The sequence below is a fragment of the Pseudomonas sp. G2-4 genome (genome assembly GCF_030064125.1).
GTDB lineage: Bacteria > Pseudomonadota > Gammaproteobacteria > Pseudomonadales > Pseudomonadaceae > Aquipseudomonas.
Window position 1 is genome coordinate 341,279 of the sequence record NZ_CP125957.1, and the last position, 57,671, is coordinate 398,949.

General features: G+C 61.6%; 49 protein-coding genes and 1 pseudogene (1 of these 50 cut by a window edge). 27 read left to right on the forward strand and 23 right to left on the reverse strand.

Annotated features, from left to right (window positions below):
- The first annotated feature begins 92 nt into the window (after positions 1 to 92).
- The 13 genes from QNH97_RS01555 (at position 93) to mdoH (ending at position 16,766) form a co-directional block, all read left to right on the forward strand.
- Positions 93 to 1,061: an ABC transporter substrate-binding protein gene (locus tag QNH97_RS01555; protein ID WP_283555289.1), complete on the forward strand. Its 969-nt coding sequence runs from the start codon at positions 93 to 95 to the stop codon at positions 1,059 to 1,061.
- Between the two features lie 69 nt (positions 1,062 to 1,130).
- The gene (locus QNH97_RS01560; protein ID WP_283555290.1) at positions 1,131 to 1,982 is read left to right on the forward strand and encodes an ABC transporter permease; all 852 of its coding nucleotides are present in this window, start codon (positions 1,131 to 1,133) and stop codon (positions 1,980 to 1,982) included.
- On the forward strand, positions 1,979 to 2,809 hold the full coding sequence (locus tag QNH97_RS01565; protein ID WP_283555291.1) for a quaternary amine ABC transporter ATP-binding protein: 831 nt from the start codon (positions 1,979 to 1,981) through the stop codon (positions 2,807 to 2,809). The genes QNH97_RS01560 and QNH97_RS01565 overlap by 4 nt, the downstream gene beginning before the upstream one ends.
- 171 nt (positions 2,810 to 2,980) lie before the next feature.
- A complete protein-coding gene (hutH, locus tag QNH97_RS01570; protein ID WP_283555292.1) occupies positions 2,981 to 4,504 on the forward strand; it encodes a histidine ammonia-lyase in 1,524 nt (507 codons plus the stop codon).
- 129 nt (positions 4,505 to 4,633) lie between these two features.
- Entirely contained in the window at positions 4,634 to 6,166 is a 1,533-nt protein-coding gene (gene hutH, locus QNH97_RS01575) for a histidine ammonia-lyase (protein WP_283555293.1), read from the forward strand.
- A 129-nt stretch (positions 6,167 to 6,295) separates the two neighbouring features.
- Positions 6,296 to 7,498, forward strand: a complete 1,203-nt coding sequence (gene hutI, locus QNH97_RS01580) for an imidazolonepropionase (RefSeq protein ID WP_283555294.1) — start codon at positions 6,296 to 6,298, stop codon at positions 7,496 to 7,498.
- An 11-nt stretch (positions 7,499 to 7,509) separates the two neighbouring features.
- Positions 7,510 to 8,313, forward strand: a complete 804-nt coding sequence (gene hutG, locus QNH97_RS01585; protein ID WP_283555295.1) for an N-formylglutamate deformylase — start codon at positions 7,510 to 7,512, stop codon at positions 8,311 to 8,313.
- A 259-nt stretch (positions 8,314 to 8,572) separates the two neighbouring features.
- A complete protein-coding gene (locus QNH97_RS01590; RefSeq protein ID WP_283555296.1) occupies positions 8,573 to 9,520 on the forward strand; it encodes a choline ABC transporter substrate-binding protein in 948 nt (315 codons plus the stop codon).
- A gap of 164 nt (positions 9,521 to 9,684) precedes the next feature.
- Positions 9,685 to 10,596, forward strand: a complete 912-nt coding sequence (locus QNH97_RS01595) for an alpha/beta hydrolase (RefSeq protein ID WP_283555297.1) — start codon at positions 9,685 to 9,687, stop codon at positions 10,594 to 10,596.
- Between the two features lie 105 nt (positions 10,597 to 10,701).
- Positions 10,702 to 11,673 (forward strand): prolyl aminopeptidase, encoded by a 972-nt coding sequence (pip, locus tag QNH97_RS01600; protein WP_003196909.1) that lies wholly within the window; start codon positions 10,702 to 10,704, stop codon positions 11,671 to 11,673.
- Positions 11,670 to 12,107, forward strand: a complete 438-nt coding sequence (gene dtd, locus QNH97_RS01605; protein ID WP_283555298.1) for a D-aminoacyl-tRNA deacylase — start codon at positions 11,670 to 11,672, stop codon at positions 12,105 to 12,107. The genes pip and dtd overlap by 4 nt, the downstream gene beginning before the upstream one ends.
- A 350-nt stretch (positions 12,108 to 12,457) precedes the next feature.
- Positions 12,458 to 14,203: a glucan biosynthesis protein G gene (locus tag QNH97_RS01610; protein WP_283555299.1), complete on the forward strand. Its 1,746-nt coding sequence runs from the start codon at positions 12,458 to 12,460 to the stop codon at positions 14,201 to 14,203.
- On the forward strand, positions 14,196 to 16,766 hold the full coding sequence (mdoH, locus tag QNH97_RS01615) for a glucans biosynthesis glucosyltransferase MdoH (RefSeq protein ID WP_283555300.1): 2,571 nt from the start codon (positions 14,196 to 14,198) through the stop codon (positions 16,764 to 16,766). The genes QNH97_RS01610 and mdoH overlap by 8 nt, the downstream gene beginning before the upstream one ends.
- A gap of 180 nt (positions 16,767 to 16,946) precedes the next feature.
- Here mdoH and QNH97_RS01620 read toward each other — a convergent pair whose 3' ends face one another.
- From QNH97_RS01620 to ubiE, 12 genes and pseudogenes are all read right to left on the reverse strand, one after another.
- Positions 16,947 to 17,285 carry a DUF6124 family protein gene (locus QNH97_RS01620; RefSeq protein WP_283555301.1) on the reverse strand — a complete coding sequence of 113 codons (339 nt, stop codon included), beginning with the start codon at positions 17,283 to 17,285 and terminating at the stop codon, positions 16,947 to 16,949.
- Positions 17,286 to 18,571: 1,286 nt separating this feature from the next.
- Complete coding sequence (locus QNH97_RS01625) at positions 18,572 to 20,476, reverse strand: methyl-accepting chemotaxis protein (RefSeq protein ID WP_283555302.1); 1,905 nt, start codon at positions 20,474 to 20,476, stop codon at positions 18,572 to 18,574.
- A 206-nt stretch (positions 20,477 to 20,682) separates the two neighbouring features.
- A complete protein-coding gene (locus tag QNH97_RS01630) occupies positions 20,683 to 22,587 on the reverse strand; it encodes a methyl-accepting chemotaxis protein (protein ID WP_283555303.1) in 1,905 nt (634 codons plus the stop codon).
- 114 nt (positions 22,588 to 22,701) lie between these two features.
- Positions 22,702 to 23,409 (reverse strand): 16S rRNA (uracil(1498)-N(3))-methyltransferase, encoded by a 708-nt coding sequence (locus tag QNH97_RS01635; RefSeq protein ID WP_283555304.1) that lies wholly within the window; start codon positions 23,407 to 23,409, stop codon positions 22,702 to 22,704.
- Positions 23,406 to 24,203: a twin-arginine translocase subunit TatC gene (tatC, locus tag QNH97_RS01640; protein ID WP_502944476.1), complete on the reverse strand. Its 798-nt coding sequence runs from the start codon at positions 24,201 to 24,203 to the stop codon at positions 23,406 to 23,408. The genes QNH97_RS01635 and tatC overlap by 4 nt, the downstream gene beginning before the upstream one ends.
- On the reverse strand, positions 24,200 to 24,622 hold the full coding sequence (gene tatB / locus QNH97_RS01645) for a Sec-independent protein translocase protein TatB (protein ID WP_283555305.1): 423 nt from the start codon (positions 24,620 to 24,622) through the stop codon (positions 24,200 to 24,202). Before tatB ends, tatC begins: the two co-directional genes overlap by 4 nt.
- A 10-nt stretch (positions 24,623 to 24,632) precedes the next feature.
- Positions 24,633 to 24,920 (reverse strand): twin-arginine translocase TatA/TatE family subunit, encoded by a 288-nt coding sequence (locus QNH97_RS01650; RefSeq protein ID WP_283555306.1) that lies wholly within the window; start codon positions 24,918 to 24,920, stop codon positions 24,633 to 24,635.
- Between the two features lie 24 nt (positions 24,921 to 24,944).
- Positions 24,945 to 25,277 carry a phosphoribosyl-ATP diphosphatase gene (locus QNH97_RS01655; RefSeq protein ID WP_283555307.1) on the reverse strand — a complete coding sequence of 111 codons (333 nt, stop codon included), beginning with the start codon at positions 25,275 to 25,277 and terminating at the stop codon, positions 24,945 to 24,947.
- Complete coding sequence (gene hisI, locus QNH97_RS01660) at positions 25,270 to 25,668, reverse strand: phosphoribosyl-AMP cyclohydrolase (protein WP_003196931.1); 399 nt, start codon at positions 25,666 to 25,668, stop codon at positions 25,270 to 25,272. Before hisI ends, QNH97_RS01655 begins: the two co-directional genes overlap by 8 nt.
- Before the next feature lie 81 nt (positions 25,669 to 25,749).
- The gene (ubiB, locus tag QNH97_RS01665) at positions 25,750 to 27,354 is read right to left on the reverse strand and encodes a ubiquinone biosynthesis regulatory protein kinase UbiB (RefSeq protein WP_283555308.1); all 1,605 of its coding nucleotides are present in this window, start codon (positions 27,352 to 27,354) and stop codon (positions 25,750 to 25,752) included.
- Positions 27,351 to 27,975: pseudogene (locus QNH97_RS01670) on the reverse strand (ubiquinone biosynthesis accessory factor UbiJ). The gene ubiB and the pseudogene QNH97_RS01670 overlap by 4 nt, the downstream one beginning before the upstream one ends.
- Positions 27,975 to 28,745, reverse strand: coding sequence for a bifunctional demethylmenaquinone methyltransferase/2-methoxy-6-polyprenyl-1,4-benzoquinol methylase UbiE (gene ubiE, locus QNH97_RS01675; RefSeq protein ID WP_003186661.1), 771 nt, complete (start codon positions 28,743 to 28,745; stop codon positions 27,975 to 27,977). The pseudogene QNH97_RS01670 and the gene ubiE overlap by 1 nt, the downstream one beginning before the upstream one ends.
- A gap of 155 nt (positions 28,746 to 28,900) precedes the next feature.
- Between ubiE and QNH97_RS01680 the strand changes: the two genes are divergently transcribed.
- From QNH97_RS01680 to QNH97_RS01690, 3 genes are all read left to right on the forward strand, one after another.
- Positions 28,901 to 29,176 (forward strand): polyhydroxyalkanoic acid system family protein, encoded by a 276-nt coding sequence (locus tag QNH97_RS01680; RefSeq protein WP_283555309.1) that lies wholly within the window; start codon positions 28,901 to 28,903, stop codon positions 29,174 to 29,176.
- 264 nt (positions 29,177 to 29,440) lie between these two features.
- The gene (locus QNH97_RS01685; RefSeq protein ID WP_283555310.1) at positions 29,441 to 29,863 is read left to right on the forward strand and encodes a phasin family protein; all 423 of its coding nucleotides are present in this window, start codon (positions 29,441 to 29,443) and stop codon (positions 29,861 to 29,863) included.
- 10 nt (positions 29,864 to 29,873) lie between these two features.
- Positions 29,874 to 30,797 carry a phasin family protein gene (locus QNH97_RS01690; protein ID WP_283557586.1) on the forward strand — a complete coding sequence of 308 codons (924 nt, stop codon included), beginning with the start codon at positions 29,874 to 29,876 and terminating at the stop codon, positions 30,795 to 30,797.
- Positions 30,798 to 30,978: 181 nt separating this feature from the next.
- On the opposite strand, the gene QNH97_RS01695 is transcribed toward QNH97_RS01690, so the two are convergent.
- From QNH97_RS01695 to QNH97_RS01740, 10 genes are all read right to left on the reverse strand, one after another.
- Positions 30,979 to 31,599, reverse strand: coding sequence for a TetR/AcrR family transcriptional regulator (locus tag QNH97_RS01695; protein WP_283555311.1), 621 nt, complete (start codon positions 31,597 to 31,599; stop codon positions 30,979 to 30,981).
- Between the two features lie 60 nt (positions 31,600 to 31,659).
- Positions 31,660 to 33,339 carry a class II poly(R)-hydroxyalkanoic acid synthase gene (gene phaC, locus QNH97_RS01700; protein WP_283555312.1) on the reverse strand — a complete coding sequence of 560 codons (1,680 nt, stop codon included), beginning with the start codon at positions 33,337 to 33,339 and terminating at the stop codon, positions 31,660 to 31,662.
- Positions 33,340 to 33,451: 112 nt separating this feature from the next.
- A complete protein-coding gene (gene phaZ / locus QNH97_RS01705) occupies positions 33,452 to 34,309 on the reverse strand; it encodes a poly(3-hydroxyalkanoate) depolymerase (RefSeq protein ID WP_025211401.1) in 858 nt (285 codons plus the stop codon).
- A 261-nt stretch (positions 34,310 to 34,570) separates the two neighbouring features.
- Positions 34,571 to 36,250, reverse strand: a complete 1,680-nt coding sequence (phaC, locus tag QNH97_RS01710) for a class II poly(R)-hydroxyalkanoic acid synthase (protein WP_283555313.1) — start codon at positions 36,248 to 36,250, stop codon at positions 34,571 to 34,573.
- 278 nt (positions 36,251 to 36,528) lie between these two features.
- Positions 36,529 to 36,906: a gamma-butyrobetaine hydroxylase family protein gene (locus QNH97_RS01715; RefSeq protein ID WP_283555314.1), complete on the reverse strand. Its 378-nt coding sequence runs from the start codon at positions 36,904 to 36,906 to the stop codon at positions 36,529 to 36,531.
- 198 nt (positions 36,907 to 37,104) lie between these two features.
- Positions 37,105 to 38,442, reverse strand: a complete 1,338-nt coding sequence (gene hslU, locus QNH97_RS01720; protein ID WP_283555315.1) for an ATP-dependent protease ATPase subunit HslU — start codon at positions 38,440 to 38,442, stop codon at positions 37,105 to 37,107.
- Positions 38,443 to 38,498: 56 nt separating this feature from the next.
- Entirely contained in the window at positions 38,499 to 39,029 is a 531-nt protein-coding gene (gene hslV, locus QNH97_RS01725; RefSeq protein WP_283555316.1) for an ATP-dependent protease subunit HslV, read from the reverse strand.
- A 268-nt stretch (positions 39,030 to 39,297) separates the two neighbouring features.
- The gene (locus tag QNH97_RS01730; protein WP_025211406.1) at positions 39,298 to 39,993 is read right to left on the reverse strand and encodes an SPOR domain-containing protein; all 696 of its coding nucleotides are present in this window, start codon (positions 39,991 to 39,993) and stop codon (positions 39,298 to 39,300) included.
- A gap of 1 nt (position 39,994) precedes the next feature.
- Positions 39,995 to 41,731: an arginine--tRNA ligase gene (argS, locus tag QNH97_RS01735; RefSeq protein WP_283555317.1), complete on the reverse strand. Its 1,737-nt coding sequence runs from the start codon at positions 41,729 to 41,731 to the stop codon at positions 39,995 to 39,997.
- A 263-nt stretch (positions 41,732 to 41,994) separates the two neighbouring features.
- Positions 41,995 to 44,214, reverse strand: a complete 2,220-nt coding sequence (locus QNH97_RS01740; protein WP_283555318.1) for a primosomal protein N' — start codon at positions 44,212 to 44,214, stop codon at positions 41,995 to 41,997.
- 291 nt (positions 44,215 to 44,505) lie between these two features.
- Between QNH97_RS01740 and rpmE the strand changes: the two genes are divergently transcribed.
- The 3 genes from rpmE to QNH97_RS01755 all read left to right on the forward strand — a co-directional run bounded on the left by rpmE (position 44,506) and on the right by QNH97_RS01755 (position 47,007).
- Positions 44,506 to 44,730: a 50S ribosomal protein L31 gene (rpmE, locus tag QNH97_RS01745; RefSeq protein WP_256229404.1), complete on the forward strand. Its 225-nt coding sequence runs from the start codon at positions 44,506 to 44,508 to the stop codon at positions 44,728 to 44,730.
- Positions 44,731 to 44,741: 11 nt separating this feature from the next.
- A complete protein-coding gene (locus tag QNH97_RS01750) occupies positions 44,742 to 45,557 on the forward strand; it encodes a thermonuclease family protein (protein WP_283555319.1) in 816 nt (271 codons plus the stop codon).
- 181 nt (positions 45,558 to 45,738) lie between these two features.
- Positions 45,739 to 47,007, forward strand: coding sequence for a malic enzyme-like NAD(P)-binding protein (locus QNH97_RS01755; protein WP_053117649.1), 1,269 nt, complete (start codon positions 45,739 to 45,741; stop codon positions 47,005 to 47,007).
- Positions 47,008 to 47,255: 248 nt separating this feature from the next.
- Here QNH97_RS01755 and QNH97_RS01760 read toward each other — a convergent pair whose 3' ends face one another.
- On the reverse strand, positions 47,256 to 49,700 hold the full coding sequence (locus QNH97_RS01760; protein ID WP_283557587.1) for a penicillin-binding protein 1A: 2,445 nt from the start codon (positions 49,698 to 49,700) through the stop codon (positions 47,256 to 47,258).
- A gap of 208 nt (positions 49,701 to 49,908) precedes the next feature.
- Here QNH97_RS01760 and QNH97_RS01765 point away from each other — a divergent pair, with 208 nt between their 5' ends.
- From QNH97_RS01765 to QNH97_RS01800, 8 genes are all read left to right on the forward strand, one after another.
- Positions 49,909 to 50,973, forward strand: a complete 1,065-nt coding sequence (locus QNH97_RS01765; protein ID WP_283555320.1) for a pilus assembly protein PilM — start codon at positions 49,909 to 49,911, stop codon at positions 50,971 to 50,973.
- Complete coding sequence (locus QNH97_RS01770; protein ID WP_283555321.1) at positions 50,973 to 51,539, forward strand: PilN domain-containing protein; 567 nt, start codon at positions 50,973 to 50,975, stop codon at positions 51,537 to 51,539. Before QNH97_RS01765 ends, QNH97_RS01770 begins: the two co-directional genes overlap by 1 nt.
- Entirely contained in the window at positions 51,536 to 52,159 is a 624-nt protein-coding gene (gene pilO / locus QNH97_RS01775; RefSeq protein WP_283555322.1) for a type 4a pilus biogenesis protein PilO, read from the forward strand. The genes QNH97_RS01770 and pilO overlap by 4 nt, the downstream gene beginning before the upstream one ends.
- Entirely contained in the window at positions 52,156 to 52,701 is a 546-nt protein-coding gene (locus QNH97_RS01780; protein WP_283555323.1) for a pilus assembly protein PilP, read from the forward strand. The genes pilO and QNH97_RS01780 overlap by 4 nt, the downstream gene beginning before the upstream one ends.
- Positions 52,698 to 54,779, forward strand: coding sequence for a type IV pilus secretin PilQ (locus QNH97_RS01785; RefSeq protein ID WP_283555324.1), 2,082 nt, complete (start codon positions 52,698 to 52,700; stop codon positions 54,777 to 54,779). The genes QNH97_RS01780 and QNH97_RS01785 overlap by 4 nt, the downstream gene beginning before the upstream one ends.
- 4 nt (positions 54,780 to 54,783) lie before the next feature.
- Entirely contained in the window at positions 54,784 to 55,302 is a 519-nt protein-coding gene (aroK, locus tag QNH97_RS01790) for a shikimate kinase AroK (RefSeq protein ID WP_024779904.1), read from the forward strand.
- A gap of 180 nt (positions 55,303 to 55,482) precedes the next feature.
- Positions 55,483 to 56,583: a 3-dehydroquinate synthase gene (aroB, locus tag QNH97_RS01795; RefSeq protein WP_283555325.1), complete on the forward strand. Its 1,101-nt coding sequence runs from the start codon at positions 55,483 to 55,485 to the stop codon at positions 56,581 to 56,583.
- 10 nt (positions 56,584 to 56,593) lie between these two features.
- Positions 56,594 to 57,671 carry the 5' portion of an AAA family ATPase gene (locus tag QNH97_RS01800; RefSeq protein WP_283555326.1) on the forward strand. It continues 497 nt past the right edge of the window, so the window shows 1,078 of its 1,575 coding nt (coding positions 1-1,078); its start codon is at positions 56,594 to 56,596; its stop codon lies off the right edge, out of view.

Below are 57,671 nucleotides of genomic sequence, written 5' to 3' on the forward strand. Positions count from 1 at the left end.
GCAAAAAGAGCCGGGTTCAAGCAGGATGTGATTCGGGCTGGAGGCCCTCTTGACTGCCAATAAGCCAATTCAATGATTAGGAGCGTCACACCATGAAATCGAACAAGACCCTGCTGACCACGTTGTTTTCCATCGGCCTGCTGGCCAGCGCCGGCGCCACGCAAGCGGCGGGTTGGTGCGAGTCGGGCAAACCGGTGAAGTTCGCCGGCCTGAACTGGGAAAGCGGCATGCTGCTGACCGATGTCATGCAAGTGGTGCTGGAAAAAGGCTACGGCTGCAAGACCGACAGCCTGCCAGGCAACTCCATCACCATGGAGAACGCCCTGAGCAGCAACGACATCCAGGTGTTTGCCGAAGAGTGGGTCGGCCGCAGTGAAGTCTGGAACAAGGCCGAGAAGGCCGGCAAAGTGGTCGGCGTCGGCGCCCCGGTCGTGGGTGCCATCGAAGGCTGGTACGTGCCGCGCTACGTGATTGAAGGCGACGCCAAACGCAAGCTCGAAGCCAAGGCGCCGGGCCTGAAGAACATCGCCGACCTGGGCCAGTACGCCGCCGTGTTCAAGGATCAGGAAGAACCGTCCAAGGGCCGTTTCTACAACTGCCCGGCCGGCTGGACCTGCGAGCTGGACAACAGCGAAATGCTGAAAAGCTATGGCCTGGAAAAAACCTACACCAACTTCCGTCCAGGCACCGGCCCGGCACTGGATGCGGCGGTGCTGTCGAGCTACAAGCGTGGCGAGCCGATCCTGTTCTACTACTGGTCGCCTACGCCGCTGATGGGCCAAGTGGACCTGGTGAAACTGGAAGAAAAACCCGGCGTGGATAAAAGCGTGAGCATCAAGGTCGGCCTGTCCAAGACCTTCCACGACGAAGCCCCGGAACTGGTGGCAGTACTGGAAAAGGTCAACCTGCCCATCGATATCCTGAACCAGAACCTCGGGCGCATGGCCAAGGAGCGGATCGAGTCGCCGAAACTGGCGAAGATCTTCCTGAAGGAACATCCTGAAGTCTGGCACGCCTGGGTCAGTGAAGACGCAGCCAAGAAAATCGACGCGGCTCTGTAGGTCGAATCCCCCGGCCAACCCTAGGGCTGGCCGGGACGTTCACTGCATCCACCTGATCGAGAGTCTCTTATGTTTCCCGAAAGCTTTACCTTCTCCATCGCCGACTGGGTCAACAGTTGGGTCGACTCCCTGGTGACCAACTATGGCGATGTGTTCCGGCACATCTCCGACACCTTGCTGTGGGCCATCGTCAACCTCGAAGGCCTGCTGCGCATGGCGCCCTGGTGGCTGATGCTGGCCATCGTCGGCGGCATTGCCTGGCACGCCACCCGTAAGGTCGTGGCCACGGCAGTGATCGTCGGCCTGTTGTTTCTGGTGGGCGCGGTGGGCCTGTGGGACAAACTGATGCAGACCCTCGCCCTGATGCTGGTGGCGACGCTGATCTCGGTGTTGATCGGCATTCCCCTGGGCATTCTCTCGGCGCGCAGCAATCGCCTGCGGTCGGTGCTGATGCCGTTGTTGGACATCATGCAGACCATGCCGAGCTTCGTGTACCTGATTCCGGTGTTGATGCTGTTCGGCCTGGGCAAGGTCCCGGCGATTTTCGCCACGGTGATCTACGCCGCGCCACCGTTGATTCGCCTGACTGACCTGGGGATTCGCCAGGTGGACGGCGAAGTGATGGAAGCCATCAACGCCTTCGGCGCCAACCGCTGGCAACAGCTGTTCGGCGTGCAACTGCCCCTGGCCTTGCCGAGCATCATGGCCGGGATCAACCAGACCACCATGATGGCCCTGTCAATGGTGGTCATTGCTTCGATGATCGGCGCCCGTGGCTTGGGTGAAGACGTGCTGGTGGGCATCCAGACCCTCAACGTCGGGCGTGGCCTGGAGGCCGGACTGGCCATCGTGATTCTCGCCGTGGTCATCGACCGCATTACCCAGGCCTATGGTCGTCCTCGGCATGAGGTGAACAAATGAACAACGCAGCCATCAGCAAGATCGAAGTCAAAAACGTGTTCAAGATTTTCGGCAATCGCTCCAAGGAAGCCCTGGCGCTGATTCACCAGAACAAGACCAAGGACCAGGTGCTGGCCGAAACCGGTTGTGTGGTTGGTGTGAACGATCTGTCGTTGAGCATCGGCACTGGCGAGATCTTCGTGATCATGGGCCTGTCCGGTTCCGGCAAATCCACGCTGGTGCGGCACTTCAACCGGCTGATCGACCCTACCAGCGGCGCGATCCTGGTGGACGGCGAAGACATCCTGAAACTGGACATGGACGCCCTGCGCGAATTTCGCCGGCACAAGATCAGCATGGTGTTCCAGAGCTTCGGCCTGCTGCCCCACAAGAGCGTGCTGGACAACGTCGCCTACGGCTTGAAAGTGCGCGGCGAGAGCAAACAGGTCTGTGCCGAGCGGGCGTTACACTGGATCAACACCGTGGGCCTGAAGGGCTACGAGAACAAATACCCGCACCAGCTCTCCGGCGGCATGCGCCAGCGCGTGGGCCTGGCGCGGGCCTTGGCGGCGGACACCGATATCATCCTGATGGATGAAGCCTTCAGCGCCCTCGACCCGCTGATTCGCGCGGAAATGCAGGACCAGTTGCTGGAGCTGCAAAAGACCCTGCACAAGACCATCGTGTTCATCACCCACGACCTCGACGAGGCCGTGCGCATCGGCAACCGCATCGCGATTCTCAAGGATGGCAAGCTGATCCAGGTCGGCACGCCCCGGGAGATCCTGCACTCACCGGCGGATGAATATGTTGATCGGTTTGTGCAGCGCAGGGCAGCGGTGGTTTGAAGGGTTTGTGGTGGCAGGGCTGGCCCCATCGCGAGCAAGCTCGCTCCCACAAAGGGATCTCTTTTGCTCACACATTTTGTGTCCAAGGGAAAATCCCTGTGGGAGCGAGCTTGCTCGCGATAGGGCCGGCAAAGCTGCATCAATATTCAAGTTGTACAGACGAGGTTGAGGATGTCCCAGGCTGAAAAAATCGTAATCGCCGACACCCCGTTGCGTTGGCAGGATGTAGTCGCCGTCGCCCGCTTCGGTGCCGAGCTGGCGCTGTCGGCCCAGGCCTGGGCGCGAATCGACAATGCCCAGGCCATCGTCCAGCGCATCGTTGAAAGCGGCGAGCGCGCCTATGGCGTCAACACCGGCCTGGGGGCCTTGTGCAATGTCTCGCTCAAGGACGAACAACTCAGCCAACTGTCACGCAACACCTTGCTCAGCCATGCCTGTGGCGTCGGCGCGCCGCTGACTGATGAACAGACCCGGGCGATTCTCTGTGCCGCCATCCTCAACTACAGCCAGGGCAAATCCGGCATCCATCGTCGGGTGGTCGAGGCGTTGCTGGCGCTGCTCAACCGAGGCATCACACCGCAAGTGCCGTCCCAGGGCTCGGTGGGTTACCTGACCCACATGGCCCACATCAGCATCGCGCTGCTGGGCGTCGGGCAGGTCAGCTATCGCGGGCAAATCCTGTCGGCGCAACAGGCCTTGGCTGCCGAAGGCTTGCAACCGGTGCAGTTGGGCGCCAAGGACGGTTTGTGCCTGGTCAATGGCACCCCGTGCATGACCGGCCTCAGCTGCCTGGCCCTGGCCGATGCGACGCGCCTGGTGCAATGGGCTGACGTGATCGGTGCGATGACCTTCGAGGCCCAGCGTGGTCAGATCGCGGCGTTCGATGCCGAGATCATCGCCCTCAAGCCGCACCCGGGCATGCAACAGGTCGGGGTCAACTTGCGGACCTTGCTCGACGGCAGCGAGGTCATCGCCTCGAGCCTGGGCATTCGTACCCAGGACGCCTTGAGCATCCGCTCGATTCCCCAAGTGCACGGCGCCGCTCGCGACCAGTTGGCGCACGCACGGCAACAGATCGAAACCGAACTCAACGCCGCCACCGATAACCCGCTGTTGCTGGGCACGCCAGAAAATTTCCGAGTGGTGTCCCAAGCCAATCCCCACGGCCAGTCAGTGGCGCTGGCGGCGGATCTGCTGGCGATTGCCATGGCCGAGATCGGCTCCATTGCCGAGCGCCGCCTCGATCGCCTGATCAACCCTCACGTCAGCGGTCTGCCAGCGTTCCTGGTGGCCAATCCCGGCGTGAACTCGGGGATGATGATCGTGCAATACGTGGCGGCCTCGTTGTGTGCGGAAAATCGCCAATTGGCGCAACCGGCGGTGCTCGACAACTTCGTCACCTCAGGGCTGCAAGAAGATCATTTGAGCATGGGCACCAACGCGGCTCTGAAGCTGCACAGGGCGCTGGAAAACTGCACGCAGATCCTCGCCATCGAATACCTGCTGGCGGCCCAGGCTTTTGAATTTCTCAAGGCCCAAGGCTTCGGTGCCGGTACCGACGTCGCCTGGAAACTGCTGCGCGAGCGCGTTCCGGCCTACGACCAGGACCGCTGGCTGGCGCCGGACATCGCCAGCGCCGCGGCGCTGCTCAAAGACCCCTTTGTTCTGCAAAACGCTCTACCGAATTTGAATTGATCAAAAACCGCCAGCGTGCCAAGGCACCGACTGCCCATAAAGCATCGCCCAAAAAGCGACGGTGACGGATAACGGAACATTCCGGAGCGATTGGCGGGTGAATAAAAACACTCTCAAAAGGAGCATGAAATGACAGCTTTGAACTTGATCCCCGGCCAACTGAGCCTGGCTCAACTGCGTGAGATCTATCAGCAACCGGTGACCTTGAGTCTCGACGCCAGCGCCTCGGCGCAGATCGAAGCCAGCGTGGCCTGTGTGGAACAGATCCTCGCCGAGAACCGCACCGCCTACGGCATCAACACCGGTTTCGGTTTGCTGGCCTCGACCCGCATCGCCAGCGAAGACCTGGAAAACCTGCAGCGTTCCCTGGTGCTGTCCCATGCCGCCGGTGTGGGCGAGCCGATCAGCGATGCGCTGGTCCGGCTGGTCATGGTGCTCAAGGTCAACAGCCTGAGCCGGGGTTTTTCCGGCATCCGTCGGCAGGTGATCGATGCGCTGATTGCGCTGATCAATGCCGAGGTCTATCCGCATATTCCGCTTAAAGGTTCGGTCGGTGCTTCCGGCGATTTGGCCCCGCTGGCCCATATGTCCCTGGTGCTGCTGGGCGAAGGCAAGGCGCGCTACAAAGGCGAATGGCTGCCGGCTGTCGAGGCACTGAAAGTGGCCGGCCTGGCGCCGCTGACCCTGGCGGCGAAAGAAGGCCTGGCGCTGCTCAATGGCACCCAGGTGTCTACCGCGTTTGCCCTGCGTGGCCTGTTCGAAGGTGAGGATCTGTTCGCTGCGGCCCTGTCCCTGGGTAGCCTGACGGTGGAAGCGGTGCTCGGCTCGCGCTCGCCGTTCGACGCGCGCATCCATGCCGCTCGCGGCCAGAAAGGCCAGATCGATGCCGCCGCCGCTTACCGCGATTTGCTGGGTGAGCGCAGCGAAGTCTCTGATTCGCACCAGAACTGCGACAAGGTCCAGGACCCGTACTCCCTGCGCTGCCAACCGCAAGTGATGGGCGCCTGTCTGACCCAGTTCCGCCAGGCCGCCGAGGTGCTGGTGATCGAAGCCAACGCAGTGTCGGATAACCCACTGGTGTTCGCCGCCGAAGGTGACGTAATTTCCGGCGGCAACTTCCACGCCGAACCGGTGGCCATGGCGGCCGACAACATGGCCCTGGCGATTGCGGAAATCGGCTCCCTGAGCGAGCGTCGGATTTCGTTGATGATGGACAAGCACATGTCGCAACTGCCGCCGTTCCTGGTGGCCAATGGAGGAGTGAATTCCGGCTTCATGATCGCCCAGGTCACCGCTGCCGCCCTGGCCAGCGAAAACAAGGCGCTGTCCCATCCTCATTCGGTGGACAGCCTGCCGACCTCGGCCAACCAGGAAGACCACGTCTCCATGGCCCCGGCCGCCGGCAAGCGCCTGTGGGAAATGGCCGAGAACACCCGCGGGATCCTGGCGGTGGAATGGCTGGCGGCCTGCCAGGGGTTGGACCTGCGGGGCGGTTTGAAGACCTCCGCGAAACTGGAACAGGCCCGAGCCCTCTTGCGTGCAGACGTACCGTTCTATGAGAAGGACCGCTTCTTTGCGCCGGACATCAATGCAGCGAGCGAGTTGTTGGCGAGCCGTTGCCTGAATGAACTGGTGACGGCGAAGTTGCTGCCGAGCCTGTAAGGGCCTCATCGCGAGCAAGCTCGCTCCCACAAGGATTTCGGGTGTACCCAAGATGGGTGTTCAACACCAAACCCCTGTGGGAGCGAGCTTGCTCGCGAATCGATTTTGAATGAAACGAGGAGACTCGGGATGAAAACCCTCTGGCAAAACTGCCACGCCGCGACCATGGCCCAGGGCGTCTACTCGATCATCGAAGACGCCGCCATCGTCACCCAGGGCGAGCACATTCAATGGGTCGGCCCGCGTGCCGAACTGCCGACCGGTGACTACCCGGCGGTCAACGATCTCAAGGGCGCCTGGGTCACGCCGGGATTGATCGACTGCCACACCCACGCGGTGTTCGGTGGCAACCGCAGCGGTGAATTCGAACAGCGCCTGCAAGGCGTCAGCTACGCCGAAATCGCCGCCGCCGGGGGTGGCATCGCCAGCACCGTGCGCGCCACCCGGGCCGCCAGTGAAGACGAGTTGTTCGCCAGCGCCGCCAAACGCCTGAAAAGCCTGATGCGCGACGGCGTGACCACGGTGGAAATCAAGTCCGGCTACGGCCTCGACCTGGCGAGCGAGCGCAAGATCCTGCGGGTCATCCGCCGCCTCGGCGCCGAGTTACCCGTCAGCGTGCGCAGCACCTGCCTGGCGGCCCACGCCTTGCCGCCGGAATACGCTGACCGCGCCGATGACTACATCGAACACATCTGCAGCGAGATGCTCCCGGCCCTGGCGGCCGAAGGGCTGGTGGACGCGGTGGATGCCTTTTGCGAATACCTGGCGTTTTCCCCAGCGCAGGTCGAGCGGGTGTTTATCTGCGCACAACAACTGGGGCTGCCAGTGAAGCTGCATGCCGAACAGTTGTCGTCGCTGCACGGCTCAAGCCTGGCGGCGCGTTATCAGGCGTTGTCGGCCGATCACCTGGAATTCATGACCGAGGACGACGCCAAGGCCATGGCCGAATCCGGTACGGTCGCCGTGTTATTGCCGGGGGCATTTTATTTCCTGCGGGAAACCCAATTGCCGCCCATGGACGCCCTGCGCAAGCACGGCGTGAAGATTGCCGTGGCCAGCGACCTCAATCCCGGGACTTCGCCGGCACTTTCGCTGCGCTTGATGCTGAACATGGCTTGCACCTGTTTCCGAATGACCCCTGAAGAAGCCTTGGCCGGGGCGACGATTCATGCGGCCCAGGCCTTGGGCATGGCTCAAACCCACGGTTCGCTGGAGGTCGGCAAGGTGGCGGATTTTGTCGCCTGGCACATCGACCGACCGGCCGATCTGGCGTACTGGCTCGGTGGCGATCTGGAAAAACGCGTCGTGCGTCACGGCGTTGAAATCGATTGAGGAGAACGGTTGTGGAGAAGGTCCTGAATTTCAAGCAAGGGCGCGTGCCGCTGTTGATCAGCATGCCTCACGCGGGCTTGCGCCTTACCCCGGCGGTACAGGCCGGGCTGATCCCCGAGGCCCAAAGCCTGCCGGATACCGACTGGCACATTCCCCGGCTCTACGAGTTCGCCGCTGAGCTGGGGGCCAGCACCCTGGCCGCTGAATATTCACGGTTTGTCATCGACCTGAACCGCCCTTCCGACGACAAGCCGATGTACGTCGGCGCTACTACCGGTTTGTACCCGGCGACGCTGTTCGATGGCGTGCCGTTGTTTCGCCAAGGGCTGGAGCCGTCGGCTGAGGAGCGGGCGACTTATCTGCAGCAGGTCTGGATGCCGTATCACCAAGCGCTGCAACAGGAACTGGCGCGGCTCAAGGCCGAGTTCGGCTATGCCTTGCTGTTCGATGCCCACTCGATCCGTTCGGTAATCGCGCACCTGTTCGATGGCAAGCTGCCGGACTTCAACCTCGGCACCTTCAACGGCGCCAGTTGCGATTCAACGCTGGCCAGCCAGCTCGAAGCCATTTGCGCCCGTCATGGCGAGTACACCCATGTGCTCAACGGGCGCTTCAAGGGCGGACACATCACCCGGCACTACGGCAACCCGGCCGAAGACATCCACGCGGTGCAGCTGGAGCTGTGCCAGAGCACCTACATGGAAGAGTTCGAGCCGTTCAACTATCGCGCTGACCTGGCGGAGCCGACCCAGGTGGTGCTCAAGCAATTGCTGGAAGGCTTGTTGGCGTGGGGGCGGCAGGCCTACAAGAAATAAACACAGCACGGTACTTCTGTGGCGAGGGAGCTTGCTCCCGCTCGAGTGCGTAGCGCTCGCAAAATTTTGGGGCCGCTGCGCAGCCCTGCGGGAGCAAGCTCCCTCGCCACAAAAGCCATCATCGCACTCAACCTGTCGCCACCGTGCAAAACCGAGTCGCCACAGGTCACTTCTACCCCCTCGGCGCTGCGTAATGTCTCGGGCACGGTGCACAAAGATACCGGCCCACAATAATCCGCTGCCGCACGAGATCCTCCCGATGAAAAGACTGTTCAAACGCTGTCTGTCGATCCTCTGCGGTACCGTCATATTGAACAGCGGGGCGATGGCCGCTGAGCCGGCGTCCTGCCAGACCGTGCGCATGGGGGTGGTCAACTGGACCGACGTGGTCGCCACCAGCGGCATGGCCGATGTGCTGCTCACGGGCCTGGGCTACGACAGCAAGCAGACCAGCGCCGTGCAGCAGATCATCTTCGCCGGCATCCGCGACAAGCGCCTCGACATCTTCCTGGGCTACTGGAAACCGGCGATGGACAAGAACATCGCCCCGTTCCTGGCCGCCAACCAAGTGAAGGTGCTGGACAAACCGAGCCTGGCCGACGCCCAGGCCACCCTGGCAGTACCCGACTACGTGGCGGCGGCAGGGCTCAAGACCTTTGCCGACATCGCCCGGTTCAAGGATCAACTGGGCGGCAAGATCTACGGCATCGAACCGGGCAGTGGCGCCAACACCACCATCAAGACCATGATCGAAACCAATCACTTCGGCCTCAAGGATTTCAAACTGATCGAATCCGGTGAGGCGGGCATGCTGGCGGCGGTACAGCGAGCGGTCAATCGCAAAGAGTTCGTGGTGTTCGTCGGCTGGACGCCGCACCCGATGAACATCAACATGAACATCAGCTACCTGACTGGCAGCGAAGACGTCTACGGTCCGAACGAAGGGGCCGCGACCGTCTCCATCGTGACCGCGCCGGATTATGCCCAGCGTTGCCCGAACGTGAGCCGGTTGCTGGAGAACCTGACCTTCACCGCTGCCCAGGAAAGTCAGCTGATGGTGCCGATCATGGAGCGCAAGACGCCCCAGGACGTCGCCCGGCAATGGCTGCGTGATCACCCCGAGGATCTTCAGCGTTGGCTGGCCGGCGTGAGCAGTTTTGACGGCAAGGATGGCGTGGCGGCGGTGCAGGCCAGTCTCAAGAACTGAGGCAATTTTCTGGGCACTGATAACCCCTGTGGCGAGGGAGCTTGCTCCCGCTGGGTGGCGAAGCCGCCCCGAGAATCTTGTGAGCGCTGCGCACTCAAGCGGGAGCAAGCTCCCTCGCCACAAAAGCCTCCGAGCCACATCTTGGCGATATACGGCAAACCACGATGACCTACCCAATCTCCCAGGCAATGTCCGCCTTCATCGACAAAACCCTGAGCTTCAACAGCCCGGACAACAGCCTCGCCGGCTTACGCCAGGCCTACCGCCAAATGTGCCGGGCGTTCACCCCCCCGTGCCCCGAGGCGTTGGCTGTCGAGGATCTCGAGCTGGCTGGCGTGGCCGTGCGGGCTTATCACCCTCGGATTGAACCACCCAGCGAAGGCTGGCCGTGCATTCTTTACCTGCATGGAGGCGGCTGGGTGGTAGGAGACCTGGACTCCCATGACTTCATCTGCAGGGAACTGGCTGCCGCCCTCGGCGCGCTGGTAGTGGCGGTGGATTACCGGCTGGCCCCGGAGCATCCGTTTCCGGCGGGCTTCGACGATTGCTTGGCGGTGTGGCTTCATCTGGCGGCCGCGCCTTTTGTTATCGACCCTCACCGCCGGTTGGTGGTCGGCGACAGCGCGGGGGGCAACCTCGCCGCTGCGTTATGCCTGGCCTTGCGCGATGCCGGGCAATCGTTGCCCCGGGCCCAGGTGCTGATTTATCCCGCGCTCGGTGGACCGGCGGATCTGCCGTCGCGCCGCGAATGCGCCGACGCGCCGCTCCTGAGCAGCCATGACCTGGACGACTATCACAGGCTTTACCTGGGCGGCGCTCTTCCGTCGCCCTATGCCATGCCGCTGCTCGCCGGTGACCTGAGCGGCTTGCCCCCAGCGCTGATCATCGTGGCGCAATGGGACCCGCTACGTGACGACGGTGTCCTCTACAGCGCGCGGCTGAACGCCACCGGCGTGGACGCTGTGCTGTATATCGGGGGAGGGCTGGTTCACGGCTGTTTGCGTGGCCGGGGCCAGGTGCCAGAGGTCGATCAGATGTATCGCACACTGTTGGCGTACCTGGCTGACATGCTTTGAGTGCTCAGGGGGCATGCTCATTAAGGTAATTCGGGTTTATGATGCCGGACGGCAGACCAAATAGAAGTCCCTACAGGGATGACTCGACCCCTTACGGAGCGCTCAATGCAGACTTTGTACCCGCAGATCAAACCCCATGCCCGGCACGATCTGGCTGTCGATGACACCCACACGCTCTATGTCGATGAAAGTGGTTCCCCCGAAGGCCTGCCGGTGGTGTTCATTCACGGCGGCCCGGGAGCGGGTTGCGATGCGCAGAGCCGTCGCTACTTCGATCCGAACCTCTATCGCATCGTTACCTTCGATCAGCGCGGCTGCGGTCGTTCCACCCCCCATGCCAGCCTGGAAAACAACACCACCTGGGATCTGGTCGAAGACCTGGAGCGCATCCGTAAGCACCTGGGCATCGAAAAATGGGTGCTGTTTGGCGGTTCCTGGGGCTCGACCCTGGCCCTGGCCTACGCCCAGACCCATCCGGAGCGGGTACACGGCCTGATTCTGCGTGGGATCTTTCTCTGCCGTCCGCAGGAAATCGAGTGGTTCTATCAGGCTGGCGCCAGTCGCCTGTTCCCCGATTACTGGCAGGATTACATCGCCCCCATTCCCCTGGACGAACGCGACGACCTGCTGAGCGCCTTCCACAAGCGCTTGACCGGTAACGACCAGATCGCCCAGATGCACGCGGCCAAGGCCTGGTCCACCTGGGAGGGGCGCACTGCTACCCTGCGTCCGAACCCGTTGGTGGTCGATCGCTTCTCCGAGCCGCAGCGCGCGCTGTCGATTGCCCGGATCGAGTGCCACTACTTCACCAACAACGCCTTCCTCGAACCGAACCAGTTGATTCGCGACATGGGCAAGATCGCCCATTTGCCGGGTGTCATCGTGCACGGCCGCTACGACGTGATCTGCCCGCTGGACAACGCCTGGGAGCTGCATCAGAACTGGCCCAACAGCGAATTGCAGGTGATCCGCGACGCCGGTCACGCGGCTTCCGAGCCGGGTATCACCGATGCGCTGGTACGTGCCGCTGCGCAAATGGCCCGGCGCCTGCTCGATTTGCCACCCGAAGAAGCATGAAGGGTTTGTTGCAACGAGTTCGTGGCGCCCGGGTCGAAGTTGCAGGAGAGATCGTCGGTGCGGTGGACCAGGGCTTGCTGGTGCTGGTGGCTGTCGAGCCCGGGGATACCCGGGCCAGCGCTGACAAACTCCTGCATAAGCTGCTTAACTATCGGGTGTTCAGCGATGCCGATGGCAAGATGAACCTGTCCTTGGCGGACGTCGGTGGTGGGTTGCTGCTGGTTTCACAGTTCACCCTGGCGGCCGACACCAAAAGCGGTTTGCGCCCGAGCTTTTCGACGGCTGCGCCTCCGGTGTTGGGAGAAGAGTTGTTCGACTATATGGTTAGCCAAGCGAAACAGGTGCATGGCACTGTGGCATCAGGTAGATTCGGCGCCGACATGCAGGTGCACTTGGTCAACGACGGCCCGGTAACCTTCCTGTTACAGGTCTGAAAGTGTTTGAAACATCTTTTCGGCCCTGTTTCGAGGCTAAACGGGGGGTTTTCTCGATAAATACTTTGCTATCCCTGATGCGTTGTCACGCGGCCTACTAGATAATCGCGCGCTACGGGGGATCAGCGTTCGCTGGTCCATTTGACTTAGGTAGAGACTTGTCCTGGTCCGTTTGGGGAATCATTTTGTCCCCTCGGAGTCGGAACAATGCTCGCCAACTTGGCAAGGGTGGTCCGCAAGGTCGGTTTTTCAATGCCGATACCTTGCAGAAACTTTATCTGGCCGTTGGTTTTTTGATCTGTTTTCGGCGAGGGTTGCTCGTGATTGTTAGTCCCTGTAATGCGAAAAAAATGTCTGCCAAACGGTTTAGAAACGCTCTGGTAGCGGGCTCGGCCCTGTTGTGCCTGTTCGGCGCGGGCCAACTGTGGGCATTCAGCCTGGATGATGTATCGGCGAAGGCTCAAGAACTGGCCGGGCAAAAATTCGAAGCCCCGCGCAGCAATCTGCCGAACGAATTCCGCGAAATGAAATTCGCTGACTATCAAAAAATTCGTTTCCGTACCGAAAAAGCCGAATGGGCCGACCAGAAGACACCGTTCAGGCTGTCCTTCTATCACCAGGGCATGCATTTCGACACTCCGGTGAAAATCAACGAAATCACCGCGACCACCGTCGATGAGATCAAATACGACCCGTCGCGCTTCGATTTCGGTGACGTGAAGTTCGATCCCAAGGCCACTGAGCAGCTGGGCTATGCGGGCTTTCGTGTGTTGTACCCGATCAACAAGGCCGACAAGCAAGACGAAATCATGACCATGCTGGGCGCAAGCTACTTCCGCGTCATTGGCAAGGGTCAGACTTACGGCTTGTCCGCCCGTGGCATGGCCATCGACACCGCCTTGCCATCTGGTGAGGAATTCCCGCGTTTTCGCGAGTTCTGGATCCAACGCCCGAAACCGACCGACAAGCACCTGGTGATCTTCGCCCTGCTGGATTCGCCACGGGCTACCGGCGCCTATCGCTTCACCGTGCGCCCGGGCACCGACACCATCGTGGACGTGAAATCGCGCATGTTCCTGCGTGATCGAGTGACCAAGCTGGGCGTTGCCCCGCTGACCAGCATGTTCCTGTTCGGCGCCAACCAGCCGTCCAAAGTGCTGAACTACCGTCGCGAACTGCACGACTCCAGTGGCCTGTCGATCCATGCCGGCAACGGCGAGTGGATCTGGCGTCCCCTGAACAACCCAAAACACCTGGCCGTGAGCAACTTCTCGGTAGAAAACCCGCGTGGTTTCGGCCTGCTGCAACGTGGTCGTGACTTCAGTCACTACGAAGACCTGGACGACCGTTACGAAAAACGTCCAAGCGCCTGGATCGAACCGAAAGGCGATTGGGGCAAGGGCTCTGTCGATCTGGTGGAAATTCCGACCGCCGACGAAACCAACGACAACATCGTAGCGTTCTGGAGCCCGGAAAAACTGCCGGAGCCAGGCCAGCCGCTGGACTTCGCCTACCGCCTGCACTGGACCCTCGACGAAGCCAACCTGCATTCGCCGGACAGCGCCTGGGTCAAGCAGACCCTGCGTTCCACCGGTGACGTGAAGCAATCCAACCTGATCCGTCAACCGGACGGCAGCGTGGCTTATCTGGTGGATTTCGAAGGCCCTTCCCTGCAAGCCTTGCCGGAAAACGCTGATGTTCGCAGCCAGGTGAGCGTCGGCGATAACGCCGAGGTCGTCGAGAACAGTGTGCGCTACAACCCTGAAACCAAGGGCTGGCGCCTGACGTTGCGGATGAAGATCAAAGACCCGAGCAAGGCGACCGAAATGCGCGCCGCCCTGGTCCGGCCGCTTGTTCCGGTTGAAGAGCCTGGCGCGTCGCACTCGGTGACCACCCTGGCCAAGGCCGACAAGATCGCCAAGCAGCAGAACGAGAAAGAGAAAGCGAACGAGCCAGGAACCGAGAAGGAAAAAGAAGCCAAGGCCGTCAAGGCGGCGTCCGCCGCTGTTGAGGCGACCCCAACCCCGCAGGAACCGGAACAGACTGAACAAGTCTTGACCGAGACCTGGAGCTATCAGTTGCCTGCCGATGAGTAATACTCCCGTACAGCCAGAGTCTCTTCGCGAGTATCTGGCACATTTGCCAATGACCGACGAGCAGCGTGCCGAGTTGGCCGGCTGCACGTCTTTCAGCGACTTGCACCAACGCCTGTCGTCTTCGACCTTCGACGCACCCACCGAGGCGGCGCAAGCCTCGGTGGGCCGTCGCCTGACCCTGAACACCGCTGAGGAGCTTCAGGAAGCCGAGATGCTGGCGGTCGATGCCAGCGGTCGTGTGTGCCTGAAGGCGACACCGCCGATTCGTCGGACCAGGGTCGTGCCCGAGCCGTGGCGTACCAATATCCTGGTACGCGGCTGGCGGCGATTGACGGGACGCACCAACCCGCCGAAGCCTCCCAAGGATGAGCGTGTGCTGCCGCATGCGCGGTGGCGTACCGTGGGGTCGACCCGCCGCTACATCCTGCTGATATTGATGCTCGGCCAGACCATCGTCGCCGGTTGGTACATGAAAGGCATCATGCCGTACCAGGGCTGGTCGTTCGTGGACCTGGAAGAGGTCCTGCACCAACCGCTGCTGCAGACCGCTACGCAAGTGCTGCCGTATGCGCTGCAAACCAGCATCCTGATTCTGTTCGGGATCCTGTTCTGCTGGGTATCGGCGGGTTTCTGGACGGCGTTGATGGGCTTTCTTGAATTGCTCACCGGCCACGACAAATACCGGATCTCTGGTGCCAGTGCAGGCAACGAGCCGATCCCCAAGGACGCTCGTACCGCCCTGGTGATGCCGATTTGTAACGAAGACGTGCCGCGGGTGTTTGCCGGTTTGCGCGCGACTTTCGAGTCGGTGGCCGCCACCGGTGACCTGGATCGTTTCGACTTCTTCGTGCTCAGCGACAGTAACGAAACCGATATTTGCGTGGCCGAGCAGCAGGCCTGGCTGGATGTCTGCCGTGAAGCCGGGGGCTTCGGCAAGATCTTCTACCGCCGCCGGCGCCGTCGTGTGAAGCGCAAGAGCGGCAACCTCGACGACTTCTGCCGTCGTTGGGGCAGCGAATACAAGTACATGGTCGTGCTCGACGCCGACAGCGTGATGAGCGGTACGTGCCTGACCAGCCTGGTGCGCCTGATGGAGGCCACGCCGGACGCTGGCATCATCCAGACCGCACCGCGTGCTTCGGGCATGGACACGCTGTATGCACGCATGCAGCAGTTCGCCACCCGGGTGTACGGTCCGTTGTTCACCGCCGGCCTGCACTTCTGGCAGTTGGGGGAATCCCACTACTGGGGCCACAACGCGATCATCCGCATGAAGCCATTCATCGAGCACTGCGCCTTGGCGCCGTTGCCCGGTAAAGGCGCGTTCGCCGGGGCCATCCTGTCCCACGATTTCGTCGAAGCCGCGCTGATGCGTCGTGCCGGCTGGGGTGTGTGGATTGCCTATGACCTGCCGGGCAGCTATGAAGAACTGCCACCGAACCTGCTGGACGAACTCAAGCGTGACCGTCGCTGGTGCCACGGCAACCTGATGAACTTCCGGCTGTTCCTGGTCAAGGGCATGCACCCGGTGCACCGCGCGGTGTTCCTGACCGGCGTGATGTCCTACCTGTCGGCACCCCTGTGGTTCTTCTTCCTGGTGCTGTCCACTGCGCTGCTGGCGGTGAATACGCTGATGGAACCGCAGTACTTCCTCGAGCCGCGTCAGCTCTATCCGTTGTGGCCACAATGGCATCCGGAAAAAGCCATCGCCCTGTTCTCGACCACCATTGTGCTGCTGTTCCTGCCCAAGCTGTTGAGCATCGTGTTGATCTGGGCCAAGGGCGCGAAGGAGTTCGGCGGCAAGTTCAAGGTCACGCTGTCGATGCTGCTGGAGATGCTGTTCTCCATGCTGCTGGCGCCGGTGCGGATGATTTTCCACACCCGTTTCGTACTCGCCGCATTCCTGGGCTGGGCTGCGACCTGGAACTCCCCGAAGCGTGACGACGACTCCACACCTTGGAGCGAAGCGGTCAAGCGCCACGGACCGCAGACCTTGCTGGGCTTCTCCTGGGCCCTGCTGGTGATCTGGCTGAACCCAAGCTTCCTGTGGTGGCTGGTGCCGATCGTCGGCTCGTTGATGCTGTCGATCCCGGTGTCGGTGATTTCCAGCCGCGTGGGCCTGGGCTTGAAGTCCCGTGATGAAAGCCTGTTCCTGATCCCTGAGGAATACGCACCGCCACAGGAACTGGTGTCGACGGACCAGTACACCCATGAAAACCGTTGGCACGCGTTGAACGACGGCTTCATCCGGGCAGTGGTCGATCCACAACAGAACGCGTTGGCGTATGCCCTGGCCACCTCGCGTCACGGCCAGGCCGAGCCGATTGAATGGCTGCGGGTCGAGCGTGTTCGTCATGCGCTGAAGGTTGGTCCGGCCGGGTTGAACAACGGCGAGCGCCTGGCGCTGCTGAGCGACCCGGTGGCGCTGTCCCGCCTGCATGAGCAGGTCTGGAGCGAGGCTCATCCCGAGTGGTTGGCGGCGTGGCGCGAGTCGGTCAAGGCCGATCCTCATGCACCGCTGCTACCGCTTCAGCCGTTGAGCGCACAGCCTCAACTGGCCTGATGCTCAAAAAGCCCCGCTTCCGAAAGGAGGCGGGGCTTTTTGTTGGGCGTTGTTTCAGTATGTGAACACGACCTGTGGCGAGGGAGCTTGCTTCCGCTCGGCCGCGCAGCGGACGCCAAAAAGCGAGGGCGGCTGCGCCACCCAGCGGGAGCAAGCTCCCTCGCCACATGTGTAGTGCGGTCAGGGTTGTGTGGTGACTTTGTCCAGTGCGCGATTTGCCAGCAATCCACCCAGCTCGATCAGTTGCTGGATGCCAAGGGCTACATGGCGTCGTGAGCCTTCCAGGTCGAATGCCAGGTCGTTGACCATGGCATCGGCTGAGGCCAGGGTTTCGCTGAGGTTGGCCAGCAGGCTTTCGGTGTCGATGCCGTCGACGACGGTGAAGAGTTGGCCCGGCCGTTCGTCTTCGGGTTTGGTCTGTTTGGGTTTCAGGTAGAGGTCGAGTGCGCGGTCGGTGGCTTCTTGGAGTTTCTTGGGGTCGGTTTCGGGTTCTGGTGGGTTGGGTGTGACCTTGTACATGCTTGACGCTCCTTGATTGATGGAGCCGCCAGACATCGCTGCTAAACGAAAGGGGGTGGCGGCTGTGCGCGGGTTAGCAGACCAGGAATCAAGGAACCCGGTGCACCGAAGTGCCCCACGCACAGCCGCCATAAAGCGGACCTGCGTGCCTTGATATTGTGCCGAGCTGCTAAACCCGATCGCTGAACTGACAGCGACCTGCAAACATTAGAGCGCAGGGCCAAGGCGTACAAGCCGGCGGATTCTGGCGTAGTTGTAGGCAATGGTGCAAGGTGGTTAGCCCTGTGCTGAAGGGCGGATTTTTGTGTGTATATCCGTTATTTAGGTAATGGCTACTTATGGTTCCGCTCTTACAGCGGGTCACTTTCGAAAAGCGCGAAAGTAACCAAAGCGCTTTTGCCCCACCACTCGGTGCCTCGCCTAGGCTCGGCATGCCCTCACTCCGGCATTGCTCCGTGGGTCCGCCGCGAAGGACCATCCATGGTCCAGCGCGGCTACCTCGGCATCCATGCCGAGGTGCCCAGTGCGCAACGCCTGCGTTCGGCCAGCGTGGTTAATGGGGCGCCCGAGATCAACGTCCGTCGCGAGGCGGCCTTATAGCCGACCTGGCTTTGGGTGAGACCGCGTTTCCCCTGTGGGAGCGAGCCTGCTCGCGAAGGGGCCAGTACATACGACATCCTAGTTGGCTGCGGTCGCACCCTCACAGCCTCAGTCTGTTCGCGATAGCGGTGGTTCAGTGACATAGCGGTTGGATTGACTGCCGTCATCGCGAGCAAGCTCGCTCCCACATTTCGACCTTCAACAGCCACAGAATTTACATCCGCCACACATCCCTTGTGTGCGAGCTTGCTCGCGATGAGGCCAGCAAATCCCATATCTTCGTCGACGCTGACATTGCCTTCGCGAGCAGGCTCGCTCCCACAATTGGATCGGAGTACGACAAAAGAGACAGGTCGGCTATCAGGCCGCCTCGCGACGGACGTTGATCTCGGGCGCCCTATTAACCACGATGGCCGAACGCAGGCATTGCGCAGTGGGCACCTCGGCATGGATGCCGAGGTAGCCGCGCTGGACCATGGATGGTCCTTCGCGGCGGACCCACGGAGCAATGCCGGAGTGAGGGCATGCCGAGCCTAGGCGAGGCACCAAGTGGTGGGGCTAAAGCGTTTTGCTTACTTTTGCGCTTCTCAAAAGTAAGACGCCGTAAGGGCGGAACCGCCAGCAGCCGTTACCCAAAAAACGGATATACACCCAAGACCCAAGACCCAAGACCCAAGTCAAACGCATCAAACCCTAAACCGCCCCACCAACGTCTGCAAATGAACCCCCAACCGCGCCAGCTCAGCACTGGACGCAGCAGTTTCCTCACTGGACGACGCCGTCTGCTCCGACACATCACGCACATTCAGCACGCTACGATTGATCTCCTCAGCCACAGCACTCTGCTGCTCGGCCGCTGCGGCGATCTGCTGGTTCATCGACTGAATGGCCGAAACCGTGCGAGTGATGTTTTCCAGTGAACCACCCGCGCGGCGGGTCAGTTCGACACTGTTGTCAGTCAGGCTGCGGCTGTTATCCATAATGGTCGCCACCTGCTCGGTGCCCGACTGCAGGCCGACAATCAGTTGCTCGATTTCTTCGGTAGACTTCTGGGTGCGCTGGGCCAGGCTGCGGACCTCGTCGGCCACCACCGCGAAACCACGTCCGGCTTCGCCCGCACGGGCCGCCTCGATGGCCGCGTTAAGGGCCAGCAGGTTGGTTTGCTGGGCCACGGACTTGATCACGTCCAGCACGCTGCCAATCTTGTCGCTTTCGCGCTTCAGGTCGCCCATCGCTGCGGTGGAGTTACCCACCTCCAGGGCCAGGCGTTCGATTTGGGCGATGGCTTCGCCGACCACTTTTTCGCCTTCGCGAGCCTGCTGGTCAGCCGCGACGGCCGCTTCGGAAGCTTCCTCGGCATTGCGCGCCACTTCTTGCACCGTGGCGGTCATTTCGTGCATGGCGGTGGCGACCTGGTCGGTCTCCACTTTCTGGCTGTTGACCCCGGCGCTGGTCTGCTCGGTGACGGCCGAGAGCTGTTCGGCGGCGCTGGCGATTTGTGTGACGCCTTCGCTGATGCCGCCAATCAATTGCCGCAGACCCACGGTCATGCTCTGCATGGAGCGCTGCAGCTGGCCCAGTTCGTCACGTCGCTCGGAGGTGAGGTTGTGGGTCAGGTCGCCTGCGGCAATCCGCTCGGCGACTTTGAGGGTCTGATCCAGCGGGCCGACGATCTGACGGGTGATGACCAGCGCTGCGATCACGCCGAACAACATGGCCAGCACGGCGGCGGACACCAGAATAGTTTTGGCCTGGGCGGCGTCATGGTCGCGCACGGCCGTCTGGGACACGGTCAGGCTTTTGCTGGACTCAAGCAGCACCTCGCCTTGCTCTGTCATGCGCTTGAGCGCAGCGGCAGTATCAAGCTGGGAGTCTCGGAACTGGCTGACCGCTGCACGGTAGGCGTTCATCGAGTCGCTGGCCTGCTGCAGGGGGGTGGCATGCTCCTCAGGCAACTGTGCCGGCAGGCGTGCGAGGAGTTTGAGGACGTCGGTGATGGCGTCAAGGGCCGGTTGCTGGGCTTCGCTCTTGCCGCTGTAGGTGTAGCCGCGAACTTGGTAACGGGCTTGCTGGATCGCTTTGCTCAGGGACACCACGTTGTTGAATTGGGCGATGTCTCCACTTTGCAGCATCGCCTTTTCAACTTCAGTGACACGGGCCACGGCGTTGTCGGCACTGGCGCCGAGTTTGCTGCGGGCATCTTCGCGGCTGACGGTGGCGCTGGCCATCTCGGCGAAGGCGCTTTTGTATTCGGCCACTGCGGCCAGCTGTTTGTCGATCAGGGCCACATCGTCCGGCTGCTCGATCATCTGGCGGGCGCTCGTCAGTCCGGCCTCGAGCTTGCCAAGCAGATCGTTGACTTCCTGTGGACCGTTCTCGCCTCGGGCGTTGTAGTAGTCCAAACGCGCCAGACGCAGGTCCTTACTCAATTCGTTCAGGCTGGAAATGTAGCCCAGCTTGTCGCCGCGGCTGATCACATTGCCCAGGCCGCTCCAGCCGGTGAAAGCGATCATCAGGGTTAGAAACAGCACCAGACCGAAGCCGAAACCAAGCTTGCGATTGACGCCTACGTGACCTAGCCATCGGAACATGCCGTTACTCCCCGCAGCGTTGAATTTATATGCTGAGAGCTATATCGGCCGGTTGGAAGGGATCTGTAGAGAATAGGTGTCAGGTGCTTCTCGTAGGGGGGAGCGCTTGCTTGTGCTTGGCTGCGAAGCCGTTGTCAGTTCGAGCCCGGCGGGGGGCGCTTCGCGCCCAAGCGGGAGCAAGCTCCCCCGCCACAGGGTTTATGCCTCTAGACCTTGAAGCGACCTACCAGCGTTTGCAAATGAACCCCCAGTCGCGCCAGCTCTGCGCTGGAGGCGGCGGTTTCTTCGCTGGAAGCGGCGGTTTGTTCGGACACATCGCGAACATTCACGACGCTGCGGTTGATCTCTTCGGCCACGGCGCTCTGCTGCTCGGCCGCAGCGGCGATCTGCTGGTTCATCGACTGGATTGCCGAGACGGTGCGGGTGATGTTTTCCAGTGAGCCGCCGGCACGGCGGGTCAGTTCGACGCTGCTGTCGGTCAGACTGCGGCTGTTGTCCAGGGTGGTCGCAACCTGTTCGGTGCCCGATTGCAGGCCGAGGATCAGTTGCTCGATCTCTTCAGTGGATTTCTGGGTGCGCTGGGCCAGGCTGCGGACCTCGTCGGCCACCACCGCAAAACCACGCCCTGCTTCACCGGCCCGGGCCGCCTCGATGGCCGCGTTAAGGGCCAGCAGGTTGGTTTGCTGGGCCACGGACTTGATCACATCCAGCACACTGCCGATCTTGTCGCTCTCGCGCTTGAGATGGCCCATCGCTTCGGTGGAATTGCTCACTTCCTTGGACAGGCGTTCGATCTGGGCGATGGCTTCGCCCACCACTTTTTCGCCTTCGCGAGCCTGCTGGTCAGCGGCGACCGCGGCTTCGGAGGCTTCCTCGGCGTTACGCGCTACTTCCTGCACCGTGGCGGTCATTTCGTGCATGGCGGTGGCAACCTGATCGGTTTCCACTTTCTGGCTGTTGACCCCGGCACTGGTCTGTTCGGTAACGGCCGAGAGCTGCTCGGCGGCGCTGGCGATTTGCGTGACGCCTTCGCCGATACCGCCGATCAATTGGCGCAGGCCCACGGTCATGCTCTGCATGGCACGTTGCAGTTGGCCCAGTTCGTCGCGGCGCTCGGAACTGAGATTGTGGGTCAAGTCGCCTGCTGCCACGCGTTCGGCGACCTTGAGAGTCTGCTCCAGCGGGATGACGATCTGTCGGGTGATCGCCATGGCTGCAATGACCCCGAACAGCAGGGCCAGCGCGGCGGCCGAGATCAGGAAAATGTCGGCTTGGACTGCATCATGGTCGCGCACGGCCGTTTGGGACAGGGTGAGGTTTCTGCTGCCCTCGCGTAGCACAACCCCCAGGTCGGACATGCGCTTGATGGCGGCAGCGCTGGCGGTCTGGGCGTCATGGAACTGGCTGATCGCGGCACGATAGCTCTTGAACGATTCGTTGGCCTGTTGCAGGTCGGCGGCGTGCTCATCGGGCAGTTGGGCCGGCAGGCTGCCGAGGGCTTTCAACGCGTTATCGATGGCATCCAGGGCTGGTTGCTCGGCCTCGGCCTTGCCACTGTAGGTATAGCCGCGAACCTGATAGCGGGCTTGCTGGATTGCTTTACTCAGGTTTACCACACTGTCGAACTGAGCAACGTTGTCGCTTTGCCGAATCGCATTTTCAACGTTGGCGACGCGGGCCACGGCGTTATCGGCGTTGGCGCCCAATTTGCTGCGCGCATCCTCACGACTGGCGGTGGCGCGGATCAATTCAGCGACGGCAACTCTGTACTCAGCGACCGCCGCCAGTTGCTTGTCGATGATCGCCACGTCGGCCGGTTGCTCGATCGATTGGCGGGCGGTCTGTAGCCCAGGCTCCAATTTGCCGAGGAGATCGTTGATGTCACCTGGGCCTTTTTCGCCGCGGGTCGCGTCATAATCCATGCGTGCCGAGCGCAGGTCTTTGGTCAGGTCGTTCAGGCTAGCGATGACCCCCAGCGTGTCGCCGCGTGCAATTACATTGCTCAGGCCGGTCCATCCGGTGAAGGCGATCATCAAGGTTAGGAACAGCACTAGACCGAAGCCGAAGCCGAGTTTGCGATTAACGCCTACGTTATCTAGCCATCGGAACATGCTGATACTCCCTTGAAGGGCGGAATTGCTTTGTATAAAGCACTATCGGCCCATAGAGGGAGAGCAGGAGAAATGAGTTAGATGCGTTTGGAATACCGTAGCAAACCAAAGGGATCAGAACAGTCGTGCGAGCAGCGCTGTAACCGCGGTCTCGACCCGCAGGATCCGCTCACCCAGTTGTACCGGTTGCAGGCCGGCCTTGCCCAGCAGGTCGATCTCGTAGGGAATCCAACCGCCTTCGGGCCCGATGGCCAAGGTCACCGGTTCTGTTAGCGCTCGCGGGCAGGGCGGGTGCTTGCCAGGGTGGCCGACCAGTCCGAGGGTGCCGTTCACGATGGCCGGCAGGCGGTCCTCGACGAAGGGCTTGAAGCGTTTTTCAATGATGATGTCTGGCAGCACACTGTCTCGGGCTTGCTCCAGGCCAAGGATCAATTGCTCGCGAATCGCCTCGGGTTCCAGGAACGGGGTCTGCCAGAAGCTCTTTTCCACGCGATAACTGTTGACCAGCACCACGCGCGGCACGCCCATGCTGGCGATGGTCTGGAACACTCGACGGAGCATTTTCGGGCGAGGCAGGGCCAGTACCAGCGTGAGCGGCAATTTGGCCGGTGGTGGCTGGTCGAGGGTCACTTGCAGTTCGGCCTCGCGGGCTTCCAGGCGCAGCACTTGGGCGGTACCCATCAAGCCGCCGATGCGCCCGACCCGCAGGCTGTCGCCGACGGCGCTGCGGTGGACTTCCTGCATGTGAGTCAACCGGCGATCGCTCAGGACCACCCGGTCGGGCCCAATGAAATCGGCCTCTTCAAGCAGCAGCAGGTTCACGCTTGGGTCGCTGGCGGCTGGTCGTTGTGGTCGTCGGCGGGCTGTTCCTCGGGCTCTTCTTCCCTGCGCTTGCGCACCAGGCCACCGAACAGGATGCCGATCTCGAACAGCAGCCACATCGGCACGGCCAGCAGGGTTTGGGAGAAGATGTCCGGCGGGGTCAGGATCATGCCGACCACGAAGCAGCCAATGATCACGTAAGGGCGGATTTTCTTCAGGTACGCCACGTCAACCACGCCGATCCACACCAGCAATACCACGGCCACCGGGATTTCGAACGCCACGCCGAAGGCGAAGAACAGCGTCATGACGAAGTCCAGGTAACTGGTGATGTCGGTCATCATCTCCACGCCCGCCGGAGTGGCGGCGGCGAAGAACTTGAAGATCAGCGGGAACACGAAGAAATAGGCGAAGGCCATGCCGGTATAGAACAGCAGGATGCTCGACACCAGCAGTGGCACGGCGATGCGTTTTTCATGCTTGTACAGGCCTGGCGCGATGAAGCCCCAGATCTGGTGCAGGATTACCGGGATCGCCAGGAACAGCGAAACCATCATCGTCAGCTTCAGTGGCGTCAGGAACGGCGACGACACATCGGTGGCAATCATCGTTGCCCCGACTGGCAGGTACTGGCGCAGCGGCGTGGAGACGAAGGTGTAGATCTGCTGGGTGAAGGCGAACAACCCGGCGAAGAGGATGAAAACCGCCGCGACGCAACGCAGCAGGCGGGTGCGCAGCTCGGTAAGGTGCGATACCAGCGGCATCGGCTGGTCGTTTTCAGGGAGATCGCTCATGGGGCTCGCGGCGGCAATGTAGGGTCGTTGGGCGCAGGGGCTGCGGGGGGCGCTGTATCAGCCACCGTCGGTGTCACTGGAGTCGGCCCAGTCGCCGGCACCGCGCCGTCCACCGGCGCCTGGGGCGCTATCGTTGGTTCGACCGCAGGTTGGACCGGCGTCGGTTCCTGTTGGGTCGGCGTGAAGATTTTCCGTGCTTCCTGCTCCAGGGACAGGATGTGTTCGTTGTGCAGCTGCCGACGGATGTCGTCGGCACCGATTTCACGTTCAACTTCCTGTTTGATCGCATTGAAGCTGCGCTTGAGTCGCCCGATCCAGAGACCGGCGGTACGCGCAGCACCCGGCAGACGCTCGGGGCCCAATACCAGCAGGGCGACGAGGCCGACGAGCAGCAGTTCAGTGAAGCTGATCCCAAACATTAGTCAGTGCTCACGAGTCTTTGCGGGCGGGCTCTTCGACTTTCTGGGCCTGCACGTCGATGGTGTGCGGCGCATTCACAGGCTGGGCGGCCTGGGGGTGTACCGGTTGGGTCGGCTGCGCCGGTTGGGCGGGAGCCGCCGTTGGGTCGGCCGGTTTTTCGTCATCGTTCATGGCCTTGCGAAAGCCCTTGATCGACTCGCCGACATCGGTGCCGAGGTTTTTCAGTTTCTTGGTACCGAACACCAGCACGACGACTACCAGAATGACGACCCAGTGTTTCCAGTCAAAAATACCCATGTGGCTATTCCTCTTGAGAGTTGATCAATCGGACGGACGCGAGGCTTTCTCGACGTGTCCGGACAGACCGAAGCGACGGTCCAGTTCATCCAGTACAGCCTGCGGGTGCTGCCCCAGTTGGGCGAGCATGACCAGGCTGTGGAACCACAGGTCGGCGGTCTCATAGATCACGTCGCTGCAGTCGCCGCTGATGGCAGCATCCTTGGCGGCGATGATGGTTTCGACCGACTCTTCGCCGACTTTTTCCAGAATCTTGTTCAAACCCTTGTGGTACAGGCTGGCGACATAAGAGCTGTCGGCCGCGGCGCCTTTGCGCTCTTCCAGCACCTGGGCCAGACGGGTCAGGGTGTCACTCATGGGTATGTCCTGAATAAATGGCATGCGGGTCCTTGAGCACCGGGTCGACGGTTTTCCAGTCGCCGTTCTCGAAGACGCGATAGAAGCAGCTTTGACGGCCGGTGTGGCAAGCAATCTCACCGACTTGCTCGACCATCAGGATGATGACGTCGCCGTCGCAATCCAGGCGCATCTCATGCAGGTGCTGCACATGCCCGGACTCTTCACCCTTGCGCCACAACTTGCCACGGGAACGTGACCAATAGATGGCGCGGTTCTCGGCGGCGGTCAGGGCCAGCGCTTCGCGGTTCATCCAGGCCATCATCAGCACACGCCCGGTCTTGTGATCCTGGGCGATGGCCGGCACCAGGCCGTCAGCGTCCCATTTGATCTCGTCCTGCCAGTTTTTCATCTTCGACTCCGACAATGGGCCGCGCACTTCAAGTCGGCGGGCCCAGCGTTGAAACAGTGTGCCAGCGCGAACCGGTGCTGGCTATCGGCGAACGACCAGATACAAACCAACAGCCACCATGATCCCGGCCGGCCAGTGCCCCAGTTGGCTCAACGGCCCACCGGTCGCCAGCACTGCGCCGCCACCCAGGTGAGCTGCGCCCAGCAGGCGCAGCAACCAGTCGTCCTTGCGCTGTTTCCAGGGTGGCGCCGGGTCGTGGGCGTGGGGTTGGGACATGCGTTCGAGCAGGTCGCGGGTCATGTTGGCCAGGTGCGGGATCTGCTCGAACTGGCTCTGCACGTTGCCCAGCAAGGTTCGCGGGCTGACGCGCTCGCGCATCCACCGCTCGAGGAAAGGCTGGGCGGTGTTCCACAGGTCCAGGTCCGGGTACAACTGGCGACCCAGGCCTTCGATGTTCAGCAGGGTCTTCTGCAACAGCACCAGCTGTGGCTGAACCTCCATGTTGAAGCGACGCGCGGTCTGGAACAGGCGCATCAGCACCTGACCGAAGGAAATATCTTTTAACGGTTTTTCGAAGATCGGTTCGCACACGGTACGGATCGCTGCTTCGAATTCGTTGAGCTTGGTTTCGGCCGGTACCCAGCCAGAGTCGATGTGCAGTTGTGCCACGCGGCGGTAGTCGCGTTTGAAGAAAGCGAACAGGTTGCGGGCCAGGTAATCCTGGTCTTCCGGGGTCAGGCTGCCGACGATGCCGCAGTCGATGGCAATGTACTGTGGACTCCACGGCTGCACGGTGCTGACGAAGATGTTGCCGGGGTGCATGTCGGCGTGGAAGAAGCTGTCGCGAAACACCTGGGTGAAGAAGATTTCCACGCCGCGCTCGGCCAGCAGCTTCATGTCGGTGCGCTGGTCGGCCAGGGTCGCCAGGTCGGTCACCTGGATACCGTAGATGCGCTCCATCACCAACACTTTCGGGCGGCACCAGTCCCAATAGACTTGCGGCACGTAGAGCAGGGGCGAGCCTTCGAAGTTGCGGCGCAGCTGGCTGGCGTTGGCGGCTTCGCGCAGCAGGTCGAGTTCGTCGTAGATGGTTTTTTCGTAGTCCTGGACCACGTCCACCGGGTGCAGCAGGCGCGCATCCGCCGACAGCCGCTCGGCGGCGCGGGCGAGGATGAACAGCCACGCCAGGTCCTGGGCAATGATCGGCTTGAGGCCCGGGCGAATGACCTTGACCACCACTTCTTCGCCGCTCTTGAGTTGCGCGGCGTGCACCTGGGCCACGGAGGCCGAGGCCAGGGGCTCGACGTCGAAGCGGCTGAAGACTTCGCTGATCTTCTTGCCCAGTTGTTCCTCGATCAGGGCCACCGACAGCTTGGAATCGAACGGCGGCACGCGATCTTGCAGTCGCATCAGTTCATCGGCGATGTCTTCGGGCAGCAGGTCGCGACGGGTCGAGAGGATCTGGCCGAACTTGATGAAGATCGGCCCCAGGTCTTGCAAGGCCAGGCGCAGGCGTGCGCCGCGACTCAGGTCCAGCGTGCGGCGGGGAAACCAGCGCCATGGCAGTACGAAGCGCAGTGCCAGGAGAAACCAGGGCAGCGGCAGGGCGAACAGCAGGTCATCGAGGCGGTAACGGATCACGACGCGCTGGATGCGCAACAAACGGCGGACGGCAAGCAGCTTCATGCGTTATCGCTTGGTTTCAAGGGTTCGGGAAAGGCGCTCGAAACGCGCCTCGAGACGTTCCAGGTCAAGCTTGATCTGGTCCAGTTCATTAAAACGGGCTTCGGCTTCGCGTTGGCCTACGAGAGTACGCGATTCTTCGGCCAGGTATTCACTCAGATTCTGCCCCAGGCTGGCGAACCCCTGGCGGTACCAGTGGGTGCGGCTGCGCAGATGGCCGCTGAGCAACTGGGTGGCCACCGGGCCGAGCCAGCGGGACACTTCATATTCCCAGTCCAGTTCCAGGTCCTGAAGGATTGCCGTCAGCTCCAGCAGCACGCCGCTGTCGCCATCGAGCTCGACTTCTGGACGGTGCAGCACCGCAGTCTTGTCCTTGCTCAGGGCCAGGCTCAGCAAGCTCGATGCCGGGGCGCGCAGCGTGCAGTCCGCCTCGGCTTCCCAGTGCGCTGCGAGCATCAGGCCTTCGTCGCTGGGCAAGATGAACAACTGCAACGCCGGGCTGCGGCAGTCCACGGCAATGACCTTGCCGCTCAAGTGCGCCAGGCGCGCAAGTGCGGTGCTGTCCAGGCGCAGTACCCGGTTGATGCCGAGTTCGACGCTGGCGAGCAGGCCGGTGAGCAGCATCAGGGCTTGATGCCGCGGTGCAGGGCCACGATGCCTGCGGTCATGTTGTGGTAGGTCACGCGGTCGAAACCGGCGTCCACCATCATCGACTTGAGGGTTTCCTGGTTCGGGTGCATGCGGATCGACTCGGCCAGGTAGCGATAGCTTTCCGAGTCATTGGTGATCAGCTTGCCCATCAGCGGCATGAAGGCGAACGAGTAGGCGTCGTAGGCCTTGGACATCAGCGCGTTGGTCGGCTTGGAGAACTCCAGCACCAGCAGGCGGCCACCGGGCTTGAGCACCCGCAGCATCGAGCGCAGGGCGTCTTCCTTGTGGGTGACGTTGCGCAGGCCGAAGGCGATGGTCACGCAGTCGAAATGGTTGTCGGGGAACGGCAGCTTCTCGGCGTCGGCCTGGACAAATTCGACGTTGCCGGCCACGCCCAGGTCCAGCAGGCGGTCGCGACCGACCTTGAGCATGGATTCGTTGATATCGGCGAGCACCACCTGGCCGGTCGGCCCGACGATGTGGGAAAACTTCTTGGTCAGGTCGCCCGTACCGCCAGCGATGTCCAGCACGCGATTGCCGCTGCGCACACCTGACAGCTCGATTGCGAAACGTTTCCACAGACGGTGCATGCCGCCCGAGAGCAGGTCGTTCATCAAGTCATATTTGGCGGCCACCGAGTGGAAAACCTCAGCGACTTTTTCCGCCTTCTGGCTTTCCGGCACGTTCTTGAAGCCGAAGTGAGTGGTGGGTTCGGCATCGCTGCCTTTGCGCTGATCAGTCATATCGCTGTCACCAAAAAAGAATGCGGGACATTCTAATCCCGGTGGAGGGCTTTGTCTTGGCAAGGCTGCAGGTAAGATAGGCCATCACCGGGACGTTTTGACGCAGCCAGGGTCTGAAACGTTCAGGCAAGTCCCGATAAAACAGGAGTCACCCGATGGCCCGTATAACAGTTGAGCGTGCCCATGGCCTGGGCAAGGAAGCGGCGCGAGAGAAAGCCGACAAGCTGGCGCAGAAGTTGTCCGACAGCTATGGACTGGAACCGCAGTGGGTGGGCGACACCCTGAAACTCAAGCGCTCCGGGGTCAAGGGCGAAGTGCTCGTGGGCGAGGACTCGATCCGCGTTGATGTGGAGCTGGGCCTGTTGATGTCGGCCATGAGCGGTACGATCAAGGCGGAAATCGAAAAGGCGTTGGATAAAGCGTTGGCTTGATCGAACGAAAGAAGGGAAGTACAGCACTCAAGTTCACCACCATTCCCTGTGGGAGCGAGCTTGCTCGCGATTGCGCAGTATCAGGCAACGTCGATGTGACTGACCCAATGCAATCGCGAGCAAGCTCGCTCCCACATGAGGTCGGTCGCCATCCGGTTATGTGTCAGTTGTTAGGGTGCCCTTTCTAATTAATGTCACTACTTTGTGCCTGAGCCCGTCCGTGTACGGGCAGTTCCTCAAACCTGTTTTCGAGTGAGGTGCACCATGGCCAAAGTTATTTTGAAGAAAAAAACCGACGTTGAATCTTCCACGCTCAGCGACGTGAAAACGTACGCGCGCAAGATCTGGCTGGCTGGCCTGGGCGCCTATACCAAGGTCGGCCAGGAGGGCGGCGAGTACTTTCAGGAGTTGATCAAGGCTGGCGAAGTTATTGAAACCAAAGGCAAAAAGAACATTGCCGGAAAACTTGAAGCGGCCAACAGCGAATTGATTGAAGCCAAGACGGACGTGACTACTTTCAAGGCCCGGGTTGAAGTACAACTTGATAAAGTCGAGAAAGTATTTGATGCCCGTGTTGCAAGTGCCTTGAATCGTATCGGCATTCCGTCTAAACATGACGTTGAGACACTCTCTGCTAAGCTCGATGAGCTGACGGCATTGCTCGAACGTGTCGCGCGTAAACATTAAGGAGAACGGGATGGCTGGTAAAAAAATCACTGAAAAAGAAGGCAGCTCGTGGGCCGGGAAGATTGAAAAGTACTCCCGCAAAATCTGGCTTGCTGGTTTAGGCGTGTACTCGAAGATCGACACTGACGGCAGCAAACTCTTCGAGTCCCTGGTTAAGGACGGCGAGAAGGCCGAAAAACTCACCAAGACGGCGGTTGGCAAACAAGTCGATGCCGCCAAGGACTCTGCCGAGTCCGCCAAGTCGCGAATCGGTGGCGTGAAGGACCGTGCGCTGGGCAAGTGGGACGAACTGGAAGGGGCTTTCGACAAGCGCCTGAACAGCGCGATCTCCCGTCTGGGCGTGCCGAGCCGCAATGAAGTGAAGGCGCTGCACAGCAAGGTCGACACCCTGACCAAGCAGATCGAAAAGCTCACTGGGGCGAAAGTCGCACCGGTGGCCAGCAAGACTGCAGCGGCCAAGCCGGCCACTAAAACGGCGGCCAAGCCATTGGTCAAGGCAGCGGCAAAAACCGTCGCCAAGCCTGTGGCAAAAGCGGCAGCCAAGCCTGCGACTAAAACGGCTGCCGCCAAACCTGCCGCCAAGGCAGCGGCCAAACCGGTAGCGGCCAAGCCCGCAGCCAAGGCGACAGCCAAGCCTGCCGCCAAGCCCGCTGCTAAACCCGCCGCTAAAACGGCAGCAGCCAAACCTGCTGCGGCCAAACCAGCAGCGAAACCCGCCGCCAAGCCTGCGGCAAAAGCGGCCGCCAAACCTGCTGCGGCGAAAAAACCGGCTGTGAAAAAACCGGCCGCGCCAAAAGCAGCCGCACCCAAGGCGCCGACCGCGGTCGCCAAACCGGCTACCCCGACGAGCACAGCGAACTCCGCCGCGGCTCCGACTCCGGTCGCCACCCCGACTCCCGCGCCGGCTCCATCGACGCCTACTACCCAGTCCTGATACAGCAGGACACGCAAAAACGCCCGGCCTGAGAAGGTCGGGCGTTTTTGTGTGCGCAGCAGATCAAAAATGTGGGAGCGAGCTTGCTCGCGATAGCGGTGGGTCAGCAGTATTGATCTTGACTGATACACCGCAATCGCGAGCAATCTCGCTCCCACAATGGATCTTCCACTGCTGGTCGTTATTCGTGTTCTTCCAAGTACCGCAACGCCAGTTGCTCGGTCGCCACTTTAGCCGCCGGCGGCAAATGCGGGGCCACCAGCATCATGATCTGATAGACCACCAGTCGAACCTCGCCCTCGCGATCCAGAATTCGCTGATAGTCCAGCGAGAACAGCAAGGTCATGGTGATCTGCTCGACCAACTGACCCAACGCCTGGGTGTCGCTGACCAGCATCCCCTGGGCCTTGAGCTGCGCCAGCAGTGAGGCCAGGGTTCGCTTCAGGGCATTGAGCAACTGGCGGATGCCCTTGGCCAGTTTTGGCAGGCGCCCGGCCAGGTTCGACAAGTCCTGGAACAGAAAGCGGTACTGCGCCAGGCGTTCGACGATCAGGTGCAGGAACAGCCAGTAGTCTTCCGGCGCCAGCTGCACATCGGGTGGTGGGTCCAGCAGCGGCGCCAATTCGACCTGGAAACGCTCGAACAGCCCGAGGATCAGGGGCTCCTTGCCATGAAAGTGATAGTAGAGATTACCGGGGCTGATGCCCATTTCGTTGGCAATTTCCAGGGTGGAAACGTTCGGCTCGCCCTTTTCATTGAATAACTGCAGGGCACATTCGAGGATACGGTCGCGGGTTTTCATCCGGTCTTCTTGGTGATGGAGTCGTGCCACGGCCACCAACCCGGCCGTGGAGTGAGGCGTTCAGCGCACACGTACATAGGTCCCGGGAGCCGCTTCCAAGGGCGGGTAGTTCGCGTTGCCCAGGGTCATCAGGGTTTCATGCTGGGCACCGGAACGCTCCTGGATCCAGCCCAGCCATTGGGTCCACCAACTGCCGTCGACGTGCTTGGCGTCGTAGTACCAGGCCCGTGGGTCGCTGCTCAGTTTCGCGCTTTCGATGTAGTTGGCCTTCGGGTTGCTTGGCGGGTTGAGGATGCTCTGGACATGGCCGCTGTTGGACAGCACGAAGCGTCGTTCACCACCCAGCAGCAGCGTCGAGCGATAGACCGCATCCCACGGTGTGATGTGGTCGTTGATGCCGGCCACGCTGAAGCTGTCTACCGTCACCTTCTGCAGGTCTATCGGTGTACCGCACACCTCCAGGCCGCCGGCGTGGCTCAGGGGATTGTGCTTGAAGAAGTCCAGCAGGTCGCCGTGGAGCGCCGCCGGCAGCCGGGTGCAGTCGTTGTTCCAATAGAGGATGTCGAAGGCCGGCGGCTCCTTGCCCAGCAGGTAGTTATTGATGAAGTAAGTCCAGATCAGGTCGTTGGGCCGCATCCAGGCGAACACCCGGGCCAGGTCGCGGCCATCGAGGATGCCTTTCTGGTAGGAGCGACGCTTGGCGGCTTCGAGGGTCTGTTCATCGATGAACAGTGTCGCCGGGCTTTCGATCTGGCTATCGAGCAGACTGACCAGGTATGTGGCGCTCGCCACCCGGCGCAGTTGACGTTTGGCTTGCAGGTGGCCTTGCAGGGCGGCGATGGTCATCCCGCCGGCGCAGGCGCCCATCAGGTTGACCTCACGGGCGCCGGTGATCGCCCGACACACGTTCATGGCTTCCTCCGTCGCCTGGACGTAGCTGGACAGGCCCCATTCGCGGTGGCGTACATCGGGATTGCGCCAGCTGATGATAAACACCTGCAAGCCGTTTTTCAGGGCGTACTGGACGAAGCTGTTGGAGGGGCTCAGGTCGAAGATGTAGAACTTGTTGATCTGCGGCGGCACGATCAACAATGGCTTGGCGTATTGCTTTTCGCTCATGGACTTGTACTGGATCAGCTCCAGCATCTCATTGCGAAACACCACAGCGCCGGAAGTGGTCGCCAGGGTCTTGCCGATTTCGAAGGCATGGGGCGTGGTTTGTCGTGGCAAGCCATCGTTGTGCAGCAGGTCATCCACCAAGTGGCCGATGCCCCGCACCAGGCTGCTGCCGCCGGAGTTGAACAGCTCCTTGATCGCCAGCGGGTTGAGCAAGGTGTTGGAGGGCGATACGGCGTCGTTGAGCAGCGCGAAGGCGAAGTGCGCGCGGGCCCGGTCATCCGGGTTCATGTCGCTTTCGTCGATCCAGCTCCGGACCTGTTTCTGCCAGCTCAGGTACGCCTGCAGGCTGCGGCGATAGAACGGATTGAGCTGCCAGGTAGGGTCGGCGAAGCGCTGGTCGGTGGGGGTGGGATGCAGGGTTTCCCCCAGCAACACGCGGCCCAATTGACTGCCCAGCTTCAACGCATGCCGAGCACTGTGCACCGGGTTGCGCAAACCGTGTGCGGCCACGCTGCGCAAAGTGGACAGCAGGTCCCTGCCGCGCAAGCCGGTGATCGCACTTTGTGCATTGATGAAGCTGGCAGGGGCAGGTATGGAACCCTTCGCCGGTTTGTCGCGCATGAGTCAACTCCTTCGTCATCAGGCTAAAAACAAACACACCGAACCAGACAACATAGTCGCTGTTTCGGGTTGCTGCGCGATCCGGCGTCCTGCCAGGCGCTATGGGGCGGCGTCAGCCACCACCCAGCGGCGCGGGATGCGGGTGCATGACCGCGCGCTGACGTTCTTCCTCCAGAAATTTCATGATGATCGGCGCCACGGCTTCGGCCCGGGTAATCAGGAACAGATGGCCGTCATCGATGATGTGCAACTGGGCGTTGGGGATGCGCCAGGCCAGCATGCGCATGTTGATCAGTGGAATCAGCGGGTCATCGTCGCCGGCCAGCACCAGGGTGGGCTGGTGGATCTTGTGCAGCCAGTGGATGCTGGTCCAACCCAGGCCTGCAAACAGTTGCCAGTAATAACCGAGCTTGCCCGCCGAGCGAACCTTGGCCGCGTGACTGGCCGCCAGGCTCGGATCGCGGCGGAACGAGCCGCCGTAGATCAGCGGGGCGATACGCATCACATGGGACGGCTGAACGTAGCGCCGGGGGCTTGCCATCATCCACAGCACTTTCGGCTTGCCTGGCACCATCACCGCTCCGGCGGCGGTGGCCGCCAATACCAGTTTCTTGCAGCGTTCAGGGTAGTCGTAGGCGAACTGCTGGGCCAGGGCGCCGCCCCAGGACACGCCAATCACATTGACCTGCCCGTAGTCGAGGTAATCGAGCATGCGCGCGGTGAGTTTTGCCAGGCCAGGAAAGCGATACGGTCGGTTGGGCGTCGACGAACCGCCGACACCAGGTACATCGAAGGCAATGACCTCCAAGTCCGGGTCCAGGGCCTCGATGAACGGGAACACCAGCTCCAGGTTGGCGCCGATGCCGTTGAAAATCAGCAGGGGCGTCAGGTGGGGCTTGCCGGGACGTACCGCGGTGCGCAAGGTCTGGCCATCCAGATCGACGGTACGAAAGATGTACGGTTGCGGCATGCTTCAAGCCCTGTGGGTTGGATCGCTGTCTTTCATTTTCCCCCCGATCCCTTGTGGGAGCGAGCTTGCTCGCGATGACGGCGGTACATCCAACATCAATGTCGGCTGACACACCGTAATCGCGAGCAAGCTCGCTCCCACATGGGGTCTGCTGTGAACATGAGTTTTATGTTCGCCAGCGCTGTGGGCCTTGCATTCAGTGTCGGCTGGCGGGATGTATTCGTGAGCAAGCCCACCCCCGCAGCAGACGAGTTGCATCCCTTACCGTTCATGCACATAAGTGCCGGGCGCCGCTTCACCGGCCGGATAAGCCTTGTTGCCCAGCACGGTCGGGGCCTTTTTCAGCTTGCCCGAGCGCTCGGCCTGCCAGGCCTGCCAATGCAGCCACCAGGAATCGGTGTGCTTGGTGGAGTTTTCCTGCCAGTCCTCGGCCTTGACCGGCATGTCCTCACTGGTCATGTAGCGCGACTTGGGGTTGCCCGGCGGGTTGAGGATGCTCTGGATATGACCGCTGCTCGACAGCACGAACTCGACTTTCCCACCGAACAGCTGCGCCGACTTGTAGCAGGACTTCCATGGCGTGATGTGGTCGTTGGTGCCGGCCAGGGAAAAGATGTCGGCGGTGACCTGCTTGAGGTCGATCGGCGTGCCGCACACTTCCAGTGCGTTGGGCCGGATCAGTGGATTGTTTTTGAACATCTCGATGAGGTCGCCGTGGAACGCCGCTGGCAGCCGCGTGGTGTCGTTGTTCCAGAACAGGATGTCGAACACCGGCGGCTCGTTGCCCAGCAGGTAGTTATTGACCCAGTAGTTCCAGATCAGGTCGTTGGGGCGCATCCAGGCGAAGACCTTGGCCATGTCGCGACCCTCGAGTACGCCGGCCTGGTAGGAGTGACGCTTGGCCGCTTCCAGGGTCTGCTCGTCGACGAACAGCGCCACGTCGGTGTCCAGGGTGGTATCCAGCACGCTGACCAGCAGGGTCAGGGCATTGACCTTTTTCTCGCCGAGGGCGGCGTAGTGACCCAGCAGCGCGGTGCAGGTGATGCCCCCCGAGCAGGCGCCCAGCATGTTCACGTCCTTGCTGCCGGTGATGGCCGTGACCACGTCCACCGCTTCCTTGAGCGCCTCGATGTAGGTCGACAGGCCCCACTCACGCTGTTCCTTGGTGGGGTTGCGCCAACTGACGATGAAGGTCTGCACATTGCTGCGCAGGCAGAAGCGCGCCAGGCTCTTGTCCGGGCTGAGGTCGAAGACGTAGAACTTGTTGATCTGTGGCGGTACCACCAGCAGTGGTCGCTCATGGACCTGCTCGGTGATGGGGCGGTACTGGATCAGTTCCAGCACGTCGTTGCGAAACACCACGGCGCCTTCGGTCACGCCCAGGCTCTTGCCGACCTCGAACGCGCCCATGTCGACCTGGCTTGGCATCCCGCCGTTGTGCACCAGATCCTTGGCCAGGTGGGACAGGCCGTCGAGCAGGCTTTTACCGCCGGTTTCGAAGAAGCGCTTGACCGCCGCCGGGTTGGCCGCCGAGTTGGTCGGGGCCATGGCTTCGGTCATCAGGTTGATCACGAAATGCCCGCGGCTGATGTCCTGGGGCGAAAGGCTGCTGTCGTCGATCCAGGCGTGCAGCTCCTTGCGCCACGCCAGGTAGGTTTGCAGATAACGTTTGTAGAGCGGGTTCTGGCTCCACGCCGGGTCGGCGAAGCGACGGTCATCGCTGGAGGGTTGCAGCGCGGATTTGCCGAAGAAGACGTTCTTGAGCTCTACGCCGAAATGGGCGACGTGCTTGACGCTGTGCAGCGGTTGTTTGATGGCCTGGGTCAACACCATTCGGGCAGAGGCCAGCAGATCTTTTCGGCGCAAGCCGACGACAGGATTCAACCCCAGGGTATTTTCCGAAGCCTGGTACTTCAGGTCATCGTTGTTCTTGTTGCTCATCTACGACGCTCCATTGTCCTTCAGACGAGTACCCGGACCGTGCCGTAGAGCCACACAGCCATTGCCAGGTACGCTGCTCGGGTGACCGTTAATTCCGCATCGAGGCCAATGAGGAAACTTGTGCCAGGAACTCGCTGGTTCCTTTTGCAGGGAACTTGCCAGTTCCATTGGTTACCCGAGTTTAATTTTTTTCGCAAGCAGGCCAGTCATTGACGTTGCCGCGCGGGCATTCAAGCAGATGAGTCTAGAAAATTCGCCCTAAAGCGCCAGCCCTTGAGTTAGAGCATCAGCTTGACGACTGACGCGCTCGGGTCGCGGGTTTTTCCGGCCGCCTTGAGTTCGCCAAGATAATCGTTCCACAAGTCATCCTGACGCACTGCCAACTGATAGAGATAGTCCCAGGTGAACAGTCCGCTGTCATGGCCATCGTCGAAGGTCAGCTTCAGTGCGTACTGGCCGGCCGGTTCGACCTTGCTCAGGCCGACGTTGAGCTTGCCGTATTGCAGGATGGGTTTGCCGTGGCCCTGGACCTCGGCGGAAGGCGAATGCACCCGCAGGAATTCGGCGGGCAAGTGATACTCCTCGTCTGGCGCGTATTTGAGCGTCAGGGTCTTGGAGGCTTTGTGCAGGTTGATGGCGGTGGGGAGTTTGGTCATGGCAGATCGTCCGTTTCGTGACGCCTTGCATGAGCGATCCGTGGCGAGGGAGCTTGCTCCCGCTGGAGGGCGAAGCCCTCCCAAAAGACTCCCGATAATCCGCCGGATAAGCGGCGGCCTCGGGTTTTTTGGGGCCGCTTTGCGACCCAGCGGGAGCAAGCTCCCTCGCCACAGGAGCCCGCTCACACATCGTGTGACCTACAGGATATACCGCGACAGGTCTTCGTTCTGTGCCAATTCACCCAGGTGGCTGTTGACGTACTCGGCGTCGATGAGGATCGGCGCTTCGTTGTGGGCGCTGGCCAGGTCGCCAGCGCTGAACGACACTTCCTCGAGCAGGCGTTCGAGCAGCGTGTGCAGGCGACGGGCACCGATGTTCTCGGTCTTCTCGTTGACCTGCCAGGCGATCTGCGCCAGGCGCTTGATGCCTTCTGGTGTGAACTCGATATCCAAGCCTTCGGTCTTGAGCAGCGCGCAATACTGTTCGGTCAGGGAGGCGTGGGGCTCGCTGAGGATGCGTTCGAAGTCTTCCGGCGTCAGGGCCTTGAGCTCGACACGAATCGGCAGGCGACCCTGCAACTCAGGCACCAGGTCACTCGGCTTGCTCAGGTGGAACGCACCGGAGGCGATGAACAGGATGTGGTCGGTCTTGACCATGCCCAGCTTGGTGTTGACGGTGCAGCCTTCGATCAGCGGCAGCAGGTCACGTTGCACGCCTTCGCGGGACACATCGGCGCCGCCGACATTGCCGCGCTTGGCGACCTTGTCGATTTCGTCGATGAACACGATGCCGTGCTGCTCGACCGCTTCGAGGGCCTTGGCCTTCAGTTCTTCTTCGTTGACCAGGCGACCGGCTTCTTCATCGCGCACCAGTTTCAGCGCTTCCTTGACCTTGAGCTTGCGGTTCTTGCGCTTGCCCTTGCCCATGTTGGCGAACAGGCTCTGCAGCTGGTTGGTCATTTCTTCCATGCCCGGCGGCGCGGAAATGTCGATGCCGGCGACCTCAGCCACTTCGATCTCGATTTCCTTGTCGTCCAGCTGGCCTTCGCGCAGGCGCTTGCGGAACAGCTGGCGGGTGTTGGAATCCTGGGTCGCAGCGGACTCGGCGTTGAAGCCCATGCGCGCCGGCGGCAGCAGGGCGTCGAGGATGCGCTCTTCGGCAGCGTCTTCGGCGCGGTGGCGAACCTTGGTGATTTCCTGTTCGCGCAGCAGCTTGATGGCGGCATCGGCCAGGTCACGGATGATCGACTCGACGTCGCGGCCGACATAACCGACTTCGGTGAACTTGGTGGCTTCGACCTTGATGAAGGGCGCGTTGGCGAGTTTGGCCAGGCGCCGGGCGATCTCGGTTTTACCGACACCGGTCGGGCCGATCATCAGGATGTTCTTGGGGGTCACTTCGACGCGCAGCTCTTCGGGCAGCTGCATCCGACGCCAGCGGTTACGCAGGGCGATGGCGACGGCGCGCTTGGCATCGTCCTGGCCGATGATATGGCGGTTGAGTTCGTGGACGATTTCACGGGGAGTCATGGACATAATAATTGGCGGTCCTCAAGCAAGAATGAATGCCGTGGCGCTAGGCCGGAACAGGCTTATTCCGCGAGGTCCTGCTCCTCAATGGTCTGGGTGTGGTTGGTGAAGACACAGATGTCGCCGGCAATGCCCAAGGCAGTCTCGACGATCTCGCGGGCCGACAGGTCAGTCTTTTTCAACAGGGCGCTGGCCGCAGCCTGGGCGAAGGCTCCGCCGGAACCCATGGCGATCAGGCCATCCTCGGGCTCAACGACGTCACCGTTACCGGTGATGATCAGCGAGGCGTCTTTGTTGGCGACCGCGAGCATGGCTTCGAGGCGGCTCAGGGAGCGGTCGGTGCGCCATTCCTTGGCCAGTTCCACGGCGGCACGCACCAGATGGCCCTGATGCTTTTCAAGCTGGCCTTCGAAACGCTCGAACAGGGTAAATGCGTCGGCTGTGGCGCCGGCGAACCCGGCGATGACCTGGCCGTGATACAGGCGGCGGACTTTCTTCGCGTTGCCTTTCATCACGGTGTTGCCCAGTGAAACCTGGCCGTCGCCGCCCATGACGACTTTGCCATGACGGCGGACTGAAACGATGGTGGTCAAGGGAGAGTCTCCACGCAGCGGGGCGAAAATGCCCGGATGGAACTCATATGGGGGTGGCGCGGGGTTTTTCAACCGTGGGGTGGGGGAGGGGATGAGTGGTGCCCCGGAGTTGCCGATCAAGTTTGTGGCAAAGGCATTCACTGTGGCGAGGGAGCTTGCTCCCGCTGGAACGCGTAGCGGTCCCAAGCTGTTGGGGCTGCTGCGCAGCCCAGCGGGAGCAAGCTCCCTCGCCACAAAAGCCCCACAGCCACAGGTGTTCTTGACGAGATCAGCGATTCTGGCGTTGTTGTAACAACAGGTTGCTGAAACCACTGCCAGCCAATTGTTTCTGTGCCTTGGTCAGCTCTTCGCGGTTGCTGAACGGGCCAACCAGCACGCGGTACCAGGTTTCGTCCTTCACGGTCCCGGACTCCACCGCCACGGACTGGCCCAGCAGAATGATCTGTGCCCGTACCTTGTCGGCGTCGGCCTCCTTGCGGAACGAGCCGGCCTGGAGGAAGAACTTGGTCACCGGCGCGGCTTTCTGCACAGGTGGGGCCGGTGGCGGTGTGATGCCGGCCAGCGCCGCCTGGGCGCGGGCGGTGTCGATCTTCGCCGCTTCGGCCGGGGTCACTGGCGTCGTCGGCACTTGCGGGGTCGGCAGGGTTTTCTCCGGCACGGCATCGGGCGGCACGATGACTTCCGATTCCGGCAACAGGGTGTAGAAGTCGTACTTCGGCTTCACCGGTTGCGTCGGGCTCGGCGGGGTCTTGTTGGCCTCGGCGATGCGCGTGGCTTTCTGCTGCTCTTGCCGGACGCGCTTGACGTCATCGCCTTGGCCCGGATCCAGCTTCATCAGGAACACGATGAAAGCGCCAACGGTCAGGCCGATGGCCATCCACAACCAGCCCGGAATCGGCTTCTTGGCCGGGGCCTGGTAACGGCTGGCGCCACGTTTGGGGGCAGGTTTTTTCTTGGCGGCCAACTTACATGCGCTCCAGGGTTTCCAGGCCCAGCAGTTCCAGGCCTTGCTTGAGCGTACGACCGGTCAGCGCGGCGAGGCGCAGGCGGCTCTGCATTTGCTCTGGGGTTTGTGCGTTGAGGATCGGGCAGTTCTCGTAGAAGCTGGAAAACAGGCCGGCCACATCGTACAGGTAAGCGCACAGGGTGTGCGGCGTGCCCTTGTCGGCGACGTTGTTCAGCACTTCGCCAAACTGCGCCAGTTTCGCCGCCAGCTCCTGTTCTTGAGCGGCTTCAAGCACGATCTGGCCGTCCACTTCATTGAAGCCCTTGCCGAGTTTGCGGAACACCCCGGCCACACGGGTGTAGGCGTACAGCAGGTAGGGCGCGGTGTTACCTTCGAAATTGAGCATCAGGTCGAAGTTGAAGCTGTAGTCGCTGGTGCGGTGCTTGGACAGGTCGGCGTATTTCACCGCGTCGATGCCCACCACCTTGGCGATCTTGCGCAGTTCGTCCTCGGCCAGGTCCGGGTTCTTGCCCTTGACCAGGGTGTAGGCGCGATCCTGGGCTTCGGTCAGCAGGTCGATCAGTTTCACCGTGCCGCCATCGCGGGTCTTGAACGGACGGCCGTCGGCGCCGTTCATGGTGCCGAAGCCCATGTGTTCCATTTCCATCGGATGGGTCACGAAGCCGGCCTGGCGCGCCACCTCAAACACCTGCTGGAAGTGCAGGGCCTGACGCTGGTCGACGAAATACAGGACCCGATCCGCCTTGAGCACGCCGTTGCGGTAGCGCACGGCCGCCAGGTCGGTGGTGGCGTACAGGTAGCCGCCGTCGGCCTTGACGATGATCACCGGCAGCGGCTCGCCGTCGGCCGTCTTGAACTGGTCGAGGAACACGCACTGGGCGCCGTTGCTTTCCACCAGCATGCCCTTGGCCTTGAGGTCGTTGACCACGTTGATCAGGTCATCGTTGTAGGCGCTTTCGCCCATCACGTCGGCCATGGTCAGTTTGACGTTCAGCAGCTCGTAGATTTTCTGGCAGTGGGACAGGGAGATGTCCTTGAACTTGGTCCACAGCGCCAGGCACTCGGCATCGCCGGCCTGCAGCTTGACCACCAGGCCGCGGGCGCGATCGGCGAACTCGGGCGACTCGTCGAAGCGTTGCTTGGCGGCGCGGTAGAAGTTCTCCAGGTCCGACAGCTCGTCGCTGGTGATCGGATTTTCCTGCAGGTAGGCCATCAGCATGCCGAACTGAGTGCCCCAGTCGCCGACGTGGTTCTGGCGGATCACCGTGTCGCCGAGAAACTCCAGGACCCGGGCCACGCCGTCACCGATGATGGTCGAGCGCAAGTGGCCGACATGCATTTCCTTGGCGAGGTTGGGGGCCGAGAGGTCGACCACGGTGCGCTGCAACGGGCCGGCCTTGCGTACGCCGATGTGGGCGTCGGCCAGGGCCGCGTCCAGGCGCGAGGCCAGGGCCTGGGTGTTCTGGAAGAAATTGATGAACCCGGGGCCGGCAATGTCAGCCTTGCTGACGTTCTCGTCGGCCGGCAGCGCGGCGATGATTTTCTCCGCCAGGTCCCGCGGCTTCATGCCGGCCGGCTTGGCGAGCATCATCGCGATGTTGCTGGCGAAGTCGCCGTGGGTCTTGTCGCGGGTGTTTTCGACCTGAATCGCCGGCGACAGGCCTTCTGGCAGCACACCTTCAGTGACGAGTTGGGCGATGGCTTGCTGGATGAGCTGGCGAATGGTGTCTTTCATGGTCTTCTCTTTCAACCGCAGGCGCGGCGGCGCTTCGATGCGCTGGTGGAAAAACTGGGCATTATCCGTGGCCCGGACGAGCTTGCCAACTGTAGCGGGTCGGTTGGGGCTGTGGGGTGATTATTCTGGGTGGCCTGGATGTATGCGATCCACCTGTGGGAGCGAGCTTGCTCGCGATAGCGGTGGGTCAGTGACGGTGATGTCGGCTGTGCCGTCGCAATCGCGAGCAAGCTCGCTCCCACAGGGGCAGGCTTGTGGTCCATTCAATACAAATCCACCGGATCCACATCCAGCGACCAGCGCACCGCCCGCCCACTGGGCATCTGTTCCAGCACCAGCAGCCAGGCGCTCAATAGCCGATGCAGCGGCGCCCGGGCATTGGCCTGTAATAACAGTTGTGCCCGATAGCGCCCGGCCCGCCGCTCCATCGGGGCCGGCACCGGGCCGAGCAGTTCGATGCCAGTGAGGGCCTGCTGCGCCAGCAAGCGTTCGGCCTCGCTGCAGGCCTCGTCGAGGAAGCTTTCGGCCTGCCCGGGCTTATGGGCTTCGGCCCGCAGCAACGCCAGGTGTGCAAAGGGCGGCAGGCCGGCGCTGCGACGTTCGCTCAAGGCCTGTTCGGCGAAGGCGAAGTAGCCTTGCTCGGTCAATTGGATCAGCAGCGGATGATCGGCCAAGTGCGTCTGGATGATGACTTTGCCCGGCTCTTCGGCTCGTCCGGCTCGGCCCGCGACCTGGACGATCAACTGTGCCATTCGCTCGCTGGCGCGGAAATCGCCGGAGAACAGCCCGCCGTCGGCGTCCAGGATCGACACCAGTGTGACCCGGGGGAAGTGATGCCCTTTGGCAAGCATCTGCGTGCCTACCAGGATGCACGGCTGGCCTTTTTGAATGGTCGCGAACAATTGGTTCATCGCGTCTTTGCGCGACGTGCTGTCGCGATCCACCCGCAGTACCGGGTAATCGGGAAACAGAATGCCCAGCCGTTCTTCAGCGCGTTCGGTGCCAGCGCCGACGGGGCGCAAGTCCACTTTGCCGCATTGCGGGCAATGCCTTGGCACTCGTTCGGCGTGTCCGCAATGGTGGCAGCGCAGCTCGCCGTGGCGTTGATGCACGGTCATCCGGGCGTCGCAACGTTCGCAGCCGGACATCCAGCCGCAATCGTGACACAGCAGGGTCGGGGCGAAACCACGACGATTGAGAAACACCAAGACCTGCTGCCCGGCAGCCAGGGTCTGGCCGATGGCTTGCTGCATCGGCCCGGAAATACCGCTGTCCAGCGGGCGACTTTTCACATCCAGGCGCAGGAAGCGCGGTTGTTTGGCGCCGCCGGCCCGTTCGTTCAGGCGCAGCAGGCCGTAGCGACCGGTGTAGGCGTTGTGCAGGCTTTCCAGGGACGGCGTCGCCGAACCGAGCACGATGGGAATGTTTTCCTGGCGAGCGCGCACCAGTGCCAGGTCGCGGGCGTGGTAACGCAGACCTTCCTGCTGTTTATAGGAGCCGTCGTGTTCTTCGTCGATGATGATCAGGCCGGGGTTCTTCATCGGCGTGAACAGGGCCGAGCGGGTGCCGATGATGATGTCGGCCTCGCCGTCCCGGGCGGCAAGCCAGGCTTCCAGGCGTTCGCGGTCGTTGACCGCTGAGTGCACCAGGGCGATCCGGGCGTTGAAACGCTGTTCGAAGCGCGCCAGGGTTTGTGGGCCGAGGTTGATTTCCGGGATCAGCACCAGGGCCTGCTTGCCGGCTTCCAGGGTCTGGCGGATCAGTTGCAGGTAGACTTCGGTCTTGCCGCTGCCGGTGACGCCCGCCAGCAGAAAGGCGTGATAGCTGTCGAAACCTGCGCTGATTGCCTCGCAAGCGGCCCGCTGCTCGGCATTGAGCGGCAATTCCGGCTGGGCCAGCCAATGTTCATGGCGGGCGCCGGGGGCGTGCCGGCGGACTTCTACTTGGACCAGGTCCTTGGCCAGCAACAGATCGAGGCTGTCCTTGCTGAGCATCAGTTTGCTCAGCACCTGATGGGCAACGCCGTGGGGGTGCTGGGCCAGGGTCGCCAGGGCCTCGCGCTGGCGCGGAGCGCGGGCGATGCGCGGATCGTCCAGCGAGGCGCCCGGTGTCACCGACCAGAACCGTTCCTGGCGTGCCTCGGCCGGTTCGCCCTGGCGCAGCAGCACCGGCAGCGCCCAGCTCAGGGTGTCGCCGAGACTGTGTTGGTAATACTGGGAGGTCCACAGGCACAGCTTGAACAGCGATGCAGGCAGCGGCGGCGTGGCATCGAGCAGGGCCAGGGCCGGTTTGAGTTTGTCGACCGGGACCTCGCTGTGGTCGGTGATCTCCACCAGGATCCCGATCATTTCCCGTCGGCCGAAGGGTACCCGCAGGCGCATGCCCGGTTGCAACTGGGCGCGCAGGACCCCGGCCGGGGCGCGGTAGTCGAACAGGCGGCGCAGAGGCGAAGGCAAGGCGAGGCGCAGAATGGCGTTGGGCACGCAGGGGGATCTCGGTAGACGGACAAGTTCACAAGGCTGAGCGCGATCCAATGTGGGCGCGAGCTTGCTCGCGATAGCGGCGTACCAGTCAACATTCATGCTGCTGACTCAGCGCTATCGCGAGCAAGCTCGCTCCCACAGGGAATTGTGCTTGAGGCCGGGAGCCTAGCAGACGGTTGGTACAAGTCATAGCTTGCGCGATTGATGTTGTCTGGTAGAATCCGCGGCCTAATTACGTGCGGTATTCAACAATAGTGTTGGGTGGCGGCACGCTAGCCTGAGGAAAACAGCATGAAAACCGATATCCATCCGGAATACCCAGAAATTGCCGTGACTTGCAGCTGCGGCAACAAGTTCGAAACGCGTTCGACCTACGGCAAAGCCCTGTCGATCGACGTTTGCAACGAATGCCACCCGTTCTACACCGGTAAGCAGAAGACCCTGGATACCGGCGGCCGCGTTCAGAAGTTCGCCGATCGTTTCGGTGCTTTCGGCAAAGCTGCTCCAAAGGCCTGAGGCTGATCATTTTGGATGGTCGTCTCGACTGCTCCAGACTGATAAAGAAGGCGTCCCTTGTGGGCGCCTTTTTTGTGTCTGCGATTTGGCTCACGGGCGCCCAGGCGTTGTGCCCGGCACCCACGGGCCTGACCCAAGTGACGGTCCAGCGCGTGGTGGATGGCGACACCCTGCGCCTGACCGATGGCCGCAGCGTGCGCATGATTGGCCTCAATAGCCCTGAGCTGGGGCGGCAGGGGCGTTCCGACGAACCCTTCGCTGTCGCGGCTCGTCGACGTCTCGAAGCGCTGGTGAGTACCAGCGGAGGGCGTGTGGGATTATTGCCCGGCAAGGAAAACAAAGACCGCTACGGTCGCACGTTGGCCCATGTCTACAGCGGCGACGGCAAGAATCTCGAAGCGCAATTGCTCGCCGAGGGCCTGGGTTTTCACGTGGCGGTGGCACCGAATGTCGATCTGGCGGACTGCCAGCGCGCCGCCGAACGTCAGGCGCGTGAAGCAGGCCTCGGGTTGTGGAAGCGTTCGCCGGTACTCGATACACGGCAAATCAAGGCCCCAGGCTTCGCCGTGCTCAGTGGCCGGGTCAGTGAAGTCCGGCGTAATCGTGGTGGTGTTTGGCTCGAATTACAGGACTCGGTTGTATTGCGCGTTGCACCCAATCTTCTGAAGCGTTTCGACAGGGTTTCGCTTGAGCATCTCAAGGGTCGTCAGATTGAAGCGCGCGGCTGGGTGGTCGATCGTTCGCGGCGTGAAGGGCTTAAGCAGGGACAAGCCCGTTGGTTGTTGCCGTTGACCGATCCCGCCATGTTGAGCGTGATCTCTCAGTAAGAAATTGTAGACATTTGTCCGTTTAATTGTATGCATGTAGCCCTTGTGTTTCGCGGCTCTTGGTCCAAAGTCGTAGGGTAGGGCGCTTGACAGGGGTGACTGGTCAGTCTTGTAGGGACTTTGCGAGGCGCGTATCCTCGGCGGTCCGTCTGTCCAACACAGTAAAAAGCGGAATGCCCACATGTCTGATCTGAAAACTGCCGCTCTCGAATATCACGCTCATCCTCGTCCAGGAAAGCTGAGTGTCGAGCTCACCAAGGCCACCGCTACTGCCCGCGATCTGTCGCTGGCCTACAGCCCCGGCGTAGCCGAACCAGTCCGCGAAATCGCTCGCGACCCTGAACTGGCCTACAAATACACCGGTAAGGGCAACCTGGTTGCAGTCATTTCTGATGGCACCGCGATTCTCGGCCTGGGTAACCTCGGCCCATTGGCTTCCAAGCCAGTCATGGAAGGCAAGGGTGTGCTGTTCAAGCGCTTCGCCGGTATCGACGTGTTCGACATCGAAGTCGACTCCGAAAGCCCGCAAGCCTTCATCGACACCGTCAAGCGCATCTCCATCACCTTCGGTGGCATCAACCTGGAAGACATCAAGGCCCCTGAGTGCTTTGAGATCGAACGTGCCCTGATCGAACAGTGCGACATCCCGGTGTTCCACGATGACCAGCACGGCACCGCCATCGTCACCGCGGCCGGCATGATCAACGCCCTGGAAATCGCCGGCAAAACCCTGCCTGAAGCCAAGATCGTCTGCCTGGGTGCCGGCGCTGCCGCCATCTCCTGCATGAAGTTGCTGGTGAGCATGGGCGCCAAGATCGAAAACATCTTCATGGTTGACCGTACCGGCGTGATCCATTCCGGCCGTGACGACCTGAACCAGTACAAGGCCGTGTTCGCCCACGCGACCGACAAGCGCTCCCTGGCGGACGCGCTGGACGGTGCCGACGTTTTCGTTGGCCTGTCGGGTCCGAACCTGCTGAGCCCGGAAAACCTGCTGCGCATGGCGCCGAACCCGATCGTGTTCGCCTGCTCGAACCCAGACCCGGAAATCTCCCCGGAACTGGCTCACGCCACCCGCAATGACGTGATCATGGCCACCGGCCGTTCGGACTACCCGAACCAGGTCAACAACGTACTGGGCTTCCCGTTCATCTTCCGTGGTGCCCTGGACGTTCGCGCCAAACGCATCAACGAAGAAATGAAAGTCGCGGCGGCCAACGCCCTGCGCGAACTGGCCAAGCTGCCGGTGCCTCAGGAAGTGTGCGACGCCTACGGCGGCATTAAGTTGGAATTCGGTCGTGAGTACATCATTCCGAAACCAATGGACGCCCGCCTGATCACCCTGATCTCCGACGCCGTGGCCAAGGCCGCGATCGAGACGGGCGTGGCCACCCTGCCGTATCCGAAGAACTACCCGCTCAAGAGCGTGGATGACGTGTTCAACGGCTAAACCGTTGTAGCGCTTCAACGAAAACCCCGGCTCTTGCGAGTCGGGGTTTTTTGTTGCCTGCCGCTTTTATATGACCGCCACAAACCCCTGTGGGAGCGAGCTTGCTCGCGATTGCCATCTGGCAATCAACATTGATGCAAGCTGATCCGCCGCCATCGCGAGCAAGCTCGCTCCCACAGGAATGAATGATGTGGCCAAAAAAAGCCCCGCACTGCTTTCGAAGGCGGGGCTTTTAAGATTGTCGCTGCTTAGAACAAATCAATCGGCGCCGCTTCGTCCGCCGGCAGCGGGCTGCCTGGCGCAACGCCGTTGCCCAGCTCGTTGACCGACGGCGGGGTGTCTTCGCTCTTGAACAGTTCGAAGTACGCGCCCGGAGTGCCTGGGGTGGCCGCACGGCCGCTGATCGGGTCGACGCGCAGGCTGAGGATGCCTTCCGGTTCCGGTTGGGTGTGGGGAGGCTTGTCCTTGAGGGCCGCGCCCATGTAGCTCATCCAGATCGGCAGCGCCACGGTGCCGCCGAACTCGCGACGTCCCAGGCTTTCGGGTTGGTCGAAGCCGGTCCAGACGGTGGTCACGTAATCCGCGTTGTAGCCTGAGAACCAGGCGTCCTTGGATTCGTTGGTGGTGCCGGTCTTGCCCGCCAGATCGGTGCGGCCCAGGGCCAGGGCGCGGCGACCGGTGCCGAGCTTGATGACGTCCTGCAGCATGCTGTTGAGAATGTAGGTGGTGCGGCCGTCGACAATGCGCTCGGCAATGGCCGGCGCTTGCGGTACTCCCGGGGCCGTCGTGGCTTCGCCCGGTGTCGCATTGACCGTGAACGTCTCGGTGGACGGTGCGGCGACACCGTCGCTGGCCTGCTCGCCCGTAGGCACGCGTGGTGGGTTGGCGAGGAACAGCGTCTCGCCGTTACGACTTTCGATCTTGTCGATGATGTACGGGGTGATCTTGTAGCCGCCGTTGGCGAACGTGCTCCAGCCCATGGCGATTTCCATCGGGGTCAGGGTCGCGGTGCCCAGGGCCAGGGACAGGTTGCGCGGCAGGTCCTGCTTGTTGAAGCCGAACTTGCTGATGTAATCAATGGTGCGATCCACGCCCAGGGCCTGGAGCAGGCGGATCGAAACCAGGTTGCGGGACTTGTACAGCGCTTCGCGCAGGCGGATCGGACCCAGGAACGTGTTGGTGTCGTTCTTCGGGCGCCAGACCTTGTCCAGGTATTCATCGACGAACACGATCGGCGCATCGTTCACCAGGCTGGCGGCGGTGTAACCGTTGTCCAGGGCGGCGCTGTAGACGAATGGCTTGAAGCTCGAGCCCGGCTGGCGCTTGGCCTGCAGTGCCCGGTTGTAATTGCTCTGCTCGAAGGCGAAGCCGCCCACCAATGAACGGATTGCACCGTTCTGGGGGTCAAGGGACACCAGCGCGCCTTGGGCGGCTGGGATCTGGCTGAATTTTAGGCTGTTGTCCGCCTGGCGCTGCACCCGGATCAGGTCGCCGACCTGGGCAACGTCTGACGGCTGACGGGGGTTGGCACCCATGCTGTTGGTATTGAGGAACGGGCGGGCCCATTTCATGGCGTCCCAGGCCACGTGCTCTTCCAGCTCGCCGTTGCGGGTCATGACCTTGATGCCGTCCTTGTCCACCGACGTGACGATCGCCGGTTCCAGGCTGCTGATGGTGCGCTGTTTGGTCAGCTCCAGGGCCCAGGCTTCCTTGGTCTTGCCCGGCAGGCGCGATTCAGGGCCACGGTAGCCGTGGCGCTGATCGTAGGTCATCAGGCCCTCGTGCAGCGCGGTGTTGGCCATCTCCTGCAGGTTGCTTGGCACCGTGGTGGTCACGCGGAAACCTTCGGTGTAGGCGTCGCTGCCATAGCGGCCGACCATCTCGGCACGGGCCATCTCGGCGATGTACGGAGCATTCACTTCCGGGGTCGGCACGTGGTAGCTGGCGTTCAGTGGCTCGTTGATCGCTGCGGTGTAATCGGCCTCGGTAATCTTGCCGAGCTTGTACATGCGCCCCAGGATCCAGTCGCGGCGCTCCTTGCTGCGGGTCGGGTTGGCCAGCGGGTTGAAGCGCGACGGTGCCTTGGGCAGGCCGGCGATCATCGCCATTTGCGCCAGGCTCACATCGCGGATCGACTTGCCGTAATACACCTGCGCCGCCGCCTCGATGCCGTAGGCGCGGTTGCCCAGGTAAATCTTGTTCACGTAAAGCTCGAGGATCTCATCCTTGGTCAGCTGTCGCTCGATTTGCAGGGCCAGAAGGATCTCGGTGGTCTTGCGCGAGAAGCTGCGCTCACTGGTCAGGAAGAAGTTCTTGGCCACCTGCATGGTGATGGTGCTGCCGCCTGACTGAATATGACCGCTCTTGATCAGCTGGCTGGCGGCCCGCATCAGGCTGCCAGGGTCGACGCCATAGTGGTTGGCGAAGTTGTCATCTTCAGCACTTAGTAACGCATTGATGAAGTTGGGGGGAATGTCGGCGAAACGGATCGGTGTGCGGCGCATTTCGCCAAATTCGGCGATTAACTTGTTGTCGCTGCTGTACACCCGCAAAGGAATCTGCAACTGAATACTTCTCAGCGCCTCCACGGACGGCAATCCCGGACTAAGGTAAAGAAACGCACCGCTCAGACCCAAGAGCAGTCCGCAGAAAACGGCGACGATGGACCATCCGAAAAATTTCAGCAGACGAATCAAGGCTTTTGGATATCCAGGCAAAGAATGAAAAAGGCGCCAGGCGCAGGGAAGGATCCTGGCAAGCAACAAAGCGAAAAAAAACGCTGGGCATTATAAGCATTTTTTTTCGTCGAAAACGCCACCCGGACGTCCGTCGGGCCGGGGTGATTGAACGCAATGCATATTAGAGAGTCCGTAACTCACGGATAGTCATAGGGAATTGGTAGTGCTACGACTCTTCAATAAAAAAGCCCATACGCTTCTGGGGATAGACATCAGCTCCACATCGGTGAAGCTGCTTGAGTTGAGCCGCCAGGGGGACCGGTACCGCGTCGAGTCCTACGCGGTCGAACCGTTGCCGGCCAATGCAGTGATCGAAAAAAACATCGCCGAGCTCGAAGGGGTGGGCCAGGCATTGTCTCGGGTGCTGGCCAAGGCCAAGACACCCACGCGCAACGTAGCCGTGGCCGTGGCCGGTTCAGCGGTGATCACCAAGACCATCGAGATGGACGCCGGGCTGTCCGACGACGACATGGAAAACCAGCTCAAGATCGAGGCCGATCAATACATTCCTTATCCGCTGGATGAGGTGGCCATCGATTTTGAAGTGCTGGGCGTGTCACCGCGTAGCGCCGAGCGGGTCGAGGTGCTATTGGCGGCCTGTCGCAAGGAGAACGTCGAGGTTCGCGAGGCTGCGCTGGCGTTGGCCGGGCTGACGGCCAGGGTGGTCGATGTGGAAGCCTACGCACTGGAGCGCGCCTTCGGCCTGCTCGCTACGCAACTGGCCGCGTCCCAGGAACGTTTGACCGTGGCGGTCATCGATATCGGCGCTACCATGACCACCCTCAGCGTGCTGCACAACGGTCGGATCATCTATACCCGCGAGCAATTGTTCGGTGGCCGTCAGCTCACCGAGGAAATCCAGCGGCGCTATGGCCTGACACCCGAGCAGGCCGGTCAGGCAAAGAAGCAGGGTGGCCTGCCGGACGATTACCTCAGCGAGGTGCTGCAACCTTTTCGCGAGGCCTTGGTGCAGCAGGTTTCGCGGTCCTTGCAGTTTTTCTTCGCTTCGGGCCAGTACAGCGCGGTGGACCACATTTTGTTGGCTGGAGGCTCGGCATCGGTCGCTGGCCTGGATCGACTGATCGAGCAGCGCCTGGGCACGCCGACCCAGGTGGCCAACCCGTTTACCAACATGTCCCTGAGCAACAAGGTCAATGCCGGCGCCCTGGCCAGTGACGCGCCGGCGCTGATGATTGCTTGCGGGCTGGCCCTCAGGAGTTTCGACTGATGGCGCGGATCAACCTGCTGCCCTGGCGCGAGGAGTTGCGCGAAGAGCGCCGCAAGCGCTTCTTGCTGGCATTGGTGGGCGCACTGGTCGGCGCGGTGGGCCTGACGTTGGTCATTATCCGGTACGTCGACAGTGCCATCGACCACCAAGTGGCGCGTAACAGTCATCTCTCGGAGCAGATTGCCGTGCTGGATGAGCGCATCAAGCAGATCAGCGAATTGAAAGCCCGTCGTCAGCAGCTGTTGGAGCGCATGCGCATCATCCAGGACCTGCAGGGCAACCGGCCGGTCAGCGGGCGGATTTTCGACCAGCTGGCCCGGACCTTGCCGGACGGGGTGTATTTCACTGAAGTGAAAATGGAAGACAAGACACTCTTTATCAAGGGCGGCGCGGAATCGAACAACCGGGTTTCGGACCTCATGCGCAACCTGGACTCATCGGACCTGTTTGATGCGCCCAGCCTGACGGAAGTCAAGGCCACCACCGCCGGTCAACTCGATCAGGCCAACGTTTTCCAGCTGACGGTCCGCCAGACCCGCCCTGCCGATGGGGGGGATACCCAATGAAGCCAGGGGAATGGTTCGACGCGCTGCGCAAGATCGACATCAGTGACCTGGACACCAACAACATCGGTGCCTGGCCGGCTCCGATCAAATGGCTGGCCGGCGTCCTGCTGGTGGTCCTGGTGCTGGGGCTGGGCTACAACTTTGCCTTGAGCGACCTGGAGAACCAGCTGCAGCAAGTGCGCGAGGAAGAAAACACCCTCAAGGCGCAGTTCGCGGGCAAGGCCCACATGGCTGCAAACCTGGAACGGTACATCGAGCAGATGAAGCAGATGGAAACATCCTTCGGTGTGCTGCTGCGGCAACTGCCCAGCGACACCGAGGTTCCGGGCCTGCTGGAAGACATTACCCGCACCGGCCTGGGCAGCGGCCTGGAGTTCGAGGAAATCAAACTGCTGCCGGAAGAGACCCAGCCGTTCTACATCGAGTTGCCGATCCAGATTACCGTGACCGGTGATTACCATGACCTGGCGACGTTCGTCAGCGGCGTAGCCGGGTTGCCTCGGATCGTCACGCTGCACGATTTCGAGATCGCGCCGATGGAGCCCGAGGCTGGCACGAAGCTGCGTATGAGCATCCAGGCCAAGACCTACCGGTACAACGAGCAGGAGGCGCAACCATGAAGCCGGTTTGTCGCATAGGCCTGTTGGCAGGACTGGTCGCGCTGGCGGGCTGCAACAATGACAAGGGTTTCGACGATCTGGATGCCTACATGAATGAAGTGCGCCTGCGCCCGCCCGGCAAGATTGAGCCGACGCCGACGTTCAGGCCCTACGAAACCTTCACCTACAGCGCCGCCAACCTGCGTAGCCCTTTTTCCAGGCAGGTCCGGGTGGATCAGACCGATCGGCAGAAGGGCTCGCGCAACGTCCAGCCCGACCCCAACCGGGTGAAGCAATATCTGGAGGGCTTCAACATCGAGCAGTTTGAAATGGTGGGGACGATCTCCAACGTCAGCGGCTCTTTCGCGCTTCTGCGGGGTGCGGGCGGGGTACATCGGCTCAAGGTCGGTGATTATCTGGGGCGTAACGACGGACGGATCTTCGCCATCAGCGCCACCCAGGTCGATGTGATCGAAATCGTTCCCGATGGCGAGGGTGCCTGGCTGGAGCGACCACGGACCATTCCTTTGAAAGAGCACTCAATAGTGGAACCCCAACAATGAACAGGTTTTTGTCAGCCTTCGGTATTTCGCTATGGATAGCGCTGTTGTCGCCGATGGTTCACGCGGCCAGTCTGAAGACGCTGGATGTCGCGGCGTTGCCGGGTGACCGCGTCGAGTTGAAGCTCACCTTCGACGGGCCGCCGCCCACACCCAGGGGCTACACCACCGATCAACCGGCCCGGATCGCACTGGATCTGCCCGGCGTGACCAATCAACTGACCAGCAAGAGCCGCGATCTGGGCGGCGGCAATGCCCGCAGCGCCACAGTAGTCGAGGCGGGCGACCGCACGCGGTTGATCATCGGCCTTACCCAACTGGCGCCGTATAACACCCGGGTCGAGGGTAACAACCTGTTCGTGGTGGTGGGCAAGGGTGTCGTAGCGCCCAAGGCCAATGCCAATTCCCAGGCTGCCCGTCCGGCGGTCGCCAGTGCTGCGCCGGCCAGGGTCAAGGCGCCCGTGGGCAAGGCTATCCGTGGCGTGGATTTCCAGCGCGGAACCCAGGGTGAAGGCAATGTGGTGATCGATCTGTCGGATCCCTCCATCGCCCCGGACATCCAGGAGCGCGAAGGCAAGATCATCCTCAATTTCGCCAGGACCCAGTTGCCTGAACCGCTGCGGGTGCGCCTGGATGTCAAGGACTTCGCTACCCCGGTGCAATTCGTCAATGCCACTGCTGGAAGCGACCGAGCGACGATCAGCATCGAACCGAGCGGTACCTTCGATTACTCGACCTACCAGACCGACAACAAGCTGACCGTCAGCGTCCGGCCCATGACCGCCGAGGATCTGCAGAAACGCAACACCGACCGTGCTGCCTACAGCGGTGAAAAGCTGTCCCTGAACTTCCAGGACATCGAAGTGCGTTCGGTCCTGCAGTTGATCGCCGACTTCACCAACCTGAACCTGGTGGCCAGCGACACGGTGCAGGGCGGCATCACCCTGCGGCTACAGAACGTGCCTTGGGACCAGGCGCTGGACCTGGTGCTCAAGACCAAAGGGCTGGACAAGCGCAAGGTTGGCAACGTGTTGCTGGTGGCTCCGGCCGATGAAATCGCGGCGCGCGAGCGCCAGGAACTGGAGTCCCAGAAGCAGATTGCAGACCTGGCGCCGCTGCGGCGCGAGCTGCTGCAGGTCAACTACGCAAAAGCCGCAGACATCGCCAAGCTGTTCCAGTCAGTGACCAGTGCCGAAGCGAAGGCCGATGAGCGCGGTACGATCACGGTGGATGAGCGAACCAACAATATCATTGCCTACCAGACCCAGGACCGGCTCGACGAACTGCGCCGGATCGTGGCGCAGCTGGATATTCCAGTGCGCCAGGTGATGATCGAGGCGCGGATCGTCGAGGCTAACGTCGATTACGACAAAAGCCTGGGCGTGCGTTGGGGCGGCTCGATACAGAACAAGGGCAACTGGAACTCCTCCGGGGTTACCACCGGCACCTCCACGACCATTGGCACGCCGGGCAGTACCGGCACCAACCAGCCGTTCGTCGACCTGGGCGCTTCCGGCAACACCTCCGGGATTGGTATCGCGTTCATTACCGACAACGTTTTGCTGGACCTGGAGCTGACGGCCATGGAAAAAACCGGCAACGGCGAAATCGTCTCCCAGCCCAAGGTGGTGACGTCCGACAAGGAGACCGCGAAAATCCTCAAGGGCACGGAAATCCCCTATCAGGAAGCCAGCTCCAGCGGTGCCACGTCGGTGTCGTTCAAGGAGGCCTCGCTGTCGCTGGAGGTGACGCCACAGATCACTCCGGACAACCGCATCATCATGGAGGTCAAGGTCACCAAGGATGAGCCGGACTACCTGAACAAGGTGCAGGAGGTGCCGCCGATCAAGAAAAACGAGGTCAACGCCAAGGTCCTGGTCAACGATGGCGAGACCATTGTGATTGGCGGGGTTTTCTCAAATACTCAGAGCAAGGTTGTAGATAAGGTGCCATTTCTTGGCGATGTGCCGTATCTTGGCCGCCTTTTCCGGCGTGATGTGGTTTCGGAGAAAAAATCCGAGCTGCTGGTGTTCCTCACTCCGCGTATCATGAACAACCAGGCGATTGCTGTGAGTCGTTGATTCTGTGCGAAATTTGATTCTTGTTGGGCCGATGGGCGCTGGAAAAAGCACCATCGGCCGTTTGCTGGCCAAAGAGCTGCGCCTGCCATTCAAAGATTCCGACAAGGAAATTGAATTGCGCACGGGCGCCAATATCCCATGGATTTTCGACAAGGAAGGCGAACCGGGCTTTCGTGACCGTGAGCAGGCGATGATCGCCGAGCTGTGCGCGTTCGATGGCGTGGTGCTGGCCACTGGCGGCGGCGCGGTCATGCGCGAAGCCAATCGTCGGGCGCTGCATGCCGGCGGACGAGTGGTCTACCTGCACGCCTCTGTCGAACAGCAGGTGGGCCGCACCGCCCGGGATCGCAACCGGCCGCTATTGCGCACCGCCGACCCGGCCAAGACCCTGCGGGACCTGCTGGAATTACGGGATCCGCTGTACCGGGAGATCGCCGATCTGGTGGTGGAGACCGACGAACGGCCGCCGCGGATGGTGGTGCTGGACATTCTTGAGCGCCTGCAGCAACTGCCTCCCCGTTAATGCGCCTTGCGAAATGCGCTATCCTCGACGTCCCGTCGGGTCCGGCTGGGGTGTGGCGGATAGCCATCCACTGGCGTCATGGCAAGCACTTGGGACCTGTGGCGAGGGGATTTATCCCCGTTGGGCTACCTTCGTTAATTGCAGGCAGGACGCCTGATACCATCTTCACTGTGGGGACACATGCAGACACTTAAGGTCGACCTGGGCGAGCGCAGCTACCCGATTCACATTGGCGAAGGTTTGCTGGACCAGCCCGAACTGCTGGCGCCGCATATCGCCGGGCGGCAAGTGGCGATCATCTCCAACGAAACCGTCGCACCTCTGTATCTGGAACGCCTGAGTCGCAGCCTGTCGGCCTTCTCGGTCATTTCCGTGGTGTTGCCCGATGGTGAAGCCTTCAAGAACTGGGAAACCCTGCAGCTTATTTTCGACGGCCTGCTGACCGCGCGGCATGATCGCCGTACCACGGTGGTTGCCCTGGGCGGTGGCGTGATCGGTGATATGGCCGGTTTTGCCGCGGCCTGCTACCAGCGCGGCGTCGACTTCATCCAGATCCCCACCACGCTGCTGTCGCAGGTTGACTCGTCGGTGGGCGGCAAGACCGGGATCAATCATCCGCTGGGCAAGAACATGGTCGGCGCTTTCTACCAGCCCAACGTGGTGTTGATCGACACTGCCACCCTCAATACCTTGCCGGCTCGCGAACTGTCTGCCGGGCTGGCGGAAGTCATCAAGTACGGGCTGATCTGTGACGAGCCGTTCCTGGGTTGGCTGGAAGAAAACGTCGACCGCCTGCGGGCGCTGGATCAAGTGGCCCTGACCTACGCCATCGAACGCTCCTGCGCCGCCAAGGCCGCCGTGGTCGGTGCCGATGAGCGTGAGTCGGGGGTGCGTGCCACGCTCAACCTGGGTCACACCTTTGGCCATGCCATCGAAACCCACATGGGCTATGGTGTCTGGCTGCATGGCGAAGCGGTTGCGGCCGGTACGGTCATGGCCCTGGAAATGTCCGCGCGCCTGGGCTGGATCAGCGAGCAGGAGCGTGATCGCGGTATTCGTCTGTTCCAGCGTGCCGGGCTGCCGGTGATCCCGCCTGAAGAAATGACCGAGGCGGATTTTCTTGAACACATGGCAATCGACAAAAAAGTGATCGACGGTCGTCTGCGTCTGGTGCTGCTGCGCCACATGGGCGAAGCGGTGGTGACCGACGATTATCCGAAAGAGGTTCTACAGGCCACGCTGGGAGCGGACTACCGCGCCCTGGCTCAGCTTAAAGGTTAATAAGATTCCGATGACTAGTTTGCATGCCGACGAGGCTTTCCTCGGTCATTTCCAGTTGAGTCATGACCCTTTTGCTCCACGGGTCCCAGGCTTCAAATTCTTCCCCGCCCAGCGCAAGCCTGTGCTGGGTCAGTTGCATCACCTGGCGCGCTATAGCCAGTTGCTACTGGTCGTCACCGGTCCTCAAGGCAGTGGCAAGACCTTGCTGCGCCAGGCCCTGGTGGCCAGTACCAACAAGCAGTCGGTGCAAAGCGTGGTGGTTTCCGCCCGCGGCGCCGGCGATGCCGCCGGCGTACTGCGTCAGGTGGCCCAGGCGCTGAATGTCGCCCAGGCCGAGATCGGTGCGATTCTCGATCAGATCGTGCAACTGGCACTGACCGGGCAGGAAGTCTATTTGCTCGTGGACGATGCCGAGCAACTCGACGAGTCGGCCCTGGAGGCGTTGCTGGCCCTGGCTGCCGGTGCGCCAGAAGGTCGTCCCCATGTGTTCCTCTTCGGCGAGTCGTCGCTGATCGCCGATCTGGATCAGTTGAGCCTTGAGGAAGAGCGCTTCCACGTTATCGAACTGGCGCCCTACACCGAAGAGGAAACCCGTGAATACCTGGCCCAGCGTCTTGAGGGCGCAGGACGGGGTATCGAACTTTTCACCGCCGATCAGATCTCTGAGATTCACGAAAGCGCCGACGGCTGGCCTGGCAACATTAACCAGGTGGCCCGCGATGCTCTGATCGAAGTCATGATTGCCAGCCGCTCAGCGGTTAAGCGTCCAAGTATGGGGTTCAACATGCCGAAGAAGCACGTATTGGCGATTTCCGCCGTCGTCGTGGTTGCGGTCGCCGCCGCCTGGCTGATGCCGGGTCGTAACAAGGCGCCTACCACGGGCGCACCCGCCAACGAACAGGCGCAGCTGCCTCTGGGCCAAGGCACGCCGCAACCCAACGGTGGGGCGCCGGCGGTGGAATTCGCCGGCAACACCCAGCCGATGCCGCTGCCACTGGTCGGCCAGTCCCAGCCGGTCATGCGTGGCCCCCTGGCCGAAGCCGCTGGCGGCATCACCGAAGGCGACGACGGCGCGGCGCCACCGATCG

Excerpts from the sequence above, each read along its gene's own strand:
- QNH97_RS01555 (WP_283555289.1), top strand. The coding sequence starts at position 93 with ATGAAATCGAACAAGACCCTGCTGACCACGTTGTTTTCCATCGGCCTG.
- QNH97_RS01560 (WP_283555290.1), top strand. The coding sequence starts at position 1,131 with ATGTTTCCCGAAAGCTTTACCTTCTCCATCGCCGACTGGGTCAACAGT.
- QNH97_RS01565 (WP_283555291.1), top strand. The coding sequence starts at position 1,979 with ATGAACAACGCAGCCATCAGCAAGATCGAAGTCAAAAACGTGTTCAAG.
- hutH (WP_283555292.1), top strand. The coding sequence starts at position 2,981 with ATGTCCCAGGCTGAAAAAATCGTAATCGCCGACACCCCGTTGCGTTGG.
- hutH (WP_283555293.1), top strand. The coding sequence starts at position 4,634 with ATGACAGCTTTGAACTTGATCCCCGGCCAACTGAGCCTGGCTCAACTG.
- hutI (WP_283555294.1), top strand. The coding sequence starts at position 6,296 with ATGAAAACCCTCTGGCAAAACTGCCACGCCGCGACCATGGCCCAGGGC.
- QNH97_RS01590 (WP_283555296.1), top strand. The coding sequence starts at position 8,573 with ATGAAAAGACTGTTCAAACGCTGTCTGTCGATCCTCTGCGGTACCGTC.
- QNH97_RS01595 (WP_283555297.1), top strand. The coding sequence starts at position 9,685 with ATGACCTACCCAATCTCCCAGGCAATGTCCGCCTTCATCGACAAAACC.
- pip (WP_003196909.1), top strand. The coding sequence starts at position 10,702 with ATGCAGACTTTGTACCCGCAGATCAAACCCCATGCCCGGCACGATCTG.
- dtd (WP_283555298.1), top strand. The coding sequence starts at position 11,670 with ATGAAGGGTTTGTTGCAACGAGTTCGTGGCGCCCGGGTCGAAGTTGCA.
- QNH97_RS01610 (WP_283555299.1), top strand. The coding sequence starts at position 12,458 with ATGTCTGCCAAACGGTTTAGAAACGCTCTGGTAGCGGGCTCGGCCCTG.
- mdoH (WP_283555300.1), top strand. The coding sequence starts at position 14,196 with ATGAGTAATACTCCCGTACAGCCAGAGTCTCTTCGCGAGTATCTGGCA.
- QNH97_RS01620 (WP_283555301.1), bottom strand. The coding sequence starts at position 17,285 with ATGTACAAGGTCACACCCAACCCACCAGAACCCGAAACCGACCCCAAG.
- QNH97_RS01625 (WP_283555302.1), bottom strand. The coding sequence starts at position 20,476 with ATGTTCCGATGGCTAGGTCACGTAGGCGTCAATCGCAAGCTTGGTTTC.
- QNH97_RS01630 (WP_283555303.1), bottom strand. The coding sequence starts at position 22,587 with ATGTTCCGATGGCTAGATAACGTAGGCGTTAATCGCAAACTCGGCTTC.
- tatC (WP_502944476.1), bottom strand. The coding sequence starts at position 24,203 with ATGAGCGATCTCCCTGAAAACGACCAGCCGATGCCGCTGGTATCGCAC.
- tatB (WP_283555305.1), bottom strand. The coding sequence starts at position 24,622 with ATGTTTGGGATCAGCTTCACTGAACTGCTGCTCGTCGGCCTCGTCGCC.
- QNH97_RS01650 (WP_283555306.1), bottom strand. The coding sequence starts at position 24,920 with ATGGGTATTTTTGACTGGAAACACTGGGTCGTCATTCTGGTAGTCGTC.
- QNH97_RS01655 (WP_283555307.1), bottom strand. The coding sequence starts at position 25,277 with ATGAGTGACACCCTGACCCGTCTGGCCCAGGTGCTGGAAGAGCGCAAA.
- hisI (WP_003196931.1), bottom strand. The coding sequence starts at position 25,668 with ATGAAAAACTGGCAGGACGAGATCAAATGGGACGCTGACGGCCTGGTG.
- ubiB (WP_283555308.1), bottom strand. The coding sequence starts at position 27,354 with ATGAAGCTGCTTGCCGTCCGCCGTTTGTTGCGCATCCAGCGCGTCGTG.
- ubiE (WP_003186661.1), bottom strand. The coding sequence starts at position 28,745 with ATGACTGATCAGCGCAAAGGCAGCGATGCCGAACCCACCACTCACTTC.
- QNH97_RS01680 (WP_283555309.1), top strand. The coding sequence starts at position 28,901 with ATGGCCCGTATAACAGTTGAGCGTGCCCATGGCCTGGGCAAGGAAGCG.
- QNH97_RS01685 (WP_283555310.1), top strand. The coding sequence starts at position 29,441 with ATGGCCAAAGTTATTTTGAAGAAAAAAACCGACGTTGAATCTTCCACG.
- QNH97_RS01690 (WP_283557586.1), top strand. The coding sequence starts at position 29,874 with ATGGCTGGTAAAAAAATCACTGAAAAAGAAGGCAGCTCGTGGGCCGGG.
- QNH97_RS01695 (WP_283555311.1), bottom strand. The coding sequence starts at position 31,599 with ATGAAAACCCGCGACCGTATCCTCGAATGTGCCCTGCAGTTATTCAAT.
- phaC (WP_283555312.1), bottom strand. The coding sequence starts at position 33,339 with ATGCGCGACAAACCGGCGAAGGGTTCCATACCTGCCCCTGCCAGCTTC.
- phaZ (WP_025211401.1), bottom strand. The coding sequence starts at position 34,309 with ATGCCGCAACCGTACATCTTTCGTACCGTCGATCTGGATGGCCAGACC.
- phaC (WP_283555313.1), bottom strand. The coding sequence starts at position 36,250 with ATGAGCAACAAGAACAACGATGACCTGAAGTACCAGGCTTCGGAAAAT.
- QNH97_RS01715 (WP_283555314.1), bottom strand. The coding sequence starts at position 36,906 with ATGACCAAACTCCCCACCGCCATCAACCTGCACAAAGCCTCCAAGACC.
- hslU (WP_283555315.1), bottom strand. The coding sequence starts at position 38,442 with ATGTCCATGACTCCCCGTGAAATCGTCCACGAACTCAACCGCCATATC.
- argS (WP_283555317.1), bottom strand. The coding sequence starts at position 41,731 with ATGAAAGACACCATTCGCCAGCTCATCCAGCAAGCCATCGCCCAACTC.
- rpmE (WP_256229404.1), top strand. The coding sequence starts at position 44,506 with ATGAAAACCGATATCCATCCGGAATACCCAGAAATTGCCGTGACTTGC.
- QNH97_RS01755 (WP_053117649.1), top strand. The coding sequence starts at position 45,739 with ATGTCTGATCTGAAAACTGCCGCTCTCGAATATCACGCTCATCCTCGT.
- QNH97_RS01770 (WP_283555321.1), top strand. The coding sequence starts at position 50,973 with ATGGCGCGGATCAACCTGCTGCCCTGGCGCGAGGAGTTGCGCGAAGAG.
- pilO (WP_283555322.1), top strand. The coding sequence starts at position 51,536 with ATGAAGCCAGGGGAATGGTTCGACGCGCTGCGCAAGATCGACATCAGT.
- QNH97_RS01780 (WP_283555323.1), top strand. The coding sequence starts at position 52,156 with ATGAAGCCGGTTTGTCGCATAGGCCTGTTGGCAGGACTGGTCGCGCTG.
- QNH97_RS01785 (WP_283555324.1), top strand. The coding sequence starts at position 52,698 with ATGAACAGGTTTTTGTCAGCCTTCGGTATTTCGCTATGGATAGCGCTG.
- aroB (WP_283555325.1), top strand. The coding sequence starts at position 55,483 with ATGCAGACACTTAAGGTCGACCTGGGCGAGCGCAGCTACCCGATTCAC.